General features: G+C 47.8%; 53 protein-coding genes (2 of these 53 running past the window's edge). 14 read left to right on the plus strand and 39 right to left on the minus strand.

The genetic code is table 11. The annotated features are described in order from the left end of the window. Together xerS and SY83_RS17325 are read left to right on the plus strand one after the other, a co-directional pair. Nucleotides 1-347, plus strand: partial view of a tyrosine recombinase XerS gene (gene xerS / locus SY83_RS17320; protein ID WP_068608779.1) — the final stretch only. It extends 724 nt beyond the left edge of the window; only the last 347 of its 1,071 coding nucleotides appear in the window; its start codon lies off the left edge, out of view; the stop codon is at nucleotides 345-347. A gap of 95 nt (nucleotides 348-442) precedes the next feature. Further along, the gene (locus tag SY83_RS17325; protein WP_068608781.1) at nucleotides 443-868 is read left to right on the plus strand and encodes a hypothetical protein; all 426 of its coding nucleotides are present in this window, start codon (nucleotides 443-445) and stop codon (nucleotides 866-868) included. A 49-nt stretch (nucleotides 869-917) separates the two neighbouring features. Here the strand turns inward: SY83_RS17325 and ade are convergent, their stop codons facing one another. The 9 genes from ade to SY83_RS17370 all read right to left on the minus strand — a co-directional run bounded on the left by ade (nucleotide 918) and on the right by SY83_RS17370 (nucleotide 14,676). After that, the gene (ade, locus tag SY83_RS17330; protein WP_068608782.1) at nucleotides 918-2,756 is read right to left on the minus strand and encodes an adenine deaminase; all 1,839 of its coding nucleotides are present in this window, start codon (nucleotides 2,754-2,756) and stop codon (nucleotides 918-920) included. 45 nt (nucleotides 2,757-2,801) lie between these two features. Beyond that, nucleotides 2,802-3,131: a metalloregulator ArsR/SmtB family transcription factor gene (locus SY83_RS17335; protein WP_068608785.1), complete on the minus strand. Its 330-nt coding sequence runs from the start codon at nucleotides 3,129-3,131 to the stop codon at nucleotides 2,802-2,804. Between the two features lie 50 nt (nucleotides 3,132-3,181). Continuing rightward, a complete protein-coding gene (locus tag SY83_RS17340) occupies nucleotides 3,182-4,561 on the minus strand; it encodes an aldehyde dehydrogenase (protein ID WP_068608787.1) in 1,380 nt (459 codons plus the stop codon). Nucleotides 4,562-4,700: 139 nt separating this feature from the next. Next, a complete protein-coding gene (locus tag SY83_RS17345; protein WP_068608789.1) occupies nucleotides 4,701-5,147 on the minus strand; it encodes a PaaI family thioesterase in 447 nt (148 codons plus the stop codon). A 26-nt stretch (nucleotides 5,148-5,173) separates the two neighbouring features. After that, nucleotides 5,174-6,859, minus strand: coding sequence for a long-chain-fatty-acid--CoA ligase (locus SY83_RS17350; protein ID WP_068611173.1), 1,686 nt, complete (start codon nucleotides 6,857-6,859; stop codon nucleotides 5,174-5,176). Nucleotides 6,860-6,942: 83 nt separating this feature from the next. Continuing rightward, complete coding sequence (locus SY83_RS17355) at nucleotides 6,943-8,724, minus strand: acyl-CoA dehydrogenase family protein (RefSeq protein ID WP_082882596.1); 1,782 nt, start codon at nucleotides 8,722-8,724, stop codon at nucleotides 6,943-6,945. 60 nt (nucleotides 8,725-8,784) lie between these two features. Continuing rightward, nucleotides 8,785-9,984 carry an acetyl-CoA C-acyltransferase gene (locus SY83_RS17360; protein WP_068608794.1) on the minus strand — a complete coding sequence of 400 codons (1,200 nt, stop codon included), beginning with the start codon at nucleotides 9,982-9,984 and terminating at the stop codon, nucleotides 8,785-8,787. 28 nt (nucleotides 9,985-10,012) lie between these two features. Then, on the minus strand, nucleotides 10,013-12,421 hold the full coding sequence (locus SY83_RS17365; RefSeq protein WP_068608796.1) for a 3-hydroxyacyl-CoA dehydrogenase/enoyl-CoA hydratase family protein: 2,409 nt from the start codon (nucleotides 12,419-12,421) through the stop codon (nucleotides 10,013-10,015). 62 nt (nucleotides 12,422-12,483) lie between these two features. After that, nucleotides 12,484-14,676: a heterodisulfide reductase-related iron-sulfur binding cluster gene (locus SY83_RS17370; protein ID WP_068608798.1), complete on the minus strand. Its 2,193-nt coding sequence runs from the start codon at nucleotides 14,674-14,676 to the stop codon at nucleotides 12,484-12,486. Between the two features lie 242 nt (nucleotides 14,677-14,918). On the opposite strand from SY83_RS17370, the gene SY83_RS17375 reads away from it, so the two are divergent. From SY83_RS17375 to SY83_RS17395, 5 genes are all read left to right on the plus strand, one after another. Then, nucleotides 14,919-15,503, plus strand: coding sequence for a fatty acid metabolism transcriptional regulator FadR (locus SY83_RS17375; RefSeq protein WP_068611174.1), 585 nt, complete (start codon nucleotides 14,919-14,921; stop codon nucleotides 15,501-15,503). A 30-nt stretch (nucleotides 15,504-15,533) separates the two neighbouring features. Further along, complete coding sequence (locus SY83_RS17380; RefSeq protein WP_068608800.1) at nucleotides 15,534-16,301, plus strand: electron transfer flavoprotein subunit beta/FixA family protein; 768 nt, start codon at nucleotides 15,534-15,536, stop codon at nucleotides 16,299-16,301. 30 nt (nucleotides 16,302-16,331) lie between these two features. Then, on the plus strand, nucleotides 16,332-17,309 hold the full coding sequence (locus SY83_RS17385) for an electron transfer flavoprotein subunit alpha/FixB family protein (protein WP_068608803.1): 978 nt from the start codon (nucleotides 16,332-16,334) through the stop codon (nucleotides 17,307-17,309). A 158-nt stretch (nucleotides 17,310-17,467) separates the two neighbouring features. Next, nucleotides 17,468-17,797: an antibiotic biosynthesis monooxygenase family protein gene (locus SY83_RS17390; protein WP_068608805.1), complete on the plus strand. Its 330-nt coding sequence runs from the start codon at nucleotides 17,468-17,470 to the stop codon at nucleotides 17,795-17,797. Beyond that, on the plus strand, nucleotides 17,787-18,899 hold the full coding sequence (locus SY83_RS17395; protein ID WP_231891287.1) for a winged helix DNA-binding domain-containing protein: 1,113 nt from the start codon (nucleotides 17,787-17,789) through the stop codon (nucleotides 18,897-18,899). Before SY83_RS17390 ends, SY83_RS17395 begins: the two co-directional genes overlap by 11 nt. 149 nt (nucleotides 18,900-19,048) lie before the next feature. On the opposite strand, the gene SY83_RS17400 is transcribed toward SY83_RS17395, so the two are convergent. From SY83_RS17400 to SY83_RS17415, 4 genes are all read right to left on the minus strand, one after another. Next, complete coding sequence (locus tag SY83_RS17400; protein ID WP_068608809.1) at nucleotides 19,049-24,796, minus strand: HAMP domain-containing protein; 5,748 nt, start codon at nucleotides 24,794-24,796, stop codon at nucleotides 19,049-19,051. Nucleotides 24,797-24,917: 121 nt separating this feature from the next. Next, entirely contained in the window at nucleotides 24,918-25,229 is a 312-nt protein-coding gene (locus SY83_RS17405) for a hypothetical protein (protein WP_068608811.1), read from the minus strand. A 175-nt stretch (nucleotides 25,230-25,404) separates the two neighbouring features. Continuing rightward, a complete protein-coding gene (locus SY83_RS17410) occupies nucleotides 25,405-25,590 on the minus strand; it encodes a hypothetical protein (protein ID WP_068608813.1) in 186 nt (61 codons plus the stop codon). A 140-nt stretch (nucleotides 25,591-25,730) separates the two neighbouring features. Then, nucleotides 25,731-26,231, minus strand: a complete 501-nt coding sequence (locus SY83_RS17415; RefSeq protein ID WP_157279878.1) for a hypothetical protein — start codon at nucleotides 26,229-26,231, stop codon at nucleotides 25,731-25,733. 184 nt (nucleotides 26,232-26,415) lie between these two features. Between SY83_RS17415 and SY83_RS17420 the strand changes: the two genes are divergently transcribed. Next, complete coding sequence (locus SY83_RS17420; protein WP_068608817.1) at nucleotides 26,416-26,715, plus strand: hypothetical protein; 300 nt, start codon at nucleotides 26,416-26,418, stop codon at nucleotides 26,713-26,715. A 10-nt stretch (nucleotides 26,716-26,725) separates the two neighbouring features. Here the strand turns inward: SY83_RS17420 and SY83_RS17425 are convergent, their stop codons facing one another. Together SY83_RS17425 and SY83_RS17430 are read right to left on the minus strand one after the other, a co-directional pair. Beyond that, nucleotides 26,726-26,947, minus strand: coding sequence for a hypothetical protein (locus SY83_RS17425; protein ID WP_157279879.1), 222 nt, complete (start codon nucleotides 26,945-26,947; stop codon nucleotides 26,726-26,728). Between the two features lie 46 nt (nucleotides 26,948-26,993). Next, nucleotides 26,994-28,313, minus strand: a complete 1,320-nt coding sequence (locus tag SY83_RS17430; RefSeq protein ID WP_068608821.1) for a stalk domain-containing protein — start codon at nucleotides 28,311-28,313, stop codon at nucleotides 26,994-26,996. Nucleotides 28,314-28,491: 178 nt separating this feature from the next. Here SY83_RS17430 and SY83_RS17435 point away from each other — a divergent pair, with 178 nt between their 5' ends. Next, on the plus strand, nucleotides 28,492-28,758 hold the full coding sequence (locus SY83_RS17435; RefSeq protein ID WP_068608824.1) for a hypothetical protein: 267 nt from the start codon (nucleotides 28,492-28,494) through the stop codon (nucleotides 28,756-28,758). A 45-nt stretch (nucleotides 28,759-28,803) separates the two neighbouring features. Here the strand turns inward: SY83_RS17435 and SY83_RS17440 are convergent, their stop codons facing one another. Continuing rightward, nucleotides 28,804-29,484 (minus strand): GDSL-type esterase/lipase family protein, encoded by a 681-nt coding sequence (locus tag SY83_RS17440; RefSeq protein WP_068608826.1) that lies wholly within the window; start codon nucleotides 29,482-29,484, stop codon nucleotides 28,804-28,806. A gap of 93 nt (nucleotides 29,485-29,577) precedes the next feature. Further along, the gene (locus tag SY83_RS17445) at nucleotides 29,578-30,750 is read right to left on the minus strand and encodes an MFS transporter (protein WP_407944596.1); all 1,173 of its coding nucleotides are present in this window, start codon (nucleotides 30,748-30,750) and stop codon (nucleotides 29,578-29,580) included. Nucleotides 30,751-30,866: 116 nt separating this feature from the next. On the opposite strand from SY83_RS17445, the gene SY83_RS17450 reads away from it, so the two are divergent. Beyond that, entirely contained in the window at nucleotides 30,867-31,700 is an 834-nt protein-coding gene (locus tag SY83_RS17450) for a metallophosphoesterase (protein WP_197479887.1), read from the plus strand. Nucleotides 31,701-31,751: 51 nt separating this feature from the next. On the opposite strand, the gene SY83_RS17455 is transcribed toward SY83_RS17450, so the two are convergent. The 4 genes from SY83_RS17455 to SY83_RS23355 all read right to left on the minus strand — a co-directional run bounded on the left by SY83_RS17455 (nucleotide 31,752) and on the right by SY83_RS23355 (nucleotide 33,862). Further along, nucleotides 31,752-32,213 carry a hypothetical protein gene (locus SY83_RS17455; protein WP_157279880.1) on the minus strand — a complete coding sequence of 154 codons (462 nt, stop codon included), beginning with the start codon at nucleotides 32,211-32,213 and terminating at the stop codon, nucleotides 31,752-31,754. 152 nt (nucleotides 32,214-32,365) lie between these two features. Then, a complete protein-coding gene (locus SY83_RS17460) occupies nucleotides 32,366-32,887 on the minus strand; it encodes a hypothetical protein (RefSeq protein WP_068608833.1) in 522 nt (173 codons plus the stop codon). Nucleotides 32,888-32,917: 30 nt separating this feature from the next. After that, nucleotides 32,918-33,259, minus strand: a complete 342-nt coding sequence (gene ytxJ / locus SY83_RS17465) for a bacillithiol system redox-active protein YtxJ (RefSeq protein ID WP_068608835.1) — start codon at nucleotides 33,257-33,259, stop codon at nucleotides 32,918-32,920. A 117-nt stretch (nucleotides 33,260-33,376) separates the two neighbouring features. After that, on the minus strand, nucleotides 33,377-33,862 hold the full coding sequence (locus tag SY83_RS23355) for a hypothetical protein (RefSeq protein ID WP_068608837.1): 486 nt from the start codon (nucleotides 33,860-33,862) through the stop codon (nucleotides 33,377-33,379). 159 nt (nucleotides 33,863-34,021) lie between these two features. Here SY83_RS23355 and SY83_RS23360 point away from each other — a divergent pair, with 159 nt between their 5' ends. After that, nucleotides 34,022-34,927, plus strand: a complete 906-nt coding sequence (locus SY83_RS23360; RefSeq protein ID WP_068608839.1) for an ArsR/SmtB family transcription factor — start codon at nucleotides 34,022-34,024, stop codon at nucleotides 34,925-34,927. 2 nt (nucleotides 34,928-34,929) lie between these two features. Here SY83_RS23360 and SY83_RS17480 read toward each other — a convergent pair whose 3' ends face one another. From SY83_RS17480 to SY83_RS17490, 3 genes are all read right to left on the minus strand, one after another. Continuing rightward, complete coding sequence (locus tag SY83_RS17480) at nucleotides 34,930-37,224, minus strand: type IA DNA topoisomerase (protein ID WP_068608842.1); 2,295 nt, start codon at nucleotides 37,222-37,224, stop codon at nucleotides 34,930-34,932. A 33-nt stretch (nucleotides 37,225-37,257) separates the two neighbouring features. Then, entirely contained in the window at nucleotides 37,258-38,247 is a 990-nt protein-coding gene (locus SY83_RS17485; protein ID WP_068608844.1) for a lipoate--protein ligase, read from the minus strand. 101 nt (nucleotides 38,248-38,348) lie between these two features. Continuing rightward, nucleotides 38,349-39,425 (minus strand): Gfo/Idh/MocA family protein, encoded by a 1,077-nt coding sequence (locus SY83_RS17490; RefSeq protein ID WP_068608846.1) that lies wholly within the window; start codon nucleotides 39,423-39,425, stop codon nucleotides 38,349-38,351. Between the two features lie 171 nt (nucleotides 39,426-39,596). Here SY83_RS17490 and SY83_RS17495 point away from each other — a divergent pair, with 171 nt between their 5' ends. Next, complete coding sequence (locus tag SY83_RS17495) at nucleotides 39,597-40,355, plus strand: HAD family hydrolase (protein ID WP_068608848.1); 759 nt, start codon at nucleotides 39,597-39,599, stop codon at nucleotides 40,353-40,355. A gap of 54 nt (nucleotides 40,356-40,409) precedes the next feature. Here the strand turns inward: SY83_RS17495 and SY83_RS17500 are convergent, their stop codons facing one another. The 5 genes from SY83_RS17500 to SY83_RS17520 all read right to left on the minus strand — a co-directional run bounded on the left by SY83_RS17500 (nucleotide 40,410) and on the right by SY83_RS17520 (nucleotide 46,108). Next, a complete protein-coding gene (locus SY83_RS17500; RefSeq protein ID WP_068608850.1) occupies nucleotides 40,410-41,255 on the minus strand; it encodes a DegV family protein in 846 nt (281 codons plus the stop codon). A gap of 75 nt (nucleotides 41,256-41,330) precedes the next feature. Continuing rightward, the gene (locus tag SY83_RS17505) at nucleotides 41,331-41,636 is read right to left on the minus strand and encodes a hypothetical protein (RefSeq protein ID WP_068608852.1); all 306 of its coding nucleotides are present in this window, start codon (nucleotides 41,634-41,636) and stop codon (nucleotides 41,331-41,333) included. 17 nt (nucleotides 41,637-41,653) lie between these two features. After that, nucleotides 41,654-43,486 (minus strand): ABC transporter substrate-binding protein, encoded by a 1,833-nt coding sequence (locus tag SY83_RS17510; protein WP_068608855.1) that lies wholly within the window; start codon nucleotides 43,484-43,486, stop codon nucleotides 41,654-41,656. 411 nt (nucleotides 43,487-43,897) lie between these two features. Further along, nucleotides 43,898-45,382: a glutamate synthase subunit beta gene (locus tag SY83_RS17515; protein ID WP_068608857.1), complete on the minus strand. Its 1,485-nt coding sequence runs from the start codon at nucleotides 45,380-45,382 to the stop codon at nucleotides 43,898-43,900. Between the two features lie 228 nt (nucleotides 45,383-45,610). Further along, a complete protein-coding gene (locus SY83_RS17520; protein WP_068608859.1) occupies nucleotides 45,611-46,108 on the minus strand; it encodes a metallophosphoesterase family protein in 498 nt (165 codons plus the stop codon). A 98-nt stretch (nucleotides 46,109-46,206) separates the two neighbouring features. On the opposite strand from SY83_RS17520, the gene SY83_RS17525 reads away from it, so the two are divergent. Next, nucleotides 46,207-46,416, plus strand: a complete 210-nt coding sequence (locus tag SY83_RS17525) for a hypothetical protein (RefSeq protein WP_068608861.1) — start codon at nucleotides 46,207-46,209, stop codon at nucleotides 46,414-46,416. A gap of 168 nt (nucleotides 46,417-46,584) precedes the next feature. Here the strand turns inward: SY83_RS17525 and SY83_RS17530 are convergent, their stop codons facing one another. The 8 genes from SY83_RS17530 to pdhA all read right to left on the minus strand — a co-directional run bounded on the left by SY83_RS17530 (nucleotide 46,585) and on the right by pdhA (nucleotide 55,918). Then, the gene (locus SY83_RS17530) at nucleotides 46,585-47,082 is read right to left on the minus strand and encodes a dihydrofolate reductase (protein ID WP_068608863.1); all 498 of its coding nucleotides are present in this window, start codon (nucleotides 47,080-47,082) and stop codon (nucleotides 46,585-46,587) included. A 20-nt stretch (nucleotides 47,083-47,102) separates the two neighbouring features. Then, on the minus strand, nucleotides 47,103-47,897 hold the full coding sequence (gene thyA / locus SY83_RS17535) for a thymidylate synthase (protein WP_068608866.1): 795 nt from the start codon (nucleotides 47,895-47,897) through the stop codon (nucleotides 47,103-47,105). Between the two features lie 64 nt (nucleotides 47,898-47,961). After that, nucleotides 47,962-49,980, minus strand: a complete 2,019-nt coding sequence (locus SY83_RS17540; protein ID WP_068608869.1) for a nitric oxide reductase activation protein NorD — start codon at nucleotides 49,978-49,980, stop codon at nucleotides 47,962-47,964. Between the two features lie 39 nt (nucleotides 49,981-50,019). After that, complete coding sequence (locus SY83_RS17545; protein ID WP_407944635.1) at nucleotides 50,020-50,862, minus strand: ATP-binding protein; 843 nt, start codon at nucleotides 50,860-50,862, stop codon at nucleotides 50,020-50,022. A gap of 123 nt (nucleotides 50,863-50,985) precedes the next feature. Beyond that, entirely contained in the window at nucleotides 50,986-52,392 is a 1,407-nt protein-coding gene (gene lpdA / locus SY83_RS17550) for a dihydrolipoyl dehydrogenase (protein ID WP_068608873.1), read from the minus strand. Nucleotides 52,393-52,396: 4 nt separating this feature from the next. Then, nucleotides 52,397-53,749, minus strand: a complete 1,353-nt coding sequence (locus SY83_RS17555) for a dihydrolipoamide acetyltransferase family protein (protein WP_068608875.1) — start codon at nucleotides 53,747-53,749, stop codon at nucleotides 52,397-52,399. A 57-nt stretch (nucleotides 53,750-53,806) separates the two neighbouring features. Further along, complete coding sequence (locus SY83_RS17560) at nucleotides 53,807-54,784, minus strand: alpha-ketoacid dehydrogenase subunit beta (protein WP_068608877.1); 978 nt, start codon at nucleotides 54,782-54,784, stop codon at nucleotides 53,807-53,809. A gap of 66 nt (nucleotides 54,785-54,850) precedes the next feature. Further along, nucleotides 54,851-55,918 carry a pyruvate dehydrogenase (acetyl-transferring) E1 component subunit alpha gene (gene pdhA / locus SY83_RS17565; protein ID WP_068608880.1) on the minus strand — a complete coding sequence of 356 codons (1,068 nt, stop codon included), beginning with the start codon at nucleotides 55,916-55,918 and terminating at the stop codon, nucleotides 54,851-54,853. Between the two features lie 252 nt (nucleotides 55,919-56,170). On the opposite strand from pdhA, the gene SY83_RS17570 reads away from it, so the two are divergent. Further along, on the plus strand, nucleotides 56,171-56,902 hold the full coding sequence (locus SY83_RS17570; RefSeq protein WP_068608882.1) for an alpha/beta hydrolase: 732 nt from the start codon (nucleotides 56,171-56,173) through the stop codon (nucleotides 56,900-56,902). On the opposite strand, the gene SY83_RS17575 is transcribed toward SY83_RS17570, so the two are convergent. Both SY83_RS17575 and SY83_RS17580 read right to left on the minus strand, forming a co-directional pair. After that, a complete protein-coding gene (locus tag SY83_RS17575; protein ID WP_068608885.1) occupies nucleotides 56,879-57,394 on the minus strand; it encodes a DedA family protein in 516 nt (171 codons plus the stop codon). The genes SY83_RS17570 and SY83_RS17575 overlap by 24 nt on opposite strands. 116 nt (nucleotides 57,395-57,510) lie before the next feature. Then, nucleotides 57,511-57,671, minus strand: partial view of a DUF3052 domain-containing protein gene (locus SY83_RS17580; protein ID WP_068608887.1) — the final stretch only. Its footprint extends 307 nt past the window's final position; 161 of the gene's 468 nt are visible here — the last part of the coding sequence; its start codon lies beyond the right edge, outside the window; its stop codon occupies nucleotides 57,511-57,513.

A 57,671-nucleotide genomic window follows, 5' to 3' on the forward strand; every position in this document is an offset into this window, starting at 1 on the left:
AGCCCTATTTAACGGAATACATGGATTTGCGGAACCAAACTTATAAATCTCCCCGCAGGGAACAAGCATTATTTCTAACACTGCCTAATGGCGCAACGGAAGGCAAACGAATGACGAAACGAGCTATTCAAGAGATGGTCATTAAATATGCGAAGCGCTTCGGAAAGCCTTTTCTACGAGTACATATGTTAAGACATTCGTTCGCTACAGATTACTATTTGCAAAATGATTTGTACAAAACACAAGAACAATTAGGTCACGCATCGCCCGAAACCACACAAATATACGCCCATCTAACCGATAAGACGATGTCAAGGGCCATTGATTTTCGCAAATGGGAGGAATAATTTACCCAATTATCCCAAAGTTGTACAAGTGCTCAGTTCACCTGCCTTCACTTCTCATACACTGATAGTAACTTGAGAAAGGAAGTGAGTGAGCTTTGACTATTTTATTGGATTCACAGGTTTCACAAAATTCGAGCTACTCCGGAGCTTTCGCGATTCCGATTACGGCAATCGGTACACCTCAATTAGTAGGACAGTTAGGATTGAATCTTACTACAGGTGTATCAGGCAGACGTGTGATATTAGCGGGAGTCGTTGGTTTGCAATTGCCTTTATTGCCTGTCGTGACAAGCGCCACCATTTCCGTATACCGGGGACCTTCCACTTCGGATTTGTTAATATACCAAGCTACGGAGAACTTAAACCTCGCCCTGTTAGGACCGCAGATCTTTTCTTTTAACTCTACCGACTTTAATCCGCCGCAGGTATTCCAACTATACTCCATGTATGTGTCAGTCAGCGTATTGGGTGTCTTGAGAGTGGGACCCGAAAGCTTTAACGGAACCGGATATGCGGACTAATAAATCAAAAAAAGAAAGGCAGATTCCCGAGGGAACCTGCCTTTTACCGTTATTCAACAAACAAAGGAACGATTTGGAATCCTTCATCCGAAATCCGGACAAGCCCTTTATCCGATAACCTCAGTTCGGGAATAACGACCAAAGCGAGTAAGGAAATCGTCATAGTCGCATAATTAACCTTGCAACCCGCCTGAATCAATGCTTGGCTGATTGCACGGGATGCCTCCGCCACTTGTTCAAACGGCGCATCCGACATTAACCCCGCAATGGGTAACGGCAGAATGGTTGTGCCTCCACTTGTTACGACCGCAATCCCGCCATGAGCGGAACGGACTGTGTTGGCCGCTAATGCCATATAATCATCATCGTTACCAATAACCATCAGGTTATGGCTGTCATGGGCAACGGTCAAGGCAATGGCTGCCGCTTCAGTAAAGCCGACACCCGCCACCAAACCTAAGGCTTGATCGCCTGAAGCGTGGTGGCGTTCAATAACCGCCATTTTGCACAAGTCGTGAGGAAGCTCTGAAAGTATGCCCTTGTGCGCATTCAATTCACGGAACAGCTCACGTGTATCCACACGATTCTCGAGCAATTCAATGACCCTGGCCTTGACGATGCCTGTATCAAGCGGTGTGTTTATGATAAAGTCCGTCGCGCGGACATCCCGCTTCAATTTCATGGAAGAGGTCGCCTCCTCCGGGTACTGAAACGCCGGCAACTCGGTAACCATCACGCCATGCTCAGCTACCACTTGCCCCGCGGCAATCGTCAGTACGACATTCACATCGGCCAGAGGGCCATCCAATAGAATGATGTCCGCGCAAGAACCCGGCGTAATCGTCCCCACATCGCGTGCTACACCGAATCTCTCCGCTGTGTTAATGGTCGCCATCTGGAAAGCCGTTACCGGCTTAACCCCTTGCTGGATCGCATGACGAACGACAAAGTTCATGTGACCTTCATCGAGCAACGATTCCGAGCTTCGATCGTCGGTAACGAGCATCAGGCGGCGCGGGTCGATGCCGTGCTCCGTATGGGCGGTGATGGTCCGCGCCACATCATGCCATGCCGATCCGCGCCGCATCATCGCGTACATCCCCAAACGGACGCGTTCAATGACATCCTCGGCCGTGACGCATTCATGGTCGCCGGTAATCCCGCTTGCAGCATACGCTGCAAGCCGCCAATCCCCGGTCGGCCATGTGAAATGTCCGTCGGCCAGTCGGCCGGCCCTGAGTGTGGCCTGAATTTCCCCCAGCATCTTCTCGTCGCCGTAGACGACACCCGGGAAATTCATGACTTCGCCGAGCGCAATGACATCGGGTCCCCACGTAAAAGCTTCCGCTACTTCGTCAGGACCGATGTAGGCGCCGGTCGTTTCAAGTTGAGGTCCGGTCGAAGGTACGCAGGAAGCTACCTGCATATAGGCGGCAAGCGGCGTGCCACGCGCTTCTTCAACCATTAACCGCAATCCTTTTAACCCGAGAACGTTGGAAATTTCATGCGGATCAAAAAATCCTCCAGTTGTTCCCAAAGGTAATACAGCCCGGGCAAATTGAGTTACCGTCAATTGTGTGCTTTCAATATGACAATGACCGTCCAGGAGACCCGGAGCCATGTATCTTCCCTTGGCTTCAATGACCCTTGTTCCTTCGCCAATCAGATGAGACGCATCCTTACCGACGAAGGCGATCCGGGAACCATAAATACCTACCGATATACCGGGAATGACTTCCCCTGAAACCACGTTAACCAGTTTTCCGTCCCGAATGACCAGGTCTGCAGGTTTAGATCCCCGAGCGACAGCAACCAGATCAGGAACAACATCCGCGAGAGTAGCTCGGTGAAATGGATTCCCTTCTATAGCAGCTTTATGATTTAACATAAGCGTGTACCCTCCTATTCATTCAATCAGCCTGTACATCTGTCGTTACGGTGCGCATGCCGTTTCAACGTCGTGAATTAATGCTTTCATGGTGTCCAAGGCGTTTACAATTTCCAAAGAATAGTAACGCTGCGTTCCTTTTTGTTCACTGCGTACAAGCTTAGTATCACGCAGTATCTTGAGATGATGCGAAATAGCGGGACGCGATAATTGCGACTGCTCCGTTATGGCACCCACCGTCATCGCGTCCCGCTCCGCCAGCAGCAGAATAATATCCTGTCTGGCCGGATCGCTAAGCGCCTGAAACAACGGAATAGCGGAACGAAGAGAGATTAATGCCCGCTCCGCTTCTTCTTTTTTAATATTTACGCACATGCTTCCACCGCCTTTGTATCCTTATGTCCATTATAGGAACACACGTTCCATCACTTCATAAGTTTGCGTATGAGCTTTAATCCGTTCTTAGCCGAAGGATAACGGAAACTGAAATCAAACCTGTTGGTTTGTTTCAAGACACTCTTATAGTGAGAAAAGGCTTGAAACGAGCTTTCCCCGTGATAACTGCCCATACCGCTCTCCCCGACACCGCCGAATGGCAGATAGGGTGTGGCAATATGCATTAACGTATCATTAATACACCCGCCGCCAAAAGGAACATATTCAACAACTTGATCCTGTACAGCTTGATCCGTAGTGAACAGATAGAGGGCTAGAGGTTTCGGTCTGGCATTAATTGCTCGGATCGTCTCGTCCAAGTGAGTGTATTTTATAATGGGCAAAATAGGACCGAAAATCTCGTCCTGCATCACTGGCGAATCCCAGCTAACCCCCTCCATCAGAGTAGGTTCCATGATTAATTTGCTGCGATCCGTGCGCCCGCCTGTAACAATGGTTCCTGCTTCAAGAAATGCGGCAAGCCTGTCGAAGTGACGTTCACTTACGATACGCGCGTAGTCCGGGTTCCCAAGGGGATCCGTGCTGTAGAACTCTTCAATGGTTGCCTTTAAATGCTCCATAAATTTAGCACTTATTTCCTCATGAACCAACAGGTAATCGGGGGCGATGCAGGTTTGACCCGCATTCGTAAATTTGCCGAATACGATTCGCTTCGCGGCAAGCTGCAGATCCGCATCTTTATGGACAATACAAGGACTTTTCCCGCCTAACTCCAATGTTAACGGAATAAGCTGCTTCGCGGCCGCTTCCATGACAATTTTGCCGACAGGCACGCTTCCGGTAAAGAAAATATAATCAAACTTCTGCTCGAGCAAGGTCGAGCTTGCCTCGACGCCGCCTTCCACCACGGTAATCCAACCGGATTCGTGAAACACATCTTTGATCATCCTAGAAAGCAGTGCCGAAACGTTAGGAGTCAGCTCGGAGGGCTTCAGAACAACCGTGTTGCCGGCAGCCAATGCGCCGATTACAGGGGCTAAAGCCAATTGGACAGGATAATTCCACGGCGCGATTACCAGAGTTACACCGTAAGGTTCAGGTATAATTCTCCCTGAAGAGCCAATGTGCGTTTTTGCTGTCTTTACCCGTTTAGGCTTCGCCCACCGCTTCAGATGCTTTAAAGTAAACCGAATTTCCTCCAGAAGAAACCCGATCTCCGTCATATAGGCTTCTTTATCCGACTTATTCAGATCTTTCTTAAGCGCATTTATCAGATCTTCTTCATAGCGAAGAATTCCTGCTCGCAGCGCTCGCAACATATCCATGCGCCGATCTAAACTACGGGTATGTCCCTCAGCGAAATAAGCTCGCTGGCTATTTACCACATCAGGAATATTCAAAGTAAACACAACCTTTCTTAAAAGATTCTACAATCATTAGTTTAAAGGTTTAAGTATTTAAACTTAATGTATCCAAACGGGAGTTTAAAGTCAAACCAAGCCAAAAAAAGAAACTGCCATGATCGACAGTTTCTGCATAAACATTCCTTCAGGAAGAATTTAAGATTCGAAAGGACCCCGTCCCCATCGTTCCCAATTGTCCGGCTTCATCTCTGATCTCGCCATATACCGTAAGGATACTGTTCGTCTCGTGCAACAATTCCGCCGTTACAAGTAAGCGACCTTCCTTCAACGGATGCATGAAATGGACATTTAAATTGGTCGTTACAGAGCTGTTCTTCGGCCTGGCGGACATGACCAGCACCCCCATGGCATTATCCAGTAAACTGGACAATACTCCCCCGTGAACGATGCCGATCAAGTTCAAATGACGCTCTTCCGCATCTAAGGAAACGGTTACTTTGCGCGCATCCAGATGATCAAGCCTGCAACCCAGTGTTCCCCAGAACGTATGTTTCGCTTTACTCTCCAGTCGTTCAATATACTGGCGTACTTCAGGCGTGACGTCTTCATTGATTTCGTCTTTCGTATTCATGGCCGTACCTCCTGCAGGAGCCGTTGCTATTGTTGAATGGTCTTCGTTGACTCTTCCTCCAGCAATTTTCGGCGAAGTACTTTACCGACAATGGTCTTCGGTAAGGTTTCCCTGAACTCAAATTTACGCGGTACTTTAAAGGCTGCCAGATGTTCCCGGCACCAGGCTTCAAGCTCCGCTTCCGTTACGTCAGGTGCATTGTCCTTTAACACAATGAAAGCCTTCACGGTTTCCCCTCTATACTGGTCAGGAACGCCGACCGCACAGGCATCCTTGACGTAAGGGTGCTCATACAGAACTTCTTCAATTTCACGCGGGTAAATGTTGAAACCGCTTGCAATGATTAAGTCTTTTTTTCGATCCACAATCGCAAAGAACCCATCCTCATCCTGTGTAGCCAAATCTCCCGTGTAAAGCCAACCATTCCGCAGTACCATGGAGCTTTCTTCTGGCCGGTTCCAATACCCCTTCATAATCTGCGGACCGCGGATAATAATTTCTCCGATTTCCCCGGTCGCAACTTCCGTGCCTGTATTGCTGTCCACTACGCGCGCTTCCGTATCCGGAAAAGGAATACCGATCTTCCCGATTTTACGTTTGCCCCAGATGTTATTGGCATGGGTTACAGGGGAGGCTTCGGTAAGTCCGTAACCCTCGATTAATTTACCTCCGGTAATCTCTTCAAAGCGTTCTTGAACCTCAAGTGGTAACGGGGCCGAGCCGCTGATACATACTTGTATGGAGGACAAATCGTATTTGTTAATATCCTTATGATTAATCAACCCAATGTACATGGTGGGCGCGCCCGGGAACACAGTTGGTTTCATCTTGTCAATCGTCTTCAGCACCTGTTCAATCTCGAATTTCGGTACAAGAATAAGCATGCCGCCGATCAGGACGGACTGACTCATCAATACCGTTAAGCCAAACACATGAAAAATCGGAATCGCGCCGAGAAAACGTTCTTTGCCTTCCTCCGCGTTATAGTTCCAGTGACTGGTCTGCAAAGTGTTCGCAACGAGATTGTAGTGAGTGAGCATAACCCCTTTGGCCACGCCTGTCGTGCCCCCCGTGTATTGCAACACCGCGGTATCCTCGACAGCATTCACTTTAGATAGAATCGGGGAACCGCTGGCTTTATTCACAAATTCTGTGAAAACATGGGCGTGATCCTCTTCCGTTAATTTCACAACGTTGCCTTCTTTACGCTGCTTCAGACCATAGAGCACATTCTTCGGAAACGGTAAGTAGTCCTTAATCGACGTAACAATGACATGCTGCAGCGGTGTACTGCTTTTCACTTTACGAATCCGCGGAAGCAGCAAATCCAGCGTAACCATGAATTTCGAGCCGGAGTCATTCAGTTGATGGCGCAGTTCCCCCTCCATATAGAGCGGGTTCGTATTGACGACGATGCCTCCTGCGAGCAAAGTGCCGTAAAAAGCGATAACGGTTTGGGGGATATTAGGCAGCATAATCGCTACCCGATCCCCCTTCTTCAAGCCTAGCCCAGTTAAACCATTGGCAAAGCGATAACATGCCTCGAGAAGATTAACATAGTTAATTGTTTTGCCCATAAAATATAAGGCGGGTCTGTCAGGAAACTTCTGTGACGTATCCAACAGGAATTGCGCCAGATTCTGTTTTGGGTATGCATAGGTCGGAGCGACCTCCGCCGGATAATGATCAAGCCAAGTCAGGGTTGAACGCATCGTTAACATCCCTTTCGAGAAAACTCCATTTTCTCAAAGTATATGCAGGTGGTCATAGGTACTCGAAATTGTCCTACTTCCTATTATACAATATATTTTTCAGCTTGAATGACACGGGCTGCAATCGCTCTCTTCAACTCCACGGTGTTCACGGATACAGACTTGGTCAGCTTCTTAAGCACCGATAATTGCGTACGCAGCGTGTCTCCCGCTTCCATGTAAGCTAAAGTTTCTTTGGCAATCCGGTCAATGCTCTCAAGCGCCTCATGCACATATACCGTAGTCATCTGGATGGCATTCTCTGCTTTGGCTTCCCCTGCGCGGCCAATCTGCTTCTTCGTGCGGAGCAGCGCGCTCTCGGCTGCATAAATCTGAATCATTAAATCTGCCAGATTGCTCAGTACTTCTTGTTCTTTCTCCAGTTTAGCCGCATATTTCTGAACAGCCGATCCGCCGACGAACAAGAAAATTTTCTTCATCATGCTCAACAAATGCTGCTCCTGAGACAATGTCTCATCAAACGACTGTCCAGGCATAATCGAAAGCAACTCGCCTTGAAGCGCCTGTGCTTTTTGCAACAAAGGCAACTCGCCTTTCATCGCTTTCTTGAGCAACGTGCCCGGAATCAATAACCGGTTAATCTCATTGGTGCCTTCGAAGATCCGGTTAATACGGGAATCACGGTAAATGCGCTCGATTTTGTACTCCTGAATAAAGCCGTAACCGCCGTGAATCTGCACGCCCTCATCCGCGATAAAGTCAAGACCCTCGGACGCGAATACTTTGTTAATCGAGCATTCCAGCGCGTATTCGGAAATTCCTTTGGCGGAGTGCTTTCCTGCATCCGGACTGTTGTGATCGATATCTTTCAGGATATCGTCGATGACGCCCGCCGTACGGTATATCATACTCTCCATGACGTAGGTGGTAATGTTCATTTCCGCCAGCTTCTTGCCGATTAACGGGAAGCGTGAGATCGGTGTGTTGAATTGAGTACGCGTGTTCGCATAAGCGGATGCCAGTTCAATGGATTCCTTCGATGCGCCTACACAGCCCGCGCCTAATTTGAAACGCCCGATGTTCAGAATGTTGAATGCGATCAAGTGACCTTTACCAATTTCGCCAAGCACATTATCCACAGGAACTTTGACATCTTCGAAGAAAATCGGACGGGTGGATGAACCTTTAATCCCCATTTTCTTCTCTTCTGGCCCCAACGTGAAGCCTTCCATATCTTTCTCTACGATAAACGCGGTGAAATCCGTACCGTCCACTTTGGCGTACACGATGAACACATCGGCGAAACCGGCATTCGTAATATATAGTTTGGATCCGTTCAAAATGTAATGCTCGCCGTCCTCAGACAATTTGGCTGTCGTTTTGGCGCCTAGCGCATCCGATCCGGAAGTCGGCTCTGTCAGGCAGTAAGCCGCAATTCTTTGGCCAGTTGCCAGATCCGGCAAATATCTGTGCTTCTGCTCTGTCGTTCCGAAGAACACAATTGGCAGTGTGCCGATTCCCACATGAGCGCCGATCGACAAGGCAAATGAAGATGCCTTAGCCAACGTTTCATTGATTACGGTCGAACTCACCTTATCCAGTCCCAAGCCGCCAAACTCTTCCGGCACATCGGAGCCCAGCAGTCCGAGCTCGCCCGCTTTGCGCATCAATTTCACCGTTAACTCATAGTCCAGCTTCTCCAAATGCTCATCATTGGGCACCACTTCGCCGTCCACGAAATCCTTCGTCGTCTCCGCGAACATGCGTTGTTCTTCCGTGAAGTCCTCGGGTGTTACGATCTGACTTGGGTCCAAATCCTCGATAATGAAGCTGCCGCCTACAATTTTGCCGCTGGTTTGTAACATGATCATTCGCTCCTTTATAGTGAAATGATAAATGGATAGATAAGTTGAGAAGAATTAAAATCAATAAGACATATTCTCGTCGCCGTGAACTTCGAACACGCCCGCGGCGCCCATGCCGCCGCCGATGCACATGGACACGACCCCGAATCCGCCGCCTCTGCGGCGCAGCTCGTAGATGAGGGACGTGGTTAACTTCGCGCCGGTGCAACCCAGCGGATGTCCCAGTGCAATGGCGCCGCCATTCACGTTTACTTTGTTCTCATCCAGCCCGAGATGGCGGATGATCTGTACGCATTGCGAAGCGAAGGCTTCATTGATCTCGAACAGGTCCACCTGTTCCTGGGAAATGCCGGCCAGCTTCAGCGCTTTCGGGATCGCCTCCACGGGGCCGATCCCCATGATGTCAGGCGCGACGCCGGCGAGAGCGAAGCCGCGGAACGTTGCGAGCGGCTTCAAGCCGAGCGCATCGGCCTTCTCGCGGCTCATCACGACGGCTGCCGCGGCGCCGTCGCTGGTCTGCGACGCGTTGCCCGCGGTGACGCTGCCGCCGACGGCAAAGGCCGGCTTCAGCTTCGCGAGGCCCTCCACCGACGTATCCGGGCGCACGCCCTCGTCGGTGTCGAACGCGAAGCTGCGCGCCCAAGCCTTGCCCGCGTCATCGACGCCGCCTTGGCTCGCGTTCACGGGCACGATCTCGGCCTTGAACTTGCCGGCCGAGATGGCCGCGGCCGCTTTGCGGTGGCTGTTCGCCGCATAGCGGTCCTGATCTTCGCGGGAGACGCCGAAGCGATTGGCGACGTTCTCCGCGGTGTGGCCCATGCCCATGTACACCTCAGGCATGGATTCCACGAGCCCAGGATGCGGCGACGGCTTGAAGCCGGCCATCGGCACGTGGCTCATGCTCTCGACGCCGCCGGCGATAATTACGTCGGCGTGCCCGAGCATGATCCGCTCGGCGGCGAACGCGATCGCCTGCAGGCCGGAGGAACAGAACCGGTTCACCGTCAGCGCCGGCACGGTGTCGGGAAAGCCCGCGTAGAGACTCATGATGCGGGCGAAGTTCAAGCCCTGCTCGCCTTCCGGCATGGCGCATCCGATAATGACGTCTTCCACATCGGCTTTATCCAATCCCGGCGCGCGTTCCACCACCGCCTGCAATACCGCCTTCCCCAAGTCCTCGGCGCGAGTCTGCGCCAGACTTCCTTTCTTGGCTTTGCCCACGGCTGTGCGGGCTATCGATACGATTACGGCATCCCTCATCGTTAGAACTCCCTTCTCCATCTGCAAATTAGTTGCGAAGCGGCTTACCCTTGGTGAGCATATGCTGCATTCTGGCTTGTGTCTTCGGTTCGCCGCATAGGCTCAAGAAGGCTTCGCGCTCGAGGTCCAGCATGTACTGCTCCGTGACCACCGTTCCTACCGGAACGTTGCCCCCTGCAAGTACATGCGCAAGCTTACCGGCGATCAGCAGATCGTGATCGCTGATGAACCCCCCTTGGCGCAACCCATAGGCGCCAAGCTGCAGTACCGCTTTGCCCGTGTCCCCGGCTACGCGGAACCGCTGCGGCTTCGCAGGCTGGTATCCTGCGTCATCCGCCAGCCGAAGCACCGCTCGCTTCGCTTCGTAGATACGGTGGTCTTCGTTGATGACCACCCGATCCTGAGGCCTCATGTAACCGAGGCGCTTTGTATCATGCCCGCTCGCAGACACCTTGCCCATGGCAATCGTCTCGAAGATCTTATTCAGCGACGGCTGTAAATCAATTTCCAGATCATCTGTGGATAAGGCCAGACGCATAACCATCTCTTTACATCCGCCGCCGGCAGGGATTAAGCCAACGCCTGTTTCCACCAATCCAAAGTACGTTTCCGCGGAGAATATAATCTCATCGGCCGGCAAACTTGCTTCCACGCCGCCGCCCAGCGTCATCTTGTGCGGAGCCGCCACGACCGGTTTCTCGGCAAACCGCAGTTTCATCATGGAATCCTGGAACAGCCGAATGATGTTGTTCACTTCGTCCCACTCTTCATCCTGCGCTTCCATGAGAAGCAGCATCAGATTGGCGCCTACACAGAAGTTGCGTCCTTCATTCGCAAGCACCATCCCGCGCCAATTTCGGTTCACTTCATCCACACTTTGCTGGATCATGGTCAGGATGTCCCCGCCGATGGCGTTGTTCGGCGATGCGAACTCCAAACAAACCACTCCGTCTCCGATATCGATCAAATTCGCTCCCGCATTGGACTTCACAATTTTATTTTGTTTTTTAAACGCGGCTAACGAAATCAGTTCAGGCTTTTCTTCAAGCGCTTTATACTCATTTTTTAAGTAATAGAAGATTTTGCCTTCCTGCTCATTCCATTGATAAAAGCTTTCATGCCCTTGTGCAATCCATTCCTTCACCCATGCCGGGACGGTCAGGCCTTCTTCCTCCATCTTCGCCACGGAACGCTTCAAGCCGATGGCATCCCAAGTCTCGAACGGCCCCAAGTTCCAGTTAAAGCCCCATTTCATCGCTTGGTCGATATCGACAACCGTGTCGGCGATTTCACCCATTTTGTCCGCGGAATAGATCAACACTTGTTTCAAAATGTCCCATGCCAGCTTCGAATACTTATCCGGTGTGCTTAACAACGCCTTTAACTTGTCTTTCGTACCTTTCGCGTTTTTGGAAGCTTCCAGGGACGCTGACGTAATTTTACGAGCTTTCGCGTACTCCAAAGTATCAAAGTTCAGCGACTGTATTTCCGTGCCCTCAGCGCTCTTCAGCTTTTTGAAGAAGCCCTGGCCCGTCTTTTCCCCGGTCCATCCTTTGGCGACCATTTGTTTCAAAACTTGCGGAACCTTGAATATCTCTTTCTCGGCAGAACCATCGGGTACGGTGTCATATACATTTTGCGCCACATGGACGAACGTATCGAGACCGACCAAATCAAGCGTGCGGAAAGTAGCGCTCTTCGGTCGTCCCATAGCAGGCCCGGAAACTGCATCCACTTCCTCCACGGTAAAGCCTCCGCGCTGCATCTCCTGTAAAGTGACCAGTAGACCGAAGGTCCCGATGCGGTTGGCGATAAAGTTAGGCGTATCCTTGGCGGTTACGACGCCTTTCCCCAGCTTTTGTTCACAGAAGCTTTTCATAAACTCCAGAATGGCAGGAGAAGTTTTCTCGCCTGGAATAATTTCAAGCAATTTCATGTACCGGGGCGGATTGAAGAAGTGAGTGCCCAGGAAGTGCTCCTTGAACGCATCACTGCGGTCCTGCACCATGGCTTTAATAGATATTCCTGAAGTGTTGGAAGAAACGATCGTTCCCGGCTTCCATACCTGTTCAATTCGCTGGTATAATGATTGTTTGGCTTCCAGGTTCTCAACGATGACTTCAATAATCCAATCGGCTTCAGATAACCTGTTCAAATCGTCTTCGAGATTGCCGGGTTGAATTCTACCGGCGAACTCTGAGCTGTATAGAGGCGAAGGATTGGTTTTCTTGAGCTTTTCCAGAGCGCTCAGTGCGTATCGATTTCTTACCTTCGGCGCATTTAAGTTTAAACCGGCTGCTTCTTCTTGAGGCGTCAGCGCGTTAGGCACGATATCCAGCAACAAGGTTTCTATACCGACATTGGCCAAATGAGCTGCGATTCCGGAACCCATGACACCCGAGCCAATCACGGCTGCTTTGCGAATCATTCTTGACATTGAAAGTACCTCCGATCAAATGATGAGTTACAGTCGATAGTTAATGATATTAATAATTTAGATTATGAATTAACGACATCCGCTTCAGGAAGCGATTTTGCCGGTGTTCCAAATACGGAAAGCTCCAAAATTTCCGCGATATCCTTGGCCTTTACCCGATCCTCGGCTTCAATCATCTTGGTGCCGTCCTCCAGCATGGTTAAACAATACGGACACGCTGAGGAGATAACGGTAGGCTGAACCGCCATGGCTTGCTCGGTTCTTGCCAGATTAACACGTTTGCCGCCTGTTTCCTCCATCCACATCATTCCGCCGCCGGCGCCGCAGCACATCCCGTTCTCACGTGTACGTTCCATCTCCGCCAGCTCTACTCCCGGAATAGCCCGAAGTACGTTGCGCGGTTGATCATATACATTATTGTAGCGTCCCAGATAACAAGAATCGTGGTACGTGATGCGCTCTTTCACGGTATGGGCGGCTGTAAGCTTGCCATGACGAACCAGTTCATCCAACAGCTCTGTATGGTGAATGACTTCGGCCTCCAGTCCAAACTCCGGATATTCATTCTTCAACGTATTGAAGGTATGCGGGCAAGCCGTTACGATTTTCTTCACGTTATACTTTTGGAAGATTTCAATGTTCTCACCGCACAGCTGCTGGAATAGGAATTCATTGCCCATACGACGAGGCGTATCTCCTGAATTCTTCTCTTCGTTCCCCAGGATGGCAAAGTTGACACCCGCTTCGTTCATCAGTCTTACCAGCGCGCGGCTCACTTTGCGGCTTCGATTATCATAAGATCCCATCGATCCTACAAAGAACAAGATGTCGAAGTCCGGGTTTTCTTTCACCGTCGGGATATGAAGTTCTCCTTCCGGATCCACTTCCTTCACCCACTTCGCGCGGTCGTTACGGGAAATGCCCCAAGGATTGCTCTGACGTTCAATGTTCTGTAAGGCGCGTTGACCGTCATGCGGCATGCTGCCTTGCGTTAGAACGAGATGTCTGCGCAGATCAATGATTTTGTCCACATGCTCGTTGCCTACAGGACATTGATCTTCACAGTTCCGGCACGTTGTGCAAGACCACAACTCTTCTTCCGTCATCACGCCGCCAATCAGCTCAACTTCCTGAGGATTGCCTTCCCCGTACACCCATGAATGCTTTTGGGCGTTTATAGTGGGAGTAATGTTCGTGATATTCGGTTCCTGTTCACTCCACGTCGCTAGTTCCTCAGCATCATAACGCATACTGGAGGTGCCTTGGATAGCCGGTGCAAAAGCAATGGCTGGTGCCCAAGGGGATTTGGAAGTAACCGCTTGGCCTTTCTCCGTTAAGTGATCTCTTAATTTGGTGATGAGATGCATCGGAGACAAGATTTTACCCGTGCTTGAAGCAGGACAGACATTGGTGCAGCGTCCGCACTCCACACATGCGTAAAAATCCAACATTTGTTTTTGCGTAAAATCCTCAATTTTGCCGACACCGAACGATTCCGCCTCTTCATCTTCCAAATCCAGTTTACTAAGGCGTCCCACAGGCTCTCTTCGTCTCAACAAGATGTTCACGGGCGCCGTCAGGATGTGAAAATGTTTGGATTGCGGCACATACACGAGGAATGACAACAGAATTACAAGATGCGCCCACCAGAAAGTGTAATAACCGGCCGTAAGCAGCCCATCAGACAAACCGTCCAATCCTGAGGCAATCCAAGAACTGATCGGTGCGTAGCCGGAAGCTTCATGCCCTTCTTTGGCCCGATCGAACCCCAGAGTTAACAGCACGGACAACATCAGACTATAGATGAAAAAGAGGACAATGCTCGGCTTCCAGCCCCTCTTCAAGCGCTTTAACTTCTCACCATAGCGTCTGTAGGCGGCGTAACTCATAGCAAGTAAGATCAAGGCTACTGTAACCTCTTGCGTAAAACTGAACACATCGTAGCCTGGAATGGGAAGTTCATGCCCCGTCAAGCCTTTCCAGATGATGTCCATCGCTCCAAATTGAAGAACAATAAAACCGTAGAATACAATAAAGTGCATAATCCCGCTTCGGCGGTCTTTCATTAACTTGGTTTGACCAAATGTCTCAATGGCGAACTGCTTCAGGTTAAGCTTCCAACGTTCCTTCAGATCTTCAACAGGCCGGCCTAGCCGGATATACAAAAACCTGTGATAAACCACTTTCCAGAACAGATACACCCCGAACCCGGTTACGCCTGCAAACAAAATCCATTGTAATAATTGCTGAACCATAGTCCACCTCGAATCCTGAATGATAACTTTACCAGTTGTTAGGACAAAACATGAAGCGCTTACAATGCTAGTTTAAAATAAAATCCCTATTCTACTTATATGTAGGGAATTCATTGAAACAACCCTAACCTGTTAAGGACAGTCATCTGTTGACAACGGTTTCTTGAGAAGGTATGATGTTGTTAAAAATGAATGGTCATTCATTCATTTCCTATCTGTATTCTAACACCGAGGTGTATCCGATGACAAGTAAAAAAACCGAAAAGTACCAAATGATTCTCGAAGGCGCCTTAAAAGTCTTTGCGGAGCACGGGTTTCACAAGTCCCAGGTATCCAAGATCGCGAAGGCTGCGGGTGTGGCGGACGGAACCATATATCTCTATTTCAAAAGAAAGGAGGATCTGCTCATCTGCCTGTTTCGGGAGAAGCTCGGCGAGCTGGTCCAGAAATTTGAAGATAGCGTGCGTGACATCGATGATGTAAAGGAAGCCCTTCATAAGGTATGTGAAATTCATTATACGGAGCTTGAGAATAATGTGGATCTGGCTCATGTTACCCAAATTGAGCTTCGTCAAAGTTCCATGGAACTTCGTCGGGAAATAGGAATGGCCTTTAAGCCATACATTGTATTGATCGAGAATTTATTAGTGAAAGGTGTTCAGCAAGGGGTATTTAAACCTGATCTTGATGTTAAGCTTGTCCGCCTGCTCCTCTTCGGGGCTATGGATGAAGTGGTTACCTCATGGCTCATATCCGGACGTAAGTATTCATTGGCGGGTCAAGTTAACGGTACGATTGATTTTTTCCTAAAAGGTATTGCGCGTTAATTCATTCTAATCTCAGGAGGCGTTCTTATTATGAAAATCGTAGTATTGTTGAAACAAACCTTTGATACGGAAGAAAAAATCTCGCTGACCGATGGTGTGGTTTCGGATGATGGCGTCAAATTCGTCGTAAATCCTTATGACGAGTACGCCGTGGAACAAGCGATACAATTGCGTGATGATCTGGGCGGCTCGGTGACGGTTCTTTCCGTCGGACCCGAACGTACGGCCGAAGCCCTTCGTACCGCTCTGGCTATGGGAGCGGATGATGCCGTTCTGATTACGGATGATCGGATTCCCGCCGACGAAGTTGCCGTTTCCCGTGTACTAGCCGCTTATTTGAAAGATCAGGGCTGTGATTTGTTGTTAGGCGGGAATTTCTCTGTCGATAACGGGGCGGGTCAGGTTGCGGTTCGTTTGGCTGGACTACTGAACATGCCTCATGTGGGATCCATTACGAAATTGACAATCGCGGACGGTACCGCGACAGTTAACCGTGATGCCGAGGGAGATATTGAAGTACTGGAAGTCGCCCTCCCTGCCCTCTTCACCGCGCAACAAGGGTTAAATGAACCTAGGTACCCTTCTCTGCAAGGGATTATGAAGGCCAAAAAGAAACCGTTTACACATTTAACTCTGGATGATTTAAATTTGGAGGCTTCCTCTATAAGCGCCGCTGTTGAGAGAATTGAACTTAGCCTACCTCCGGAACGCGCGGCAGGGAAAATATTGAAAGGCGAAATTCGCGAACAAGCGGCCGAGTTGGTAACACTCCTTCGTACAGAAGCTAAAGTCATTTAATATTCGATAATCTTAAGGAGGCTAAATTCAATGAGTAAATCTTTGTATGTAGTAGCGGATCTTCGTAATGGCGCCCTTCGTCAAGTATTCTCGGAAGCGATTCATGCCGCTCAGCAGGCATCCGGCGACGGGGATACGGTATCCGCAATCCTGATCGGATCGGGGATTACCGGACTTGCAAGTCAGGCTGCCAAATACGGATTAGATAAAGTATACGTGGTGGATCACCCCGAACTTAAGGATTATCGCCCTCAGGCCTACTTAACAGCTATTAAGAGCGTTGTTGGTGATTCCGTGCCTGACGGCATCTTCTTCGGTCACACGGCCATCGGACGGGATCTAGCTCCACTAGCTGCCGCCTATTGGAACGGCGGTGCTATTACCGATGTAATCGCGTTAGAGAATGACGGCTCAGGAAACATTGTATTTACGCGTCCGATTTACGCGGGTAAAGCTTTTGAGAAAAAAGTGTTCAACAGCGGTCCTTGGTTTGTCACCTTACGGCCGAATAACATACCCGCTATTGCTGCGGACGCTTCGAAACAGGCAGAACTCGTGGAAGTGGATTATGCGGCTCCCTCCCTTCGCGTCATTGTCAAAGAAGTGGTGAAGAAGGCGTCCGGTAAAATCGATTTATCCGAAGCGAAAGTCGTCATCTCCGGCGGGCGCGGTGTAAAAAGTGTGGATGGCTTTAAACCTCTGGAGGAGCTGGCTGAAGTTCTTGGCGGCGCGGTGGGCGCTTCTCGCGGTGCTTGCGATGCGGGGTATTGTGATTATGCCTTGCAAATCGGCCAGACTGGCAAAGTAGTCACACCAGAAATCTATATTGCTTGCGGCATCAGCGGAGCCATACAGCATCTGGCCGGAATGAGCGGTTCCCGAGTCATCATTGCGATTAATAAAGATCCTGAAGCGCCCATCTTTAAAGTGGCTGATTACGGCATCGTCGGTGATTTGTTTGAAGTGGTCCCGCTTCTGAAGGAAGAGTTTTCTAAGATTTTGGCTTAATCTTTCACAATGGATATGATCCTTAAGCTTCTAAACGTATGAAAGCAAACCTTTGCGGTTTGCTTTTTTTCATAGTCGACATTTTAATCATGTGCTATATTTATGGTAATTATTTCATTCTGCTGTTTGAACAATACCCTACTAAAGGAGAGATAATCATGTCACTACTTGCCATTACACCTCCTCCGCCCTATTATGCCGTTATCTTTACTTCGGAACGTACAGAGGGAGACCAAGGGTACGGGTCCATGTCGGATCACATGGTGGAGTTAGCTTCGCAACAAACAGGGTTTCTTGGTTTTGAAAGCGCGCGGGGAGCAGATGGTTTAGGCATTACCGTGTCCTATTGGAGCACCCTCGAAGATATTAAGGCTTGGAAAGAACAATCTAATCATCAATCCGCACAAGCCAAAGGAAAATCGGATTGGTACAGTCAATACGCGGTGAGGATTAGTAAAGTGGAGAAGGACTATTTCTTTGAAGTCTAACACATTGTCGACTCGGGCTCTTAATCGCGCATTATTAAAGCGTCAACTCCTCCTCGAACGTTCCCCTCTTGCTCCATTGGAAGCGTTAGAACATTTAGTGGGTTTGCAGGCGCAATGGCCGAATCCGCCATACGTCGGTTTATGGAGCAGGTTGGAGAACTTTAAACAATCTGATTTATCTGAGCTGTATCTCAATCGCAAAGTTGTACGTATCGCCTTGATGCGATCCACCATCCACCTCGTCAGCGCGAAAGATTGTATAGGCTTACGGCCATTATTACAGCCTGTGCATGAACGAGGTTTGACCGGGTCATTCGGCCGTAAGTTGGCCGGTGTTAACCGAGAAGCAATTGCCTCTGCCGGACGTGCACTCGTGGAGGAATCACCGCGTACATACCACGAGCTTGGCAGAATGCTGCGTGAACAGTGGCCACTTTGCGATCCTGAGGCCCTTGCAGCCGTAGTCCGTACCTATGTTCCTCTGGTACAAGTTCCGCCGCGAGGCCTCTGGGGCGAGATCGGACAAGCCGCTCATACCTCCGCTGAAACTTGGCTGACCGATGTGCAAATCGACAATATAACTCCATTCGGATTAGAAGATGTAGTCATGCGCTATTTAACCGCATTCGGACCCGCTTCTGTGAAAGATATCCAAGTGTGGTGCGGACTGACGGGGTTACGCGAGGTCGTGGATGGGTTAAAGAACCAACTATGTGTTTATAAAGACGAACGTGGAACCGAACTGTTCGACATCCCTGATACCCCTCTTCCTGATGCCGATACACCTGCGCCTATGCGTTTCCTTGGTGAATTCGACAACATGCTTCTGTCGTATGCGGATCGTTCACGAATTATCAGTGAAACGGATCGTCCCTTAATTTTCACGAAGAATGGAATCATTCGCTCTGCAATTCTGGTGGATGGGATCGTTGCCGGGTTATGGTCCATCTCTGTGAAACGCTCTTCGGCAACACTTCTCATTGAGCCTTTCAGATCATTAACATCGGAGCAAATTGTAGACATCGAAAAGGAAGGTTCCCGTCTTCTCTCCTTCATCGCTCCTAATGCAGATGCATTGGATATTCAAATCCCAAAAAGCTGATTGCGTAATCATCGCATCAGCTTTTTCATTTCTGCTCACTAGGGACCTACCTTTAGCTTCCATTCACCTCACCTTATAGACAACGCATAACCCTTTTTCATTCCAGAATCATAAAAAAATCCTGCCCCGAAGGACAGGATCTGCGTATTTTATTGATCTTTAAACATCCAGCTGCGCATCATCGCAAGAAGCTGCGAGCTGTTAACCGGCTTCGTAATGTAATCGGAAGCTCCGGCTTCAAGGCAAAGTTCACGATCACCCTTCATCGCTTTGGCAGTGAGCGCAATAATCGGTAATTTCTCGAAGGTGGAATTCTGACGAATCGCTCGCATTGTCTGATAACCGTCCATCATTGGCATCATGATATCCATTAACACAATGTCAATTTCCGGTGATTGTTCCAATATGCGAATGGCGTCATAGCCGTTCTCGGCAGACAGTACATCCATCTGATGTCTTTCCAAAATGGTGGTCAGTGCAAAAATGTTACGGATATCGTCATCAACAACAAGCACTTTCTTATTTACAATGACCTCATCGGATTGATGAATTTTAATCAAGGTATCCCGATGCTGCTCCGGTAAATCCTCCTGTTTACGATGCAAGAACAATGTCGACTCATCCATGAGCTGCACAGGAGATTTGACTTCCTTGATTACGTTGGTACGCATCAGTTCTTCTAATTCTTCTTCTTCCTCATGAGTTAAGTTCTGATTGCGTTTCAACACAACTGGCAGGTACTTGTTCTTGGAGGTTTTCTGCATCTCACGAATAAACTTAATTACGTTCATATCGGGAAGATCATCTTCCAGAACAATGCAATCCATTTCCTTGGATTTCAGCTGATTCAAAGCTTTACGCCCCGTATCGGTCGACGTAATCTTTAGGTCCTCGTTATTTATTCGATCAATGGTTTCTTTGCGTTGCTCCGCGGCATTCACTGCAACTAATAAGTTCTTGGATTGTTTGTTGGCAAAATCGTTCAAGCGATCCAACGCATTCTCTAAATCCTCATTGTTAACAGGTTTGCACAGATAATGATACGCGCCTTTTTGTAGCATCTGAACGCCGTCGTCCTCAACGGTTATGACACATACCGGGATATGTCGAACGTTGATATCGCCTTTCAACTGCTCCAGCACGGTAATCCCGCTCATATCTCTTAATCGAATATCTAACGTAATCGCTTGAGGCTTAAATTTCCGCGCAAGCTCCAGCGCTTCCTGACCAGATGATGTAACAATGGCTTTAATGCCTTTTTTGCGAAGCACATCTAATAAAATTTCATTAAATTTCGAGTCGTCTTCGACAATTAAGAACACACGGTCGTTAGGTTTAATATCTTCACGGTCGTCGTTGATTTCTTCAATATTGTTCAACAACGGTGTACGCTGACGTTTAGGAGGAGTAATATCGATAACCTCAGGAATATAACCTGCGGCCACTTCACTTAGTGCAGCTGCATTTGCTTGACGTTGTTCCTTTAGTACAGCCGGATCTGCTTCAATGGGAAGGTAAAGAACAAACGTACTTCCTTTACCCACAAAGCTGGTGATCGAGATTTCTCCGCCCAGCATTAACGCGATTTCTCTGGATATGGCAAGTCCCAGTCCCGTTCCACCGTAATTGCGGCTCGTACTGCCGTCTGCTTGCTGGAACGCTTCAAATATAATGTTTTGCTTCTCTAACGGAATACCAATACCGCTGTCTGTAACGGAGAAAGCCATAACCATTTTTGCGGTATTAAGCGTCTCGTTATCCATACTCCAGCCTTCATTGGCTCTGCGAATCTGCAATAAGACTTGGCCTTTCTCCGTAAACTTAAAGGCATTAGACAGCAAATTCTTCAATATCTGTTGTAACCGTTTGGAGTCTGTCATGATCGTCTCAGGAAGGTTCGGTTCGGATTTAATCCTGAACTCCAGTTTCTTATCATCCGCGATATGGCGGAAGGTGCGGTCCATGCTTTCCGTCAATTCCAGAAGTTTCATTTCCGCAATTTCAGCCGATGAAGTACCGGATTCAATTTTGGAAAGGTCCAAAATATCATTAATAAGGTTAAGTAAATCTAAACCCGAATCATGAATTGTCTTGGCAAACCGAACTTGATCATCTCTTAAATTGCGATCCGGGTTCTCAGAAAGTTGCTCCGCAAGTAATAACAAGCTGTTCAGAGGAGTTCTCAGCTCATGGGACATGTTCGCCAGAAACTCTGATTTATATTTGGAAGTAAGAGATAATTGCTCGGCTTTTTCTTCCAGGAATCGTTTAGCCAGCTCAACTTCATTGTTCTTGCTCTCGACTTCCGCCTTCTGAATGACAAGCAATTTCGCTTTGTCTTCCAGTTCTTCATTCGTATGTTGAAGCTCCAGTTGTTGTTTCTGCAACTCTTCCGTTAGGGATTGAGATTGCATCAACAGTTCCTCAGTACGCATATTCGCTTGCATTGTGTTCAGAACAATCGCAATACTTTCCGTTAATTGATCCAGGAACGCAACATCAATTTCCGTGAATTTACGGAAGGAAGCAAGCTCCATGACCGCAAGTACCTGATCTTCAAAGATAATTGGCAGCAACACGATGTTAAGCGGTGTGGATTCTCCCAACGCTGAAGAAATAACCACATAATCATCCGGTACATTGGAGAGCAATATTCTCTGTTTCTCAATGAGACATTGACCAACCAAGCCTTCTCCGGCACGGAATTCATTGGAAAGATTTTTACGGTTTTGATAGGCGTAGCTGGCAAACATACGTAAAATCGGTTCGCCTGTACTCGTATCATTCATGTAGAACACGCCATGCTGCATGGAAACTAACGGTGCAAGCTCCGACATGATCATGCGGCAAACGGCATACAAATCACGTTGACCCTGCAGGATTCGGCTAAACTTCGCAAGATTTGTTTTCAACCAGTCTTGCTCCGTGTTGATCCGTGTTGTTTCTTTGAGATTACGTATCATTTCATTGATATTATCTTTAAGCGTTTCAACTTCGCCAACAGCCTCAACCGCAATAGTACGTGAATGATCACCTTTGGCAACGGCTACGGCTACATTCGTAATCGCACGAACCTGTGTAGTAAGCGTACTAGCCATGTAGTTTACGTTATCCGTCAAGTCACGCCATGTACCCGCGGCGCCTGGTACGTTCGCTTGACCGCCCAGCTTACCTTCTGCTCCTACCTCACGCGCAACCGTTGTAACCTGATCAGCGAACGTGGCAAGAGTGTCGATCATATCGTTAATCGTATCAGTCAGTTCGACAATCTCGCCTTTGGCGTCGACCGTCAGTTTCTGCTTCAAATTACCGTTGGCTACCGCGGTTACGACTTTGGCAATACCCCGAACCTGGTTAGTCAAGTTCGTCGCCATGATATTAACATTGTCGGTCAAATCTTTCCAGGTACCGCCTACACCTTTAACCTGTGCTTGACCGCCTAGTTTACCGTCCGTACCTACCTCGCGAGCAACCCTTGTAACCTCGGATGCGAAGGAATTCAGCTGATCCACCATCGTATTGATCGTGTTCTTCAGCTCCAACAACTCGCCTTTAACGTCGACCGTAATTTTCTTGGACAAATCGCCGTTCGCAACCGCTGTAGTCACAGCAGCAATGTTACGTACCTGGGATGTCAAATTCCCGGTCATATAGTTTACGGAATCCGTCAAGTCTTTCCAGGTACCGGACACATCTTTAACGTCGGCCTGACCGCCCAGCTTCCCTTCCGTACCGAATTCACGGGCAACCCTTGTAACCTCGGATGCGAAGTTGGAAAGTTGATCCACCATCGTATTTACAGTGCTTTTCAGTTGTAGCATCTCGCCTTTAACATCAACCGTAATTTTCTTGGACAAATCACCTTTCGCGACGGCTGTCGTTACATCCGCGATGTTACGTACTTGGTCAGTCAGATTGCTGGCCATGTAATTTACACTTTCGGTAAGATCTTTCCATGTGCCGCCTACACCTTTAACCTGTGCCTGACCGCCCAACTTCCCTTCGGTACCAACCTCACGCGCCACACGCGTTACCTCGGATGCGAACGTGGAAAGCTGATCCACCATCGTATTAATTGTATTCTTAAGTTCAAGAACCTCGCCCTGAACATCTGCTGTTATCTTCTTGGACAAATCACCGTTCGCAACCGCTGTTGTTACAACCGCAATGTTACGTACCTGATCCGTCAAGTTACTCGCCATGGAGTTAACGCTCTCAGTCAAATCACGCCACGTTCCGGACACACCCTTAACATCAGCTTGTCCGCCCAAAATGCCTTCAGTGCCTACCTCGCGAGCAACACGTGTAACCTCGGATGCGAACGTGGACAACTGATCCACCATCGTATTAATCGTACTCTTCAATTGCAGAATTTCACCCTTGGCGTCTACGGTAATCTGTTTGGACAGATCACCCTTAGCTACTGCCGTGGTCACCTCCGCAATGTTACGAACTTGGTCCGTTAAAGTACTGGCCATGAAGTTAACGCTGTCGGTTAAGTCTTTCCAAGTACCTGATACGTCTTTAACATCAGCCTCGCCGCCCAGTTTACCCTCATTGGATACTTCTCGAGCGACCCTCGTTACCTCGGATGCGAACGTGGAAAGCTGATCCACCATCGTATTAATGGTGCTTTTCAACTGCAGAATCTCGCCTTTGGCGTCAACGGTGATATGTTTGGACAAATCACCTTTCGCAACGGCTGTCGTCACTTCAGCGATATTACGCACCTGATTGGTCAGATTGCTCGCCATGGAGTTAACGCTCTCCGTTAAATCACGCCATGTTCCTGCAACGCCTCGTACTTCGGCCTGTCCGCCCAATTCGCCTTCGGAACCTACCTCGCGCGCTACCCGCGTAACCTCAGACGCAAATGTGGAAAGCTGATCCACCATCGTATTGATCGTGTTCTTCATTTCAAGAACTTCGCCTTGTGCGTCCGCGGTGATTTTCTTGGACAAGTCGCCGTTTGCAACGGAAGTTGTCACGACGGCTATATTACGCACCTGATTCGTCAGATTGCTCGCCATATGGTTTACGCTTTCCGTCAGATCGCGCCATGTTCCCGATACGCCCTTAACATCAGCTTGGCCGCCGAGTTTTCCTTCCGTACCTACCTCGCGCGCAACCCTTGTAACCTCGGATGCGAACGTGGACAGTTGGTCTACCATCGTATTAATCGTACTTTTCAGTTGAAGAATTTCGCCTTTGGCATCAACCGTAATCTGTTTGGACAAATCACCTTGGGCAACCGCCGTGGTCACCTCAGCAATGTTACGAACCTGGCCCGTTAGATTGCTGGCCATATTGTTAACCGAATCCGTTAGAATCCGCCATGTTCCTGAAACTTCATTCACTTCCGCCTGGCCGCCAAGCTTCCCGTCCGTACCAACTTCGCGGGATACCCGGATAACTTCTGAAGCAAATGTGCTTAACTGGTTCACCATGCGGTTAATATTATTTGCAGTCCTTAAAAATTCGCCGGTTAATGCGCGTCCTTCGTATTCCAATTCGATCTTCTGCGAAAGATCGCCTTGCGCTACGGCATTAATTACGCTGACCATCTCAATAGTCGGTTGAGTTAGGTCTACGACAAGTTCGTTCAATGAATCGGTTAATGTTGCCCAGGAGCCGCCGGAATTCTTATGCCCGAACCGCCGGGTAAGCTTTCCCTCTTTACCTACAACTTGAGCAACTACCTTTGTTTCGTTAATTAAATTTTCCTGCATATCCATAATATCATTGAAAGCATCCGCGATCTTACCGCCTACTCCTTCACGATCATATGGCAATCTGACACTGAAATCCCCTTTTTTAAACGCAAGAAGCGCGCCTAACAGTTCGTTGGCGCTGATTTGGTCGTTACCGCCGATAATATTCTGGTCTTTGTCCGGCATGAGAATATCCTTCCCCATTCATATATGGTTTGTGTTGCTGTATAATCATCACCGCAATATAAAGAGCATCTCTCCGATATCGGGACAAGATGCTCTTTCGAAGCGATGTCAGTGCCTCACATTAAACTTGTACGATATTCATACTTTCGATATGCTGTTTCGTTTCTTCCGTTCCCAACTCATGAATTTTGCGATATAACGTTTTCATATCGTCCTTGAATTCAAGGTTAGTGGAATCGGTTTCGTTCGACTTGTAAGGAATCATCGCCTTGAAATGACTCTTCTCGTCATCCGTTTGTAATGTGTTCATATGCTCCATTAAACTTTCGGCTTCCTCTTCAGTCGCGCGGATGACAAATTCATAGTTCTCGCCGTAGGTTTCTTTACGCACAAATGCCTCGGCCACTGAAATGTAGTATGTCTCTTTTTCCATCTTCCACACTCCCAACAGCAATAATTAAATGATATAACTGTATTTACCCATTCTGAGAGTGACTGAAACAAGTTTAACACTAATTTCTTAAAAGAAAATAAAAATATATTAAAGTCGTCAAAAAAAGCTGCGCTTTATTACGATTAGCGCAGCTAATATAATGAATAACGTTAAGCTACTCTTGATGCTCGGAAGAACTGACGTAGGCGTTAGGATATTTATCTTCTCCACCTATATTACTGTTCTTGATCTGACTCTTTCTTCCGTTGCGATGCTCCCCGCCATTAACAGTTAATTGATTCTCAACATTGATATCTTCGTGTCTGCGGGTATGGCCGTCTTCGCTATGATGTCCGGGCATAGTCAATCCTCCTGTTCGGATAAGTTGTTTCAGATCTTAGAATAACCCAATCCGATCAAGCTTATGAAGAATGATACAGTTATAGACCGTCGCTTAGAGTCGCATTATAGCGAGGATTGCGAGTGCCCGGGAAATGATTGTTAAGAAAGCGCTGTATGATCCAGAAATCTCAGTGTTTTTACGATATGATTCAACAAGCTTGGTATATCATCTATATGGGTCTCCGTGATTACATGGTCAAAGGATATTTGAATGTTATTCAGATATTGGGGTGATTCATCACCGAACAGATAACTGATTTGTTGAGTCATGGTTATACCCTTTCCCCAAATTTGCCGTATCCCTTCGCCTAGAACATGACATTCCTGATCGGGATTAACTATACGTGTACGGAATCGAATAGACAAATTACAGCCGGGATCCGAACCCTTCTGTTCAAGTATTTCAGCGGCCAAATTGGCGAGATTCGCCGATAAACGTACATGAGCTTGCGCAGGTTCAGCAATACTGTCACGCAATATGAAGCGCAATCGAAAATCTCTCGACATGACGGACAAATCAACCAGGTCCGATCGGTCTGTCACCAGGATTCTCCCCGCCAGATCCAAATCATAAATCCCTCCTTCCAGTACTACTTTCAAGTTGTCATACACCGTCGGATCAAACAATTTCTATCACACTCATTTCACTAAAAATTCTAAGATGTAAATATATGATAAAAAATATAAAAAAATTCAAAAAAAGATATAGAAAACACTTCCAATAAGAACAAATGTTTGTTATGATTATAACAAGAACAAATGTTCCTGAGAAGGGGTGCAGGTTATGAGATTTTGTGAACACTATCGTTTTATTGAGAGGGATTACTGGTTTCATAAGGCAGTCCAATCAAGTGAACATCTTTCAGTCGAGCAAATTGACACGATGTTGGACCGCATGGCATTGGAGTGGAAGGATTTGACGTTTAAGTTTTATCCGGATGGTTCTGTAACCATTATGGATAATGAAAGTCAAACTTATTTGAAACCTGGAGACTTGACCGGTGCAAGCTTAGATTTTTATATTAGGAAACGCATACGATTCATAAAGGTCATGCTAAGCGAACAACAACTGAAATACGCTTAACATACCAAAGCTACGTACTTAGTGAGTACCACACATAAACTTCTTCCATGATCTCAGGCTTTTCTCTCCGTTCACATTCATCTATAATCCAATCTAACTTCTGATCTGCGCCATTACCTAATTGAGTTTGGGCTTCTTTTATCACTTGTTCGTCAGTCATACTCTTCAGCTTCAACCGATATTCCTGTTCTGAGTTTTTCATATATTCTTTCCTTTCGTTCTCATTAGTCAAGAAAAGCCTCAATGTTCTGAGGCTTTCCTTCTATCAATCAATCTAATTATTTATAAGGAGTAAAGAAATTCTGGGTATAATATACGTTCATCTTGCCACCGAACGATACCCCCACACCCAGCCTAGTGTTATCTGACATGAGGTTAGTTCGATGTCCTTCGGAATTCATCCACGCTTCGTGAGCATAGATCGCATTTTGCTGACCTGCGGCAATATTCTCCGCAGCCGATTGAAAGATGATGCCGTCTGTCTTCATTCGATCTAATGGACTTGTTCCTGAAGGGCTGGAATGATCGAAGTAACGATTAACAATCATATCCGCGCTGTGTTTGCGCGCTGTAGATGACACAGACTTGTCCCAAATAAACGGAGTTTTACCCAATCTTACCCGAAGGGCATTTGCGATGTCAAAACTTTGTTGCTCATATGCCGAGATCAGCTCTGACCCATGATGTTGAACTAAACTTTCTTCAGCTTTAGCTTGAACCACAAGAACGGATGTTACTCTGTTTTGCGTATACTTGTCATAAAACAGCGTTACATAATTCGCTCCCAAGCGATAACGACCGATATGTTCATTATCATTAAGTATATATTTTACGTTGTTCTTCATGATGGATGTGACGGGAGCACCCATTTGTTGTTCCGCGTCTCTCTTCGAAGTACCGACTGTAATGTTATTCTTTAAGGTCCAACCGTTGGCATTGGTATATAAAGCCACTGCAATTCCGTTGGATATGCCCACCTGAATGTAATTTTTGTACTTATTATGATAAATATACCATGTGAAACCGTATTCGCTTGGATCCTTTCGTACCGGCGCTCCCAATCGGGTGGTTACTGTCTCAATGCTGTCTCCAACCTCTATTCCCATTAATGAAACAGATGGTTTAGAACCAGTCGCTACAGGTTTCGGAGCTTGAACTGTGCTTTCTAAGGTAGCTTGTCCGCGATTAATCCATATGATTCCAGTAATCGAATCCCATTTCACGGTAGAGCCTGCTGTTTCACTGACAAATCTTAAAGGAACTAAAGTCTGTCCGCGCACGATTTGCGGTGCCACCGGCATGGCAATAGATTTATTATCCACTAGCGCCAGCTTCGATTGAAGCTTTAATTCAATGCGTTTTCCACTTTTGCTGCCAGTAATCGTCTGTGTCGGGGAGTTCCAACCCACCTTAAATCCCAGCTCTTCAAAGATGGACCTGAATGGTACCATTGTGCTGCCATTATGTGTAATTACGGGTTGATCAAGTTGAATCGACTTGCCATCCACCTTTATGATCCGTGGCTCTGCTGCGGATATTACCTGAGGAATGGCTATGCATCCGGCAAGCAATGCCGTTATTAGCGTCCTTGTTCTCAAAATTTCAATGTCCCTCCCTAAGTATGGATAACATCATTTTAGCATATGAAACAGGAAATTTAGGGAAATTTCAAATATTTTAGCACAAGATAAGATTTGTTGAAACTTGCAGGCATACCTCCATTCCACTATACTAGAAGAATTGAACCAGTGTTAACATTTAAGGAGGACCTTTTCCATGGCTTACCGTCCGCAAGTAGTCAGTGCTCAAATCGTAAGTAAGAATCAATCCAATGACCTCTTTCAAGTAGTAGCTCAATTAGAAGATCGTCTTGAATGTCGATTAACTTTCAGCGGAGATGCTTCCACAGGAGATGCCAAAGCAACTCACATTAGCCGATTGTTGAAAGAACCTTGCCCGATTTGCCGTAAAGATTACTTATGTAATTGCATGACTCGTTATATGGAACCTATTTCAGTTCAGGTACTAGAGAAACTGAAATAACCCCATACTGAAACAATAAAAGTCCCTTCACAGGGACTTTTTTGCTTATCTTACGTTATTATACGTTTGAAATAACACATCTGCCATCACCTGATACCCTCTGTCATTGGGGTGAACAAAGTCATCGGATATCAGTCGATCATACTCCGACGCAAAGGCTTCAAGTACGGGCACATAATGAATCGTCTCCGAGTTAAATACTTTCATGGGACGATTGAAGCGCCGAACCCATATTCGGGCTTCATCCATGGATGGAACGGGATTATAAAGGTCTAGCAAAAATAGCTGAAAGTCAGATTTATAGTCCTTTATTCGGGCAATTAATCCAATAATATCTTGCAGGAAATGACGATATGCACGTACAGCCAGTTTTAACGGTTCGGTCACTCCCTCCATGAAATATGGCTTGGCCGCTTGCAGCAAGTCGTTCCCGCCTGCCGTTAGTGTGATCCAATTAGAATCCCGTAAACGATGCTGTATTTCATCGTTTTCCAGTATATATCGGTAGATCTGTTCTGAAGTCGCTCCGTTTACCCCATAGTTATACAACAGAATCGGCTGTTGCAACTGTTGCTCCAATTTTTGCCGAAAAATTTCCGTAAAGCCTCCAGCTTGGGTACCGCCATAGCCTACAGTCAAGGAATCTCCAATGGCTGTATACTGTAAGTGGCGCTCCAGAACAGAATCCGGATTTGCCGATCCATTAGGAAGATCCGATTCCATCATGTGTATCCTTCCTCTCTACAAGCACTCAATTACTTATCATATTATGTGAGAGAAGGAATGAATAGTATCTTCGGTTTCAACAGATTGATCTTGTTACGTGTTGTTTAATTTTCGCGGCCGGAAAGCCAATCCGGATAATGTAAACAAGAGATAAGCCATTCCCAAAAAAAGAAATATGCTGCTGATCGAGACATATCTTATTCCATACCCCCCTAATAACGGTCCGGTAATGCTTCCGATACTGAACTGTATAGAGGCGATAACATTGGCAGCGGGTAGTATATTTCGGGGAAGCACATCCGCGCAATAAGCTAAACCAAGGGAGTAGAATGAACCTACAACCCCGCCGGCGCAGATGAAGAACACGAATAACAGAACTAAGTGGTCACCAGCTGCTGGAATCGCGAAGAACAGCAAGGATCCGATAAACCCCGTTACCATCAGTACCGGCTTACGCCCAACCTTGTCACTCCATATACCTAGAGGTAATTGTAAAACTAACGTTCCAACACCAAACGCAAGCAACAATAAGGAAATCCATTGTTGATTCAGATCAATCCTTAGCCCATACAACGGAAAGTTACTGTTCATCGAAGCTTCCATGAACCCGTATAGAAAAGTAGGGATTAATGCAAACCAGGCAATTCGATAAGTACGAATAAATCGGTTCCCCTCTTGGTTTATTTCTTTGCCTGCCCATTCCGGGTAAGAGTTAGGCAGCCGCAGTACCAGAATTAGTACAACCGCAAAGAAAACCCCGCTGACGATGAAAGGCACCGCTTCACCATATGGCAGCAGATTAATGCCAAGCGGGCCGATACTGAAACCAATGCCATAGGCCATCCCGTATAAAGAGATATAACGTCCTCTCCGGTCAGCCGGACTTGAGCTGACGATCCATAATTGCGTGGCATAATGCAACGCGCTGTCACCGATTCCGACAAGCAGTCTCAAGACAAACCAGAACGAGAGCGCGTGGGAAAGCGGAAACAGAACGGTAGCTGCCGTGACTAAAGTAATTCCTGCTATGATTACCGTACGATATCCATAACGCATGACAGGCTTCTCTATAATAAACATCGTAAAGAAAATCCCGATATAGAGCGCGGTGGAATTCAAACCGTTCGTTTCAGCGGAGACGCCGTAATGTTCAAGTAAGATAGACAGTAAGGGCAACAACAAGCCTTGGCTCAAGCCGGCTACAATAATAACAAGCAACAAACTAACAAGCTGATATCTTGGTGAAATGATTCTCTGGGGTGACAATATAATCCTCCTATTTGTAAACTGAACACTGTACAATTAACCTACCCATTGTAGCCGACTTAAATGAAAAAGGCGAGTTGATCGAAATATACTTAAATGTAAAGGAGGCAATGGCTGTGAACCGTAGATCATTTCTCACTAAAGCTTTCATGGCTGGCGGTGCATTACTCCTTACTCCAACCTATTCTTTCTTTAAAGAACGTCTTTGGTACGAAGAGAAACATGTTACAATATCCATCCCCTTTCTGCCTAACGCTATGAATGGGTTGCGTGTTGTGCACTTCAGCGATTTACATGCCGGACATTTCTATGGTGAAGAGCAGCTTGCCGAATTAGTTCGACGAATTAACCTGTTGCAACCCGATGTGCTTTGTTTTACAGGAGATCTATATGATGGACCGATAGCAGAAAACGACGGTTTAACCGAGTTGTTGGCACAATTAAAGGCATCCAATGGTAAATTTGCAGTGCTAGGAAATCATGACTATTGGGACTCACCAAAGAAAGTTACGGCACGGTTGCAAGAAGCGGGGTTTACAGTACTAAATAACAAACACGCCATGATAACCAAGAATAACAGCGAACTATACATTGCCGGATTGAAAAATGTGACTTGGGATCAACCTGACCTTATGGATGCGATTAAAGGTATTCCGAAGGAAGCTTGTACCCTCTTGCTCGTACATGAGCCTGACTTTGCGGACCGGATCGATGATAAATCATCTGTATCTTTACAGTTATCCGGACACAGCCATGGAGGACAAATCCGGTTGCCGGGCATTGGAGCATTGATTACACCTCCGCGGGGTAGTAAATATGTGGACGGTCTCTACCGCCTGCCAGGAGGATTACAAGTGTACACAAATCGAGGTATAGGTACGTCCCAGTTGCCTTTGCGGTTATTCTGCAGACCGGAAATCACGATTCTCACGCTGAAACGCAAAATGTAATCTTCCAACAACAAAGCCTCCCGGGATCGGGAGGCTTTGCATCACCTTTTACTATTTTAATATATAAAGAACGTTTCGTTTCTCTTTCCACTCCAACCGCTGTGTCTCGATCCGCAGGAAGATGGGCTCCGGAATACCTTGTATGACTAGCACAGGATGATTCATCAGGAAGGCGTTCGGAAGGTGCAATGAGGATTGAAGTAAATATTCTTCATGAAATTCATTGGTTATCGGTGCTTTCAGTTCAGCACTCAGCGTGCCAAATACCCGAAATAAGCCGGATTCTTCCGTTAACTCGGATTTGTTCCAATCCATTTGCTCCGCCAGCATGGAATGAAAGGAGTGACGCCTCCCGTTCTTGTCTTTAAAGACCAAATGCTCCAGTTCGATGTTGCTTGTATGAATCTTAAGTCTTGCTACTTCCAAAGCTTGCCTCTTTGTTTCGCTCCGTACTAACATCGATACGCTCGCACCAAACCTGCAAATCGTGAATAGTCCCTTAGCTTTTAGCATCCGCATACCCCTCAGTTCATACGAATATTGTAAGTTAACTATATGAATGAATATGGAGGTTTAGAACACTGTTTGTTTACATAATATTTATTATGTAAACAAGTAGTGAATTTAAACAAAAAGCTCTGCCATTGACGACAGAGCTTAGGATGCTACATATACCATTCCCAACGGTTTGCTTTCGCTTGCAGCATGGGATGAGCTTCATCTTGCGTTGTGCCGATCAGAACGAAACGAACTTCCCGAATCCAAGGGTCCAACGCGCCGAATTGAGCTAATCGATTAGCGGTATCCTTTCTCATGGCGATGAAGATGGGTCCATCATACTTATCTTGGAGAAAACGCATCGTCATCTCAAAGGGAGTATACTTCCCCCGTTTATCCTCGAAATTGTCGATGGAAACCTGCAAACCGGACTCATCTCGATTCCGATAGTCTTCCAGAATTTCTCCTAATTCGTCGATTCGCTTGTAGTAAGGCTTATCCGCGCTAAGCTTCATTCGTTTAAGAGTTGCCTCTGAGAGCACATACCCGACCCATTTCCGAAACCGTCTGTCGAGCGCAAAGGATAACAAGCGCAAGGTGAATTTCTCAGCTTGGTGATCGAATGTATCGTACACAATGAATGTGCCGCGCCTGCTTCCCGGATCCGGAACGTAACCGTAAGGAACCATCTCATTCTGTGAAGTAACGGCAATCTCCTCCTAGTCGAGTACGGCTTTAATATGTTTATCGGTGATGGACCAATGCGAGGTATTCCATCCCTGTTCTTTATTCTTAACCAATATGATCTGAGGTGATGCGTGCTTCACTTGCAAGTCTTCCGCGATTTTATTGGACACCGGACGGGATTCAATCACCTTCACCATCAAATATTTATAATTTTCATTAGGCGTTCCGTCCAGATAGGTGTCGAACTCCTCCAAAGCGCTAGAACTTACCGGGCAAGTCGTACTGTGCTTCAAGATCACCAATGGCTGTTCGCCGGAACGTTCCAAAGCCTCTTCCCATTCATTCAATTGTGTAATTTCAGTCCATTTAGCCATCCGAATCGTCTCCTTCACATCTATGATTTCTACCTTACCTTACTTATTATAATAAAAATCCGCCCAAAACAAAAACCGCCCCTCAAGGCGGTCTGTATGGTGTTCAGTCTATTTCACTTACTCGTATTTCGTTACGATAAATTTATCGCCGTCTTCTACGTGTTTCACAGTGAATTTGCCTGCATCTTTCGTTGTTACAACATGCTCATCTTCTTCACCGGCTTCAACCGTAACATCTTCGAATTTAGAAGCAAGCAACTCTTGTTTAAAGAATGGCTCAGCGTTTACTACTACGCGGTCTTCCGCTTTCTTGTCAGTTACATAGTGAGTGATAATGGCATCGGACAATGCGCCGTCGAAATAACCGTCCAGAATTTCTTTCGCATCTTCTTTAGTTTTGGAAGTCATCACAGGTGTCGTTTCGTCTGCTGCAACATCATGATGGAACAGTGCGTTTACTTTAACTACAGCCACTTTCACGGCGTTATAAGCAACTTGGTTTGTCTTAGCTACCTCTTCTTCTGTCGGTTTGTTGTTGGAACATGCGGCTACCGCGAGCACGATTGCAAGCAACATAACCCCTGTAAAAAGCTTTTTCATCATTTTCTTTCATCCTCCCGATTTGTCTATCTTTGTATTGTGTTTGTCATGCTGAACTGGAGAATAGTTCTATACATATCAAACTTTTTTAATTATAGTAGTGCTAGAGGCGTTCTGGCAAGTGAAGAAATTTTTATAACGATCCTTTCGGAGGAATGCGTGTTGAGTTATACCGTTCAAATTGATTTTTCACCCGCTTATGAGATGGTAGGAAGCTTTATTATATTTTGCAAAAAAAAATGGACCAAGCACCTCGACATCGGAAGTGACTGGACCAAAAAAACGGAGTTGCGGTTCGAGCCTTCTTTTCTGGAAGCGGTGGACCGAATTCAATCGATACAAATGTTGGATCTTTTCTATCTATGGGTATGGCAATCCCCGGAGAAGTCCGATACCGGCAAGTTTTTGCGTTGGCTGGATTCCCTTACTGAACCCGAATTGAAAGATTACCTGCAACCCTATACGGAACTGTTGCCGGAGGACTTAATGGAACAAACGGCCCATTTCTCCGGATTGCTTGCGGAATGGAACCGCTTGTACTTTACCCGTCTAGACAAAGAAATGCTGATGACGCTGCACCATGATTATCAATTAAAGAGTGTGCTTACAGCCAAAATGGAGCCCCAAAAGCTCGTAGAGTTATGTACTTCAGGTGTAATTCTGGAGCCGGTGGAAGGATTGCATCATGTCATCCTGGTCCCAACCATTCATTTCAGACCCTTGAACCACTATAATTGCTACCGAGGCTTGATGATCATGCATTACTCCTTGGACGGACCCGATCCCGAAGAGGGAGATATGCCCCCGGTCCATCTTACGAGAATAACCCGTGCCTTGTCTGACCCCAGCAGGCTTCAGCTTCTGCGATATATCGTCAACGAGCCGAAAAGTTTCACTGAGGTCGTTCAAGAATCCAAGTTGTCCAAAGGAACAGTACACCATCATATGATGATGCTTCGCGCCGCAGGTCTTGTGCGAATCCACATTCACGGACTTCAGGAACGGTTCTCCTTCCGGACCGAAGGCATTGCCGAATTGAAAGGCTTCCTGGAGTATTACCTGGAATGAACTCAGGCTTCGCGTTCCAACTGTAACGCCCCGGTATCGGCATCGGGCATTACAATTCTGCCCGAATAAGCGCCTTCTTCCCCCGTGAACTTCAACTTGTTCGTCCGACCTTTGGTCACGAGCGCTTGGAGCATTACGGGGGTTATGGTTTTGCCCAGCGAGTTCTTCCATATCACGAACGAGCAGCCCTCCCGGTGACGGCTGCAGCCGAAGCCTCGTTTGCCCTCCAGCAACTGTCCGCCGCACCCTGTGCGCGGACAAGCGGGCAAACTCGCTGCAGCCTCACCCGCGCCCGTTCGCGCAGCGCGGGCGCGGGCAGGAGCGCCACCCCCGGCGGTTTCACCCGCCGCGGGCCGCGCTCCCTCCGGAGGGGCCTGCCTAGCGGCCCCTCCGCCCTTGCCTGCGGCGCCTTTGCGGGCGCTGCCCTTGCCCGCAGGTGCCGCTTCGCCCGGCTCGAACGCTTGCCGGGAGGCGCGGGCCTGCACCCTCACCTTGTCGACGATGACCCGAGTGAACTTGATGACATTGTTCATGAAGGTATCGCCCTCGGCGATCCCTCCCGCAATCTCATTCAATCGGCGTTCCCACGCCCCGGTCATCTCCGGTGAGGTCAGCAGATCAACCCCGGCGCCGCGAATGAGTTCAATCGCGGTGCGGCCTTTGGGCGTAATCCGGATTTGCTTACCCTGCATCCCGATGTAGCCCACGTTCTTGAGCCGCTCGATGGTGGCGGCGCGGGTGGCCGGTGTGCCCAGCCCCGCATCCTTCATCGCCTCGCGGAGCTCATCGTTCTCGATCTGCTTGCCGGCGCTCTCCATCGCCTTCAGCAGTGTACCCTCGGTGAAATGCTTCGGAGGCTGCGTATCCTTCTCCTTAACAATTGCATCCTTACATTGTACAGGCAAGTCCCTGTTTACGGTAAAGGGCGTGTTCGTTTCTTCCTCTTCCTCCGAGTCCTCGTCCCTGGATGACTTGCTCTTCGCCTTATCCTTCTTCTGATCCGCGTAAATGACTTTCCAGCCTAATGACAGCAACTCCTTGACCGTGGTCTTAAAGAGTTCCCCTTCAACCTTTGTCATAACGGTGTGCAATTTGTATTCCGCGGCCGGATAGAACTGCGCCAGAAATCTGCGCACGATGAGATCATACAGCTTCTGTTCGTCGGCGGACAAACCCTGCGCGCGTTTACGTGTGGGGAGAATCGCATGGTGATCTTCCACTTTAACCGGATTGCACAGATTCTTGTTGTTCTTATGAACGAGGCTGCGGTTCGCGTTCTGCACAAACTCGTCATAGGCCGAGCCTTTTAACATATCAAGTGATTTATGCATCTCCGGGATGTTCTGCTCCGTTACGAAGTTGGAGTTGGTTCTTGGGTAAGAGATGACTTTATGTTTTTCATATAGCGTTTGAGCGACATCCAGCGTCTTCTTGGCCGAAAAACTGAATTTCGCGTTCGCATCCCGTTGCAAGAGCGTTAGATCATACAACTTGTAAGGATACTCTTTTGTTTCCTTTACTTCATAGCTGTCGATAACACCAGGTTTCCCTTTCACTCGCGATGCCAAGGCTTCGGCCTTCTTAGGGTCTGTAAAGCGATCCCCCTGCCACATGCCTTTATAGACGAGATCACCTTGCTCAAAATGCCCTTCCAGTTCAAAATATTTCAACGAATCAAACATTTCGATCTCACGGTTACGGTCATAGATCAGAGCCAAAACCGGCGTTTGTACCCGGCCGACGGACAATAACACGTTATGCTTGGTCGTAAAAGCCCGGGATCCGTTCATCCCGATCAACCAATCCGCTTCACTGCGGGCTCTTGCAGCCCGGGTTAAGTTCTCGAAATCTACACCGTCGCGCAAATTCTCGAAACCTTTGCGAATCGTCTCCGGTGTCAAATCGGATATCCATAGCCGCTTTACCGGTTGACTCAGCTTGAGATGGCGTTGAATCAGGGAGAATATGTGCTGTCCTTCCCTACCGGCATCGCAAGCATTGACCAGCCGGTCACAGCTTTTGGCCAAGTCGCCGATCACCTTCAACTGATCCTTCGTCCTTGCGTTGGGAATCAGCTTGAAATGATCGGGAATGATCGGCAGATCGTTGAAGTTCCACTTCTTATATTTGTCGTCATACAAGTCCGGCTCCGCCAAACCAAGCAAGTGCCCGATCGCCCAAGTGATAATGTAACGTTCTCCCTCAATATGCGTTCGTTTGTTAACCGATTTCGGTTCGATGGCGGCGGCTATATTCCTGCCCATATCCGGTTTCTCGGCTATTATTAAAGTTTTCAACCGTAACCCTTCCTCTCCCGTGGCGGGTCTGATTTAGAAGCACAGAGCAATGAAGTCGCTCTGCTCTATAGGGCCAAAGTACGTTTTCACGTTCACGTCCTTCAGTACATTCGTAAGATCTTCCTCAGTGTGGCGAACATTCATAAGACGTTCCGCAATCTCAGCCACATCGCCTGTTCCGAAGAAATCTCCGTAAATATGCGCTTCCCGAATGATGCCTTGCTCAATTTCAAGTCGCACATCAATCGTTCCGATGCCCTCAAACCGCTTGGAGTTGCGGAAGTTATACTGCGGGGATTGTCCGAAGTTCCAGTCCCAGTTTCGGTAACGGTCCTCCGATATCTCCCTTATTTTGACCCAATCCGTATCTGTCAGCTTGTACTGCTCTATCTGGCCTTCACCATAAATAGCCCTCAGTATATGCTGCTTGAACTGTTCGATGGTCATGTCGTCGGCAAGAAACTCTGTAATGTTAGCTACACGGCTGCGCACCGACTTCACGCCTTTGGATTGGATTTTCTCGGGATTTACATTCAGAGCTTGTACGACATGGTCCATTTCCGTATTGAACAGCAGGGTACCGTGCGTAAACATACGGCCCCGGGTTGAAAACTGCGCGTTCCCAGAAATTTTACGTTCGCCTACCTGAATATCGTTCCGACCGGTTAATTCGGCTTCAACCCCCATCGATCGGAGCGCTTGTACAACCGGTTCTGTGAATTTCTTGTAATTGTTAAAGGATTTCCCGTCGTCTTTGGTGATAAAACTGAAATTCAAGTTACCCAAATCATGATAAACCGCGCCTCCGCCGGAAAGTCTCCTTACGACATGAATCTGATTCTCCTTTACATAGGGGAGGTTGATTTCTTCCAGCGTATTTTGATTTTTGCCGATAATGATGGAGGGTTCGTTAATATAAAATAACAAATAATCCTGATCCATGTTCAGGTGTCTTAAAGCAAATTCTTCAATGGCCAGATTAATGCCCGGGTCGTGATGTCCCTCGTGGTCGATAAACAGCATATGTACCATCCTCCGTATCCGCAATTAAGTAAGAACAGGCCCCACCGGCAACTATCCTCACCGATCGGACCCGTTCATTCGGTATCACATTAGTTTCTCTATTATACTTCCCAATTAATCTTGACTTCGTTGCCTGTCCGGGAAGATTCGTAAATTGCATCAATAATCAAATTATTGCGATACCCTGTAATAGCGGAAGTCCATGGGGTTTCTCCCGTTTGAATACACTCCAGAAAATGTCGATTCATCCGAATTCGTTGTCCCTCATCGCTTTCCGGCTTGGCCAAATCCACTTCAACCGTCTGATCAAACACCTCTGTAAGGAGCTTTCCGGTTTCCCCTGTCAAGGACACCCCGCCGCCGTCACCCATCAAGTGAATAAATGAGTTACTGTCAGTATTCATATGCACAGCCCAGGAAACATCCAGTGTAAGGGTTGCGCCGTTATCCAGCTTAATCATGGCTGTCGCCAGATCCTCAACGTCATAATAGCCGCCCCAGTTCGGTTTGCCCCAGGAGCCTATGCCCTTCTTCTTCGGTCCGAATTCCGCGTAGGTTGTTCCGTACACGGATACCGGACGCGGACTGCCCATGAGATGCAAGGAGAGATCAAGCAAGTGAACCCCAATATCGATTAACGGTCCGCCACCAGCTTCTTCCTTACGCGTAAACCAGGTACCCCAGCCAGGGATTCCCTTACGGCGCATCCAACCGGCCTTGGCGTTGTAAATCCGACCGAGCGATCCTTTATCAATCTGTTCTTTCAATTGAAGAGGAAGCCACTCCCACCGCATCTGGTGAGCCACCATTAACGTCTTGCCCGACTCGCGTTGGGCTTCAACAATCTGCTTAGCTGTGGCCGAATTGATGCCCATAGGTTTCTCTAACAAAACATGTTTCCCCGCCTGAAGGGCACGTATGGCTAAAGGCGCATGCCATTGATTAGGTACGGCTATAATCACGGCATCCAGCTTCTCATCGTCAATCAGTTCATCCGGTGTATGATGTACACGATTAATTTCATGTTCTTGCGCCCTGAGCTGCGCCAAGGGCAAATATGTATCCGTTACCGCTGCGAGATTCACGGAGTCTGAAAGTTGTTTAAATCCCATCATATGTACGTTGCCGATATTTCCCGCGCCAATAATGCCTAGTTGAATCCGGTTATCTGTTTCCACGTTTCGATTGGCCTCCTTGTTGGTTCCCAAAACTTCACATACTGACTATTTTACATGAAACCATCCGATACTTCCAGTGAGGTTTGTCCGGTTATGGCTGAATATGGTACGATAAGGGAAAAGTATGGAACAGACATAAAATCTACATTATGAGATATGGAGAAAGTGAATATGGATAAACAAACCATTATATTTGATATGGACGACACCTTAATACATTGTAATAAATATTTCGAAATGATAATTTCACAGTTTGCAGATCAGATGGAAATGTGGTTTCGAGGCTTTGGGATTACCGAGAAGCAGATTCGGGACGTCCAGCAAGAACTGGATGTGGCTATGGTGGAGCAGCACGGATTCACCCTTGAGCATTTCCCCCAGTCCTTTATTGAAACTTATGAACATTACAGCAACTTGACAGGTTATCCACAAAACCCGGTGGAGAGAGACTGGTTGAATACACTAGGCGCTTCTGTCTATGACCAGGAGTTTGAAGCTTTCCCGAATATGCTGGAAGTTCTGCAGAAGTTGAAAGATGAGGGACACTTACTTTGTTTGTATACCGGAGGCGTTGAGGCTATTCAACAGAAGAAGGTGGACAAGCTGCAGCTGTCAACGTTCTTTGAGGATCGAATCTATATCGCGCAACACAAGACGGTAGATGTTTTGGAGCGTATATTGGTGGAGCATCAATACGATCGTAAACATACCTGGATGATCGGTAACTCCATCCGGACGGATATTGTCCCGGCTTTGCAAACGGGTATTCACGCCATCTTTATTCCCGCTCAAGTGGAATGGCAATATAACAACATTGAAATTAAGGTTACGCCGCAGGGTGCGTTCCTCACACTCAAAGATTTAACCGAAGTGCCTCATGCGATTCGTACCTTCGCCCCCGAAGCGAATTCAGCGAATCCCGCCATATAATCCACTCAAACTTAAAGAAAAGGACTTGGTCAAGTTGACCAAGTCCTTCCTGTATTAAAGAGAGACAACGATGCCGCCTTCACCGGCATAAGTGCCGATTACAGGCCCCATTTCAGAAATAAAAACTTCCTTAAACGGGTATTTTCGCATAATTTGCTCTTTGAGGGCTTTGGCTTTCTCTTCGCAGTTGCTATGTGCAATGGCAAGGACGTCTTTGCCGAAACCTTCTTTAAGCTCTCCGATCATGTCCACAAGACGTTGTAATGCTTTTTGTGACCCGCGGACTTTCTCTAATACATCAATACTTCCTTCATCTGTACGGTGCATTAGTAATTTAATGTTCAGGAATGAAGCGAGCGCGCCTTTCACACGGTCAAGACGACCGCCTTTCACAACGTTCTCTAGCGTCTCCAGAAAGAACAAAGTGCGGATTTTCTGCACATTCGAATTGGCCAACGCCACGACATCAGCAAATGAATTACCTAGCTGTACAGCCCGATATGCTTCATATACCATCAAGCCTAACCCATTCGACGCGGAACGGCTGTCAATGACTTCAATGTTTCCGGAGAACTCTTCTTCCAACAGCATATCTTTAGCCAATGCGGCGTGATTATAAGTGCTGCTAAGAGCGGAAGACAGTGCCAGAACAAGCACATCATTCCCTTTGTCGGTTTCTTCTTTATAAAGATTTAAAAACTCCATCGGGGAAGGGCTGGACGTTTTCGGTAACACCGAACTGTTCTTCATCTTGGCATAAAAATCCTCATAAGAAAGTTCAGAGCTCTTGAATTGTTCATGGTCAAAATGGACGGATAAAGGAACAATCATAATGCCAGCTTTATTCAGTATTTCGGTTGGGAAATCCATACTTCCGTCAGAAATAATTGTAATCGCCATGCTTGCCTTCCTCTCAATTCATATGCCTTAAGTGAATACGCTTAACTGCGCGTACTTACGGGTGCTTCGTAAATTTTACGTAAATTGTCGCTGCAGGTCAAGACCCTCCGCAAAGGCGGTTAATTGTGCTTTCTCATCCGGTGTAAACTGGTACTCACTATCGCATCCGGCATCCAACACAACCCACTGTACGATATGGCCGGCAGCATTGCAAATTAACAGAGCCGAAAGTTCTTTCATTTCATCAGACAACGGTGTGTTCGGAGCAACTTCGAATCCAATAAAGATATCGATCCATTGACCGTCTTCCCGAAATTCAACTTCAGCCTTCATATTTATAAACTGAATCTCCGAATAATAATCGGAATCATATTTCATCATCGTATACTAACCCCTTTTTATCCTAAACGTTCCGCCCTTTTGGCTCGAACTAAATCCGGTTGAATCCAAATATGTCTGAAATCCATCCAGCCGAGCGAATTAAATCCCAAGCCTTTTACGGACGGGTGAAACGCGGTATTGATTTTGCTATGAGTAATAAAGGTGAGAGCGCAGAATTCCATCAGTTTCGTTTCTATGCTGTCAAGTAAAACTTGTCTTTTTCCGTCTTTCGCTTCCATCAGCACCATTTGGATGATCTGATTGATCTCACGGGCTAATACATCATTGCAACCTACCCAGTATTTCTTATCATAATAAGTTTCAATGATCGTCACTTGGTCTTCTTCAAGAACCAGACTGCTGTACAACAGATCCGCCGAACTAATCGTACTCGAGAAGGAGCTATGGCAGTCATCTGTATACACGATCTCTACCGGAATTCCATACGCAGCACATTGGTCACGAATAAAGGACGTGTCTTTCCGATTTTTTGAGTTGCAAGCTAGTTTTACCGGTGTACCGTCATATTCCATGTCTTTAAGTAAAGCACGCGCAATCAGCGAATCATGAAAAGGATCATCCAAATTGACAGCAGCGGTTTGGTTTCTCGGATACAAACTGTGCGCGGGCATCACTCGAAATCCGCTAAGTTCCTGTACCATCTTCTTTCGATCGATCAGATGATGTATTGCTTTACGAAACCTCAGATCCTGGACAGGGGAGCCCTTGCGTTTCTGATTAAATTGCAGCATGGAACTGCCCGTACATATCTCTTCGATCTGATTCCAATGAGGTTCATGCTTTCGGCAAGTTTTACCATAACACAAGATCGAATTCCAGTCCGGTGAATCTACATGCACCTTCTCATCTTCGGGTAGAAAAACAATTTCCACGCCGTCCAAATGAGCTCTGCCCAAAAAATACTGGGGATGAGACTCAAGCACACACCGGTGTTCCGTCCATCTTGTTAACTTAAAGGGCCCAGTACCTGTCGGTTTGCGGAAGAATTCTTCTTCTCCTAATTTCAACAAGTCCATCGGTAAAATGGAAGCCGTCCCATTACATAAATATCGCAAGAGCAGATGGTTCGGCTGCGTTAGTTGAATTCGAATCGTTGTAGAATCGAGAGCTTCCACTACCTTCATCTTGGAGAACCAAAGTGCGGCGCTGCCGCTGCATTGCTCTCTCATGCGTTGCAGGGAATACACCACATCCGCACTGTTCAATTCTCTTCCGTGATGGAACATGATACCTCGCCGCAGGAAAAAGTGCCAGGTTGTTGCATCCGCAGAGACTTCCCAATGATGAGCGAGGTGAGGTTCAATGCTCTGTGTCTGACGATTAAACATCACAAGGGTATCGTAAATTTGCCGGGCCATATGTCCGTCGAAGGCATGACTCAACTTCGCGGGGTCCAGGGTGTAGATTTGCTGATATACCGGAAACCGGAACAGTTCGTAATCCTGAGTCTGCTTTTGCAACGTATTGTACCCAAAATATCCATTGAGCCATTCCATAAACTGATCCTTGATCTGGCTGCCTTCACCATAATCTTCTATAAGAGCCAAAGCCGCTTGCAGCTCACCCCGTTGCATCTCTTCCTGAGCAGCCTCCAATAACAGCGCCTCGGTCGGATGCAGGAACGTAAGGACGGACATATTCCCCCGGCCCCTGCCGGAGCACCAATGAATCCATCCTGCATCCGTCAACTTCTTGATAATAATTTTCACATTTCGTTTCGTACAGAAAAAAATGCCTGCCAATTGATCCACAGTAACAGGAACGCGCACACCAAGGTCAATCTCTCTGTAATGTTTCCTTAGGTCCAGATATTGTATAGAAAGATGCATATTATGATCTCCCCTCACGTTAAAAGATGAAATGAATTTTAAGACCCGTACCCTTTTAGTCCTCTTTTATTAAGATACACCATCCCGCAAGAGATAGGAACGGATAAAAAGAGGAAATGCCAAATTTTATGTATACGATTTTTGTGCCCTTTTATTCCAGTTATAATTAAATTACAAATTACGGAAGAAAAAGGGTGATGAGCATGTTGGTCGTTGATGAATATGTTGCTTACAAAAGAGTGCAATACAAAAATCAGGAATTGGCTACATTTCATAGCAGGGAAGGTTACTTTCCAAAGAGATTGGTGCTACACGCTTTGCTCTTCACCATGAGCTTCATTGTTTAATTTCATCATGAAGTGAAACCGCCGACCATCCTAAGGATGATCGGCGGTTTCTTTATAAATTGAATTATGGCAATATGGATGCGCCCATCAAGTACTTATCCACTTCTCTGGCGGCTTCACGGCCTTCATTGATTGCCCAGACGATTAACGATTGACCGCGGCGAATATCTCCTGCGGCGAATACCCCTTCAACGCTGGTCTGGTATTTACCATACTGTGCTTTCACATTCGTGTACCGGTCTTGTTCTAAACCGAACTCGGCGATTAGCCCCAACTCCGGTCCTTCAAACCCGACAGCGATTAATACCAACTGCGCCGGATAGACTTTCTCAGTTCCCGGAATTTCCTCATAAACCTTCACACCGTCAACAATCTTCCGTTGAATTTGCACCGTGTGCAATTCCTTTACATGTCCGTTCTCGTCTCCGACAAATTTCTTCGTCAATACGGAAAACTCACGCGGATCATGCCCGTACAAAGCTTTAGCTTCCTCGTGACCGTAATCCAGCGTATAAACAGTAGGGAATTGCGGCCATGGATTACTGCTTTCATTACGCTCCTCAGGCCCCTTGGCATGCGTACCGAATTGCGTTACGCTGTTACATTTATGACGCAGCGCCGTAGCCACACAATCGGTTCCTGTATCGCCGCCGCCGATTACGATAACATCCATTCCCTCAGCGTTGACGTATTGACCATCAGCCAATGCAGAGTCCAGATAGCTCTTTGTATTCTGGGTTAAATAATCCATTGCATACATAATGCCGCCTAATTCACGGCCTTCCATCGGAATATCCCGCGGTTTCGTTGCGCCGCCTGCAAGAATCACAGCATCAAAGTCTTGCTGCAACTGATGGGTGGAAATATCTTTACCGATTTCCGTATTCGTTACAAACTTTACGCCTTCTGCTTCCATTAAGTCCACACGACGTTGGACAACACCCTTGTCGAGCTTCATGGACGGGATGCCGTATGTCAGCAATCCGCCAATGCGGTCCGCACGTTCATATACCGTCACTTCATGACCGACCTTGTTCAGTTGCGCCGCGGCCGCCATGCCCGCGGGACCCGATCCGACTACGGCAACCTTCTTGCCTGTTCGGGTGGCAGGCGCTTTCGCGACAACCCAACCTTCGTCGAACCCTTTATCGATAATCGCCTGTTCTATGGACTTAATGGCTACGGGCTCTCCGATTAAGCCTACGGTACAAGCTCCTTCACAAGGAGCGGGACAAACACGGCCCGTAAACTCGGGAAAGTTATTCGTCTTGTGGAGCCGATCTAGCGCTTCCTTCCATAGTCCGCGGTAAACTAAGTTATTCCATTCCGGAATCAGGTTATTCACAGGACAGCCAGAGGTATGTCCGTTCAATTCAATGCCGGTATGACAGTAAGGCGTTCCGCAATCCATGCAACGGGAGCCTTGCGTTCTGATTTTGTCTTCGGAAAAGTGCTGGTGAAACTCTTCCCAATCCAAAATGCGTGTGAGAGGTTCCCGATCAGCCGGCAGCTCGCGCTTATATTCCATAAATCCAGTAGGTGTCGACATGATATCTATTTTCCCCCATCCGTAATTTCCGTCAGTATACGACAAATGTATATTAGTGATATCTTACCACAGGGTGCAAAGGCGTTGTCTAGGTATTCGCTTCCCTTTGCACAATAAAACTTTCTTAACGACCTCATAAGCAAACTTTTCACCCATAAAATTTCATAAATCTTAACACGCAAGCCTGCTCATAGAAAATGGATTAACTCATTAAATGTTTGTACTATTCTACAGCTTACTATCGTAATAAAAGGTCTGCACCCGAACCTCGTCTGCGAGTTCCATAATGCCGTAGGAGTATTGCTCCTGTCTGCGTTTGTCCGTTGCGGAGCCAGGATTATAAAGCAATATGCCATTGTGCGAACGTTTGTAAGGAACATGGGAATGTCCAAAAATCACAACATCGACTTTCTCATGCTGGAACGCTTCCAGAGCGCGTTGTTCCGTCGATTTGCGGCTACCGTCTCCATGCACCAGCCCGATCCGGTAGCGTCCAAAGCTCAATATTTTCTTGCGACCAAACTTTCTACGGATGTCCTCTCCGTCATTATTGCCCGCTACGCCGTCCAATGGAGCGATTCTTTCAAGCATGGCAGCCACATCGGGAGAAACCCAGTCGCCGGCATGTAAAATAAAGTCTACACCTTTCAATCCGCTGATGAGAGCTTGCGGAAGAGCTTTCGCCCTTGCGGGCATGTGCGTGTCCGATACAATTCCGATTTTCACCGTCTTTCCTCCATCCGTTGTTGTCATTGAATCTCATAAAAAAATATGAATTGTAGCAAACTAATTTGGAATGATGTTGATTAAAGGAGAGATGAATCTTGAGCCGCTTGACTGAAATTATTCAAAACCATCACCATTTGAGCGATTTATTCGCCATTGTTAAACATTACGGAGTCAGCGCGGAATTCGTAGCCCATGCGATGATGGACGAGTTTGAGCATCAGAAGGGTGAAGACAATGAAGAACTGGAGCAAGAAGCCACACAACAGCTGATGGAAGATCTTAAGCTGTTTTGCACCCGATTCTAGAAAGTTTACGTTACAAGGTGAAACGTCTGTCGACGTCCTTAAGGCAGAACAGTTCGTTTCATTCCGGAGAAATAACATCAAGTATAAGATATAAATTTATACTTCTGTTATTCGAAAAGGACCAAAGGGACTTCCCTTCGGTCTTCTTTGGCGTGTCCGTGTAAGGCATTAAGAAATACGTAAGTATGTATTAAAATTATAATCGTAAGGATTCTTTTCGTTATGTTCACCTTTCACCGACTCGTTTAAAGTCCATTCTTCAGGAGTTAAAGGTGGGAAAAAGGTGTCCGCTTCATGAAATACAGCATCGATTTCGGTAAGCAACACGGTACCCGCATAGGGTAGGAGCTGCCTATAGATTTCCGCTCCGCCAATAACATACAGATGCTTGTCCCCGAACCGGTCCATCGCTTCTTCAACGGAATGTACAACGACGGAGTCCGCAGCCTGGTAAGTCCGGTTGGTAGTCAACACCACATTCTCACGCCCGGGAAGGGCTTTGGCACCGAAGGACTCGAACGTCTTGCGGCCCATCAATATCGGATTTCCCATCGTTGTCCGCCGGAAATACGCCATGTCCGCCGGTAACTTCCACAACAATTGATTGTCTTTCCCGATTTCCCGGTTCTTACCTATCGCTGCAATCAGAGTAATATTGTATTTCATAAACCGTTCACCATACTTTCTTAAACTGCGATGGGCGCTTTAATGGCCGGATGACTTTCGTAACCTTCTATAATGAAATCCTCATATTTATATTCAAAGATGGACTCCGGCTTCCTCTGAATGACTAGCTGCGGCGACGGCAAAGGATCGCGGGTCAGTTGCAGCTGAACCTGCTCGAGGTGATTGGCATACAGATGCACATCTCCGCCGGACCAGATGAATTCGCCAACTTCCAGTCCGCATTGTTGAGCCACCATATGCGTTAACAGCGCGTAGCTTGCAATGTTGAACGGAAGACCCAGAAACACATCGACAGACCGCATGGTCAGCATGCAAGATAATTTCCCGTTAACGACATAGAATTGGAAGGCGAAATGACAAGGCGGCAGCTTCATGTGATCAATCTCGGCCACATTCCATGCACTAACCAGATGTCTCCGGGAGTCCGGATTCTTCTTGATGGATTCAATAACCGCGCTGATTTGGTCAATGCTGCGACCGTCCGGAGCGGGCCATGAACGCCATTGCGAACCGTATACGGGTCCCAGATCCCCGTTCTCATCCGCCCATTCATCCCAGATCGTTACTTTGTTGTCCTTCAGGTATTGAATGTTCGTATCACCGCTCAGAAACCACAGTAATTCGTGGATAATAGATCGCAGATGCATTTTCTTCGTTGTGATCAGAGGAAAGCCTTGACTAAGGTCAAATCGTAGCTGCCTGCCGAACACACTAACGGTTCCGGTACCTGTCCGGTCCTCTTTCTTCACGCCATGGTCCAATATATCTTGCATTAATTCCAGATAAGATTTCACACTGAGCACCTCATTATCAACAATTTAAATATATTGTAGCTTTACCTCCGGTTGAAAACAAGAATTATAAATGCCGAAGGAGAAGTTTACGCAGGATCGGAATTAAACGTGACGGTAACTCTTCCACGCGCGGAATCAGAACCGAGCCTTTTCCATAAATATTCTCCATCGTTCTGCGTTCCTGCTCTTTAATCTCTCGGCTAGCCAAGAATACACCGATTACTTCGATCCCTTGACGACGGGCTTCATGAACAGCCGAATACGTGTCCAAAATACCTTCCTCATGATACTGCTCCGCGGAAGGCTCTCCGTCACTGAACACCATCAGAATACGCTGCTGCTCCGTTCTGCGCAGAAGGTCCTTGATAACCGTCCGGATCGCAAACCCGTCACGGTTATCCTGTTCCGGTTCCAACTGCATGATTTCGGGACCCTTGGACGAAAGCATGGCGTTGTCGAACGACAGAACTTCCTGAAAGATGTTAGGGTAATCTTCATCCCGAAGCTTCTCGGCATCCTCCCAATGCGCGATTACGGCATGAGGAATGGAAAGTGATTTCAAGGTTTCATGAAATAACGTAATCCCCAGCTTCGTTTCTTCCATCTTATCCGCCATGGAGGCGGAGCCGTCCACCAGCAGCATGAATGCTGTATCCAGACGCGACGCCGGCCGGGCTTTTTTGTAAAAGAGGCGCGGCAAAGGCTCCGTCGCCGCGCGAGTCAGGTTCCGCCCCATGCGTCCGAACGCCAGATCGGTCCGGGGCGCAGTGCGCTGCCGCTCCATCGTGAGCAGGATGGTGCGGTGCAGCTTTCGCCGCAAGGGCGCCACGGCCTGCGCCATGCGGCGGTAAGCTTCCGCTTGCGCGGGTGTCGTCGGCCCCGGGCCGATGCGTACCGCTCGCGCGAAGCGGTTGATGCCCGGAACCCCCGCGGCTCGGCCTTGCTGCGGGGGTTCCGGGCTTTGCGCCGGAGGCGCGGCGACCGCAGGGTCGCCGGCCCCCCGGCGGGTCCGCGCCGGCAGTTCGCGCGCGCGGACAACGGCCAGGGCTTGGTCGCCCTCCTCCAGGCTGCGCGCAGCGGTGCCGTCGGTGTGCGACCGGGTTCCGCGTTCCAGCTCGAAGCGAAGCAAGCTGGAGGCGGGGGCGGTCTCCCGGTGCCAAGTCGGGAGACGCTCCGGTGCGCCTTCCGCCGAATTGGGATCGGCGGAAGTGTCTGGGGTTTGGAGCGGCTTCGAGCGCTCCTCGGGGAGGTTCGAGTCCAGAAGGCGCGTTAGCTCGGGATCCGGATGCTCAGGCGAATCCTCGGCTGTTTTTAGCCGATTATCATGTAATGGTCCAGGGTTGAAGGCGTAATATACCGTCCTCATATCCTCGGTCAGCAGTTCTTTAATGACATTAAATAAGTCATCGCTCAACTGGATCAATGCTGCTGTGGATGTTGCTTCAGATAGACGGGCCCACTCATGCCGTAACCCCCATAATAATGCCCTTATGGTTTCGGGTAGCTCAGCATCTGTGGCGGTTGCAATAGTTGCGAACTCACCCTCTTTCACAGCCTGAACAACAATGCAAGCAAACAGAGCGTCTGTGTGTTGCCGCTGCCGAAGATGTTGCTTCGCTTTATTTTCATAGTAGCTTTCCAACATACGATACCGTTCCCGGAATACAATCGCCGTGCCCTGCCGTTCTGTCATAATAACCTGAGCTAAGCGGCGCTCCTCAAAAAAGAGCAGAAGCTGATTACGAATGGAGGGGAACCGCTCCGGTTCTCGTTTTCGATCACCCTGAGTGGATGAAATGTATTGCTGAAGCATAGCCAGATTCGAGTATTTTGACGCACCAAGAGCGTAAAGATACACATCGCTTTTCAGTCCGATTCGCTCTTTGCTGTTTTCATATCCCTTCCAAAAGCGGCTCAACAATAACCGGGGGCACCCATTCTCCCCGCCATAAGGCTGCCAGGACGCAAATAAGTCCCAGTCAAGATCTAGTTCCTTTTCTCGGGAAAGCGTTCTGGATAAGTCCGTCAGTTCCATTTGGAGAAATGAATCCACTTCGCTTGGCGCAAGCTTAACAAAAGTCATTCGTCCCCCTCCTTTCCGCTAAAGGTTTATGTGTTGCACTTAAAATAGAGTTTCCGCTATATTGACAACGGCTGCCCGTTCCCGCTCATCTTCGAGTTTATCCGCAATGGCTCGGCGGACAGCCCTGTTCGGCGGTAAATAGGCCGCCAGATCACAAGCATCCACTAAAGCGCGGATGGAACCGGCCTCATCCGGCAATTGCCCCATCCGAATCTGTTCAAGTAAATCCGCGGACAATTGAACAAACCTAGAGATTAGAGACTCATCTTGAAGCTTCGATTGCTCACGAATGAGCTTCTGCAGCGCTGCACCCTGCAGGTAAGGCACTTCCATAACCACAAAGCGATTTTTCAACGCCTCGTTCAGCGGCACCGTGCCCACATAACCGATGTTGACCGCGGCGATCACGCCAAACCCCGGCTTAGCCTCTACTACGTCACCCGTAAACGGGTTCGTCAGCCGGCGCCGGTAGTCCAACACGCCATTAATAATCGGCAAGGTTTCCGGTTTGGCCATGTTGACTTCGTCAATATAAAGCAGCTCTCCTGCCGTCATGGCCTTCACGACAGGCCCGGGGACATATTCCACTGTCGTCGCGCCTTGAGCCGTCTGTCCCAGTGTCTTGAAGCCCAGCAGCGCCTCCGCGTCCAGATCTACGGAACAGTTCACGGCGTGCATCCGCTTGCCGAACCACTGTCCCAACGTCTCCGCAAGCTTTGTCTTGCCTGAACCTGTGGGCCCTTGCAGCAGGACGTTCTTGCCCATCGCCATCGCGAGCGCGGCATCGAACGCAAGAGCCTCATCCGGCGGAATATAACCGTTTCCGCCGGACTTTGCTTGCAGGGACTCCGGGAATCGTCCCTCCCGGGCAAGCTGAAGCAATCGTTCTAAGTTTTGTTGGTCCAACCGGAACCCTCCCTGTTAAGCAGATTATACGTGCCTCTGAGCACGCCTGAACATAAAAAGAAGACCATTACCTGCGTAATGGCCTCCTCTCCATGAATATTACTTCTTTTTCATTTTGTGCAATGCCATTTCAGCGGCATCATATGTTAATTCACCAAGTGTCGGGTGAGCATGAATCGTAAGATACACGTCCTCCAACGTTGCGCCCATTTCGATCGCAAGACCGATTTCGGCAATCAGGTTGGAAGCCTCGATCCCGGCAATTTGGCAACCCAGAACAAGTCCAGTGTCTTTGTCGCCCACAAGCTTAACAAAGCCTTCAGTGGCGTTCATGGAAATCGCGCGGCCGTTAGCGGAGAACGGATATTTACCTACGACCACGTTCATGCCTTTCGCTTTCGCTTCGGTTTCGCTTAAACCAACACTGGAAATTTCAGGATCCGTGAAGACGACAAGCGGAATGCACTTGTAATCGACGATGCTTGGCATACCCGAAAGAGCTTCAGCCGCTGTCCGCGCTTCGTAGTAAGCTTTGTGCGCAAGCGCTGGACCTGCAACGATATCGCCAATCGCGTAGATATTCGGCACGCTGGTGCGTCCTTGATTGTCGACTTCGATATAACCGCGGTCGGTAAGCTTCATGTTCAGCAGATCCAGACCCAGATCGCCATCCGTATTCGGACGGCGGCCAACGGTGACAAGCACATAATCAGCCGTTACTTTCTTCTGCTCTCCGCCTACGGAGAAGGTTACGGTAACATCCTTGTCTGTCTGTTCCGCACCTTCTGCTTTAGCGCCTGTAAATACGTCAACTTCGTATTTCTGCAGGTTTTTGGAAACCAATTGCGTTAGATCTTTCTCAAAGCCCGGAAGAATCGTATCGGAGCCTTCAATAATCGTCACTTTGGAACCAAACTTAGCATATACTTGACCCAACTCCATACCGATGTAGCCGCCGCCGATGACAACAAGGCTTTTCGGTACTTCAGACAAGCTCAAAGCGCCTGTGGAGGACATGATACGTCCGCTGAACGGAAAGGTTTTCAGTTCAATCGGACGGGAACCCGTAGCGATAATACAGTGTTTGAAACGGTAACGCGGGGACTCCTGCTCATTGAACAGGCGAACCTCGTTCTCCGAAATAAACATCGCTTCGCCGCGGAACACCTGTACCTTATTACCTTTCAACAGAGAACCAACACCGCTGACAAGCTTGCTGATGACACTGTTCTTATACTCTTGAACTTTAGCGAACTCCACTTTCACATCGTTAGCGGAAATCCCCATGTCCGCCGCATGTGACATCGTTTCGTACGTATGAGCTACGGAAATTAAAGCTTTGGATGGAATACAGCCGACGTTCAGACACACGCCGCCCAATTCCTCTTTCTCCACGATAATTACGCTGTGACCCAGCTGAGCGGCTTTCGCCGCGGCTGTGTATCCCCCGGGACCTGCGCCAATGACAACCACGTCAATATCTAAAGAAGCGTCTCCTACAACCATTATCTTACACCTCCATCATGAATAATTCAGGATCTGCGAGCAAGTTCTTAATGTAGTTCATGAAGTTTTGTGCTGTCGCACCGTCAATTACACGATGGTCGAAACTCAATGAAAGCGCCATAACCGGAGCGGCTACAATCTCACCGTTCTTCACGATCGCTTTCTCTGTAATGCGGCCTGTACCCAGAATGGCAACTTCAGGGAAGTTGATTACAGGTGTGAAGAACATGCCGCCGGCCGAACCGATATTGGAAATTGTGATCGTTCCGCCCTTCATTTCAGCAGGAGCGAGTTTTCCGTCGCGAGCTTTGCCAGCCAATTCTTTAATTTCGTTCGCAACATTCCATACATTCTTACGATCCGCTTCATGAACTACAGGAACGACCAAACCGTTGTCTGTATCTGCCGCGATACCGATATTGTAATATTTCTTGTAGACGATCTCATTCGCAGCTTCGTCAATCGTTGAGTTCATAATCGGGAACTCACGGCAAGCCGCCACCAATGCTTTCACGATGAAAGGCAAGTAAGTAACTTTAATACCCTTCTTCTCCATCGCCGGCTTCAGCTTCGTACGGAAGTCAACAAGCTTCGTAACATCCACTTCGTCCATAATGGTAACGTGAGGTGCCGTGTATACAGATTTAACCATAGCGTTAGCGATTGCTTTGCGTATCCCTTTAAACGGTATGCGCTCTTCCGCGCCGCCTGTAACAACAGCCGCTGCCGGTGTTGCTTTAGCTGTTTCCGTTGGAGCTGCTTCCGCGTCGGCAACAGGGGTAGTTTCAGCAGCAGGTGCTGGAGCCGCGCCGTTAAAGCCTTCAACATCTTCACGGGTAATACGGCCGTTCTTGCCTGTTCCGCTAAGCTGAGAAAGATTTACACCTTTCTCGCGAGCGAATTTACGAACGCTTGGCGTAGCCAAAACTTCGCCGGAAGTTTTTTCAGGAGCCGCCGTAGCAGCCGCAGGCGTTTGTGCGATCGCACCGGAAGCAGCATCCTTGCTCTCAGCCGGTACAGGTGTATCTTGTTTCACGTCTGCTCCGCCTGTTGCAACGGATTCATTCGGCGCTGTTTCTTCTGCTTCTGCGGTTTCGGCGCCGGCAGGAAGTTCGCCTTCCACTTCAATGGTTGCTACCGTGTCGCCGACGTGACAGATTTGTCCGTCCTTCACAAGCACTTCAACGATCTTGCCGTTCACCGGACATGGCACTTCAACAATCGCCTTGTCATTCTGTACTTCCATAATAATATCTTCGTCAGTTACCGTTTGGCCTGGTTTGATAAGCATTTTGACGATTTCACCTTCGTGAATGCCTTCACCAAGCTCCGGGAATGGATATTTGTAAATAGCCAATAGTGGACCTCCTCAGTGAAACGATTTATCGGAATCTATGTTGAGTTCTAACTGCAATTAAAATTCAAGAACTTTGTTAACCGCCTCTATAACACGAGCCGGGTTCGGCAGCCACTGGTCTTCAACCAATGCGAAAGGATATACCGTATCCGGACCCGCTACACGAAGCACGGGAGCTTCCAGGTGAAGGATAGCTTTTTCATTAATTTGGGCAATAATTTCCGCTGCGGCGCCGGAAGTCTTCTGAGCTTCCTGTACAACGATAGCACGGTTCGTTTTCTTAATGGATTCAACGATGGTGTCGATATCCAACGGCAATAGGGTACGAAGATCGATAACTTCAACTTCGATACCTTTCTTCTCCAGTTCTTCCGCCGCCTTCACGGACGTATGAACCATGGCGCCGTATGTCAAGATGGTTACATGTTTCCCCTCGCGAACGACATTCGCTTTACCGATTTCGACCGTGTATTCGCCTTCCGGCACTTCCGCGCGGAAAGAACGGTACAAGTTCAGATGCTCCATAAAGAAGACAGGGTCATTGTCGCGAATCGCGGAAATGAGCAAACCTTTCGCATCATAAGGATTGGACGGAATGACCAGTTTAATACCCGGGGATTGAAGAATTAAACCTTCCAGTGAATCCGTGTGTAATTCCGCAGCTTTTACACCGCCGCCGAAAGGCGTGCGGAAAACGATCGGGCTGTTATACTTTCCGCCGGAGCGGTAGCGCATACGAGCCGCTTGAACCAGCATCTGGTCCAAAGCTTCGTAGATGAAACCTACAAACTGGATTTCAGCAATCGGACGGAAGCCTTGTGTTCCGAGACCAACCGCCAAACCGGCGATCGCCGATTCCGCAAGAGGTGTATCGAATACGCGATCCTCGCCGAATTCTCCTTGCAAACCCTCTGTCGCGCGGAATACCCCGCCGACCTTACCTACGTCTTCACCGAAGATCAGAACGTTAGGGTCGCGTTCCAATTCAACGCGCATTGCATCTTTAATCGCTTGAATCATTGTCATTTGTGCCATGACTTATCTTATCCTCCCTCGATCGTTCAGCTGAATCCGACTGTAAGCCGCATTCTATAATCCGATTTATTTGAACTCTTCCATTTGCTCTTTAAGGTGTTTAGGTGTTTCTTCGAACATGCTGTCGATCAAGCCGGCTACAGTCATCTTCTCAGCAGCCTCAGCTTTCTTGATGTTCTCCAGTACAGAAGCTTTGGCTTCTTCTTTCACACGGTCATCATCCGCATCGGTCCAAAGACCTTTCTTCACAAGGTAGTTCCGGAAACGTACAATCGGATCCTTCGCTCCCCATAATTCTTCTTCGTCCTTCGTGCGGTATTTCGTCGTATCATCAGCCAGGGAGTGAGGTCTGAAACGGTAAGTCAACATCTCAATCAGTGTTGCGCCTCCGCCGTTAACAGCGTGCTCTCTTGCTTCCTGAACCGCTTTAACAACAGCCAAAACATCCATACCGTCAACTTGCACACCGCGAATACCGGCAGCCAGCGCTTTGTGAGCGACAGACTGTGCAGCGGTTTGCTTGGAGAACGGAGTCGTAATCGCATAACCGTTATTCTGAACGACATAAATAACAGGAAGCTTAAACGCTCCTGCAAAGTTTAGTCCCTCGTAGAAATCGCCTTCGGAAGAACCGCCGTCACCTGTGTAAGTAATCGCTACATTCTTCTTGTCTCTCTTCTTCAAGCCCATCGCAATTCCGGTAGCGTGAAGAATTTGAGCGCCGATAATAATCTGCGGCATAAGCACGTTCACATCATCAGGCACTTGTCCGCCGTGTTGGTGACCGCGGGAATATAGGAACGCTTGATACAACGGAAGTCCGTGCCATACAATTTGCGGCATATCCCGGTATCCAGGGCAGATCCAGTCTTCACGATCCAACGCATATTCGCTTCCGATCATAGATGCTTCCTGTCCGGATACCGGAGCGTAGAATCCAAGTCTTCCTTGACGTCCCAAATTCACGGCACGCTCGTCCCAAGTACGCGTGAACAGCATACGGTACATAATTTCTTTCAATTGTTCGTCCGTTAGTTGGGGCAGGTATGCTTCGTTAGCCACTTCACCTTCCGGAGTAAGCACGAATAAGGGTTCTACGTTGTCGCTATAGACTTCGTACGGCAGCTTGCTCATCAATTTCACCTCAATATAGAATTTAAAAATCTAATTAATATTCTGTTATAGAAATATTATACCTCTGTTGTACCCGTTTGGTCAAAAGAATTGTTTGAAATCCTTGAATTCCTCTGATATCTTGTATATAACAGGGCAAAAAAATTACTAGTACAGAATAATACAAGAACGTACTTTTTACCAGTTCCTTGTCCTATTTTTACCCAAGATCGGCTATAATAATTTCATTCTAGAAAAAAGAAGGTTGTACACATGACGGATTCCAAATACTATAAACGCACGATTGTCAAAGAAACAATCTCTTCAACTCACTTGCAAGAGGACCGAAATCTAAGAATTTTCCTGCCTCCGGGTTATAATGAAGTACTCAGTTACCCTGTTATGTATTGTCAGGACGGTGAGGATTTCTTCAACTTCGGCCGAGTGGCCACACACATGACCCGGCTGATTCTGGATGAGGATTATGAACCTGTCATCATTGTCGGTGTGGATGTGGATAAATCGGTCCGTACCTCTGAATATTCACCGGATGGAACGCGATTTGAACCGTATACCCGTTTTTTTGCTGAGGAATTGATACCCTATATTGAACAAAAGTATGCGGCGCGTCAAGAACGCTCCGAGCGTGTGCTGGCCGGTGATTCTTTAGGCGGTACGGTCTCTCTTCATATTGCGTTAAACTACCCGGAGTTATTCGATAAGGTGTTGTCTCTTTCAGGCGCATTCTATGAATCCACTTTGGCTAGGTTAACTCAGGAAACGGATCTGTCCCGTTTGGACATGTACATGGTCATAGGTTTACAAGAGGAATCGGTGGTTACGGATCATGGCACGCTCGATTTTCTGAGCTTCAACCGACGTGCGCATGAGATCCTGGTCGAGCGGGGGGCCAAGCCTTTATATAGTGAACAAGAAGGCAAGCACGTGTGGGGGTTTTGGCAAGGTGTATTGCCGGAAGCTTTACAATATTTTTATAACCGCTAACATCGTTGCGATATCGTTACCCCACAAGTGACCGATTCCGAAAAAAATAACGGTCCAAGTGACAGCACCCGGATAGGAGTAGGCGGCGAAAGTTTGGAACTTAATCCCTCCCGCTCCCATCAGCACGGGAACGACGTAACGCACCACAGGAATGAAATAACCAATGAACATGGCGATATTTCCGTATCTTTGAACTAATTGTTCCGCGAGTTGAATCCAACGTCTATGCTTCTCTTTCCTTTCAAACCGCTTCATTAACGGAGCGCCCAGCCATTTACCAAGCCAATAGCCAACCGTAACCGCGGTCAACATGCCGAGAATGATACAAGCATATACAGCCCAAGGACTCAGGATCCCCGTATCGGCCATGGTACCCCCTGTAATAATGGTAATCTCATTCGGAATCGGAACGCCAAAGGGCCCTAGGGAAAAGGCAAGAAAGAAAAATAAATATCCATACTGTTCCACAAGTTGTACTACCAGATCATTCACCTAAGGCACCTCCTTTCTAATCCATTTAACGTACTTAGTTTCATGTATACAATGCATAAAAGCGCCTCCCGCAGCAAGGTTGCCTGGAAGCGCTAGTAAGGGTGTTGGTTCAGAAACTAGTCGTTCAATTCGCCAATGCGTGCCTTGCCTTTCTCAGTTACCGCGAAGCTGCGTGTCATTTTTTTGATATGATCCACCTTGCGAAACCGCAGGGCTGACCAGTCTTCATCTATGGCCACCTGGCGAACCGGCTCGAAACCTTCCTCGCTTAGCAACC

The sequence above is a fragment of the Paenibacillus swuensis genome, from assembly GCF_001644605.1.
GTDB lineage: Bacteria > Bacillota > Bacilli > Paenibacillales > DY6 > Paenibacillus_N > Paenibacillus_N swuensis.

Bases quoted from the DNA above. Each gene is read 5' to 3' on its own strand.
- ade (WP_068608782.1), bottom strand. From the start codon at position 2,756: ATGTTAAATCATAAAGCTGCTATAGAAGGGAATCCATTTCACCGAGCT.
- SY83_RS17335 (WP_068608785.1), bottom strand. From the start codon at position 3,131: ATGTGCGTAAATATTAAAAAAGAAGAAGCGGAGCGGGCATTAATCTCT.
- SY83_RS17345 (WP_068608789.1), bottom strand. From the start codon at position 5,147: ATGAATACGAAAGACGAAATCAATGAAGACGTCACGCCTGAAGTACGC.
- SY83_RS17350 (WP_068611173.1), bottom strand. From the start codon at position 6,859: ATGCGTTCAACCCTGACTTGGCTTGATCATTATCCGGCGGAGGTCGCT.
- SY83_RS17355 (WP_082882596.1), bottom strand. From the start codon at position 8,724: ATGTTACAAACCAGCGGCAAAATTGTAGGCGGCAGCTTCATTATCGAG.
- SY83_RS17360 (WP_068608794.1), bottom strand. From the start codon at position 9,984: ATGAGGGATGCCGTAATCGTATCGATAGCCCGCACAGCCGTGGGCAAA.
- SY83_RS17365 (WP_068608796.1), bottom strand. From the start codon at position 12,421: ATGTCAAGAATGATTCGCAAAGCAGCCGTGATTGGCTCGGGTGTCATG.
- SY83_RS17370 (WP_068608798.1), bottom strand. From the start codon at position 14,676: ATGGTTCAGCAATTATTACAATGGATTTTGTTTGCAGGCGTAACCGGG.
- SY83_RS17375 (WP_068611174.1), top strand. From the start codon at position 14,919: ATGACAAGTAAAAAAACCGAAAAGTACCAAATGATTCTCGAAGGCGCC.
- SY83_RS17380 (WP_068608800.1), top strand. From the start codon at position 15,534: ATGAAAATCGTAGTATTGTTGAAACAAACCTTTGATACGGAAGAAAAA.
- SY83_RS17385 (WP_068608803.1), top strand. From the start codon at position 16,332: ATGAGTAAATCTTTGTATGTAGTAGCGGATCTTCGTAATGGCGCCCTT.
- SY83_RS17390 (WP_068608805.1), top strand. From the start codon at position 17,468: ATGTCACTACTTGCCATTACACCTCCTCCGCCCTATTATGCCGTTATC.
- SY83_RS17400 (WP_068608809.1), bottom strand. From the start codon at position 24,796: ATGCCGGACAAAGACCAGAATATTATCGGCGGTAACGACCAAATCAGC.
- SY83_RS17405 (WP_068608811.1), bottom strand. From the start codon at position 25,229: ATGGAAAAAGAGACATACTACATTTCAGTGGCCGAGGCATTTGTGCGT.
- SY83_RS17410 (WP_068608813.1), bottom strand. From the start codon at position 25,590: ATGCCCGGACATCATAGCGAAGACGGCCATACCCGCAGACACGAAGAT.
- SY83_RS17420 (WP_068608817.1), top strand. From the start codon at position 26,416: ATGAGATTTTGTGAACACTATCGTTTTATTGAGAGGGATTACTGGTTT.
- SY83_RS17435 (WP_068608824.1), top strand. From the start codon at position 28,492: ATGGCTTACCGTCCGCAAGTAGTCAGTGCTCAAATCGTAAGTAAGAAT.
- SY83_RS17440 (WP_068608826.1), bottom strand. From the start codon at position 29,484: ATGATGGAATCGGATCTTCCTAATGGATCGGCAAATCCGGATTCTGTT.
- SY83_RS17455 (WP_157279880.1), bottom strand. From the start codon at position 32,213: ATGCTAAAAGCTAAGGGACTATTCACGATTTGCAGGTTTGGTGCGAGC.
- SY83_RS17460 (WP_068608833.1), bottom strand. From the start codon at position 32,887: ATGGTTCCTTACGGTTACGTTCCGGATCCGGGAAGCAGGCGCGGCACA.
- ytxJ (WP_068608835.1), bottom strand. From the start codon at position 33,259: ATGGCTAAATGGACTGAAATTACACAATTGAATGAATGGGAAGAGGCT.
- SY83_RS23355 (WP_068608837.1), bottom strand. From the start codon at position 33,862: ATGATGAAAAAGCTTTTTACAGGGGTTATGTTGCTTGCAATCGTGCTC.
- SY83_RS17485 (WP_068608844.1), bottom strand. From the start codon at position 38,247: ATGCTGTTTATCGACCACGAGGGACATCACGACCCGGGCATTAATCTG.
- SY83_RS17495 (WP_068608848.1), top strand. From the start codon at position 39,597: ATGGATAAACAAACCATTATATTTGATATGGACGACACCTTAATACAT.
- SY83_RS17500 (WP_068608850.1), bottom strand. From the start codon at position 41,255: ATGGCGATTACAATTATTTCTGACGGAAGTATGGATTTCCCAACCGAA.
- SY83_RS17505 (WP_068608852.1), bottom strand. From the start codon at position 41,636: ATGATGAAATATGATTCCGATTATTATTCGGAGATTCAGTTTATAAAT.
- SY83_RS17510 (WP_068608855.1), bottom strand. From the start codon at position 43,486: ATGCATCTTTCTATACAATATCTGGACCTAAGGAAACATTACAGAGAG.
- SY83_RS17515 (WP_068608857.1), bottom strand. From the start codon at position 45,382: ATGTCGACACCTACTGGATTTATGGAATATAAGCGCGAGCTGCCGGCT.
- SY83_RS17530 (WP_068608863.1), bottom strand. From the start codon at position 47,082: ATGAAATACAATATTACTCTGATTGCAGCGATAGGTAAGAACCGGGAA.
- SY83_RS17540 (WP_068608869.1), bottom strand. From the start codon at position 49,980: ATGACTTTTGTTAAGCTTGCGCCAAGCGAAGTGGATTCATTTCTCCAA.
- lpdA (WP_068608873.1), bottom strand. From the start codon at position 52,392: ATGGTTGTAGGAGACGCTTCTTTAGATATTGACGTGGTTGTCATTGGC.
- SY83_RS17560 (WP_068608877.1), bottom strand. From the start codon at position 54,784: ATGGCACAAATGACAATGATTCAAGCGATTAAAGATGCAATGCGCGTT.
- pdhA (WP_068608880.1), bottom strand. From the start codon at position 55,918: ATGAGCAAGCTGCCGTACGAAGTCTATAGCGACAACGTAGAACCCTTA.
- SY83_RS17570 (WP_068608882.1), top strand. From the start codon at position 56,171: ATGACGGATTCCAAATACTATAAACGCACGATTGTCAAAGAAACAATC.